General features: G+C 67.8%; 50 protein-coding genes (1 of these 50 cut by a window edge). 27 read left to right on the top strand and 23 right to left on the bottom strand.

Going from position 1 to position 55,600, the window contains the following annotated elements:
• The 13 genes from nuoF to K2Y03_RS04620 all read left to right on the top strand — a co-directional run.
• Positions 1-1,067, top strand: partial view of an NADH-quinone oxidoreductase subunit NuoF gene (gene nuoF, locus K2Y03_RS04680; protein ID WP_294088650.1) — the 3' portion only. Its footprint begins 235 nt before the window's first position; the window shows 1,067 of its 1,302 coding nt (coding positions 236-1,302); its start codon lies beyond the left edge, outside the window; its stop codon occupies positions 1,065-1,067.
• 218 nt (positions 1,068-1,285) lie between these two features.
• Positions 1,286-3,289 (top strand): NADH-quinone oxidoreductase subunit NuoG, encoded by a 2,004-nt coding sequence (nuoG, locus tag K2Y03_RS04675; protein WP_294088649.1) that lies wholly within the window; start codon positions 1,286-1,288, stop codon positions 3,287-3,289.
• Positions 3,290-3,312: 23 nt separating this feature from the next.
• Positions 3,313-4,338 carry an NADH-quinone oxidoreductase subunit NuoH gene (nuoH, locus tag K2Y03_RS04670; RefSeq protein ID WP_294088777.1) on the top strand — a complete coding sequence of 342 codons (1,026 nt, stop codon included), beginning with the start codon at positions 3,313-3,315 and terminating at the stop codon, positions 4,336-4,338.
• Positions 4,335-4,820, top strand: a complete 486-nt coding sequence (nuoI, locus tag K2Y03_RS04665; RefSeq protein WP_294088648.1) for an NADH-quinone oxidoreductase subunit NuoI — start codon at positions 4,335-4,337, stop codon at positions 4,818-4,820. The genes nuoH and nuoI overlap by 4 nt, the downstream gene beginning before the upstream one ends.
• A 34-nt stretch (positions 4,821-4,854) precedes the next feature.
• Complete coding sequence (locus K2Y03_RS04660) at positions 4,855-5,466, top strand: NADH-quinone oxidoreductase subunit J (RefSeq protein ID WP_294088647.1); 612 nt, start codon at positions 4,855-4,857, stop codon at positions 5,464-5,466.
• Positions 5,463-5,768, top strand: coding sequence for an NADH-quinone oxidoreductase subunit NuoK (gene nuoK / locus K2Y03_RS04655; protein WP_294088646.1), 306 nt, complete (start codon positions 5,463-5,465; stop codon positions 5,766-5,768). Before K2Y03_RS04660 ends, nuoK begins: the two co-directional genes overlap by 4 nt.
• A gap of 5 nt (positions 5,769-5,773) precedes the next feature.
• Positions 5,774-7,831, top strand: coding sequence for an NADH-quinone oxidoreductase subunit L (nuoL, locus tag K2Y03_RS04650; RefSeq protein ID WP_294088645.1), 2,058 nt, complete (start codon positions 5,774-5,776; stop codon positions 7,829-7,831).
• 5 nt (positions 7,832-7,836) lie between these two features.
• Positions 7,837-9,366 carry an NADH-quinone oxidoreductase subunit M gene (locus K2Y03_RS04645; protein WP_294088644.1) on the top strand — a complete coding sequence of 510 codons (1,530 nt, stop codon included), beginning with the start codon at positions 7,837-7,839 and terminating at the stop codon, positions 9,364-9,366.
• Positions 9,366-10,805 carry an NADH-quinone oxidoreductase subunit NuoN gene (nuoN, locus tag K2Y03_RS04640; protein WP_294088643.1) on the top strand — a complete coding sequence of 480 codons (1,440 nt, stop codon included), beginning with the start codon at positions 9,366-9,368 and terminating at the stop codon, positions 10,803-10,805. Before K2Y03_RS04645 ends, nuoN begins: the two co-directional genes overlap by 1 nt.
• A complete protein-coding gene (locus K2Y03_RS04635; protein ID WP_294088642.1) occupies positions 10,772-11,509 on the top strand; it encodes a biotin--[acetyl-CoA-carboxylase] ligase in 738 nt (245 codons plus the stop codon). The genes nuoN and K2Y03_RS04635 overlap by 34 nt, the downstream gene beginning before the upstream one ends.
• Before the next feature lie 55 nt (positions 11,510-11,564).
• Positions 11,565-12,347: a type III pantothenate kinase gene (locus K2Y03_RS04630; RefSeq protein WP_294088641.1), complete on the top strand. Its 783-nt coding sequence runs from the start codon at positions 11,565-11,567 to the stop codon at positions 12,345-12,347.
• A gap of 80 nt (positions 12,348-12,427) precedes the next feature.
• Positions 12,428-14,062, top strand: coding sequence for a ribonuclease J (locus K2Y03_RS04625; protein WP_294088640.1), 1,635 nt, complete (start codon positions 12,428-12,430; stop codon positions 14,060-14,062).
• A 4-nt stretch (positions 14,063-14,066) separates the two neighbouring features.
• Complete coding sequence (locus tag K2Y03_RS04620; RefSeq protein WP_294088639.1) at positions 14,067-14,345, top strand: DUF1467 family protein; 279 nt, start codon at positions 14,067-14,069, stop codon at positions 14,343-14,345.
• A gap of 4 nt (positions 14,346-14,349) precedes the next feature.
• Here the strand turns inward: K2Y03_RS04620 and K2Y03_RS04615 are convergent, their stop codons facing one another.
• The gene (locus K2Y03_RS04615; RefSeq protein ID WP_294088638.1) at positions 14,350-16,701 is read right to left on the bottom strand and encodes a hypothetical protein; all 2,352 of its coding nucleotides are present in this window, start codon (positions 16,699-16,701) and stop codon (positions 14,350-14,352) included.
• A 70-nt stretch (positions 16,702-16,771) separates the two neighbouring features.
• Here K2Y03_RS04615 and K2Y03_RS04610 point away from each other — a divergent pair, with 70 nt between their 5' ends.
• From K2Y03_RS04610 to K2Y03_RS04595, 4 genes are read left to right on the top strand one after another with little or no spacing between them, the layout of a single operon-like run.
• Positions 16,772-17,062 (top strand): Hpt domain-containing protein, encoded by a 291-nt coding sequence (locus K2Y03_RS04610; RefSeq protein WP_294088637.1) that lies wholly within the window; start codon positions 16,772-16,774, stop codon positions 17,060-17,062.
• A 60-nt stretch (positions 17,063-17,122) separates the two neighbouring features.
• Complete coding sequence (locus K2Y03_RS04605; RefSeq protein WP_294088636.1) at positions 17,123-18,298, top strand: hypothetical protein; 1,176 nt, start codon at positions 17,123-17,125, stop codon at positions 18,296-18,298.
• A gap of 35 nt (positions 18,299-18,333) precedes the next feature.
• Positions 18,334-19,440 (top strand): DUF2336 domain-containing protein, encoded by a 1,107-nt coding sequence (locus K2Y03_RS04600; protein WP_294088635.1) that lies wholly within the window; start codon positions 18,334-18,336, stop codon positions 19,438-19,440.
• Positions 19,437-20,789 carry a PAS domain-containing sensor histidine kinase gene (locus K2Y03_RS04595; RefSeq protein ID WP_294088634.1) on the top strand — a complete coding sequence of 451 codons (1,353 nt, stop codon included), beginning with the start codon at positions 19,437-19,439 and terminating at the stop codon, positions 20,787-20,789. The genes K2Y03_RS04600 and K2Y03_RS04595 overlap by 4 nt, the downstream gene beginning before the upstream one ends.
• A gap of 156 nt (positions 20,790-20,945) precedes the next feature.
• Here the strand turns inward: K2Y03_RS04595 and K2Y03_RS04590 are convergent, their stop codons facing one another.
• From K2Y03_RS04590 to gltX, 3 genes are read right to left on the bottom strand one after another with little or no spacing between them, the layout of a single operon-like run.
• Positions 20,946-21,155: a hypothetical protein gene (locus K2Y03_RS04590; RefSeq protein ID WP_294088632.1), complete on the bottom strand. Its 210-nt coding sequence runs from the start codon at positions 21,153-21,155 to the stop codon at positions 20,946-20,948.
• Entirely contained in the window at positions 21,152-22,438 is a 1,287-nt protein-coding gene (locus tag K2Y03_RS04585; RefSeq protein WP_294088630.1) for a citrate synthase, read from the bottom strand. Before K2Y03_RS04585 ends, K2Y03_RS04590 begins: the two co-directional genes overlap by 4 nt.
• Positions 22,439-22,457: 19 nt before the next feature.
• A complete protein-coding gene (gene gltX / locus K2Y03_RS04580) occupies positions 22,458-23,882 on the bottom strand; it encodes a glutamate--tRNA ligase (protein ID WP_294088628.1) in 1,425 nt (474 codons plus the stop codon).
• A 29-nt stretch (positions 23,883-23,911) separates the two neighbouring features.
• On the opposite strand from gltX, the gene K2Y03_RS04575 reads away from it, so the two are divergent.
• On the top strand, positions 23,912-26,086 hold the full coding sequence (locus tag K2Y03_RS04575) for a ComEC/Rec2 family competence protein (RefSeq protein ID WP_294088626.1): 2,175 nt from the start codon (positions 23,912-23,914) through the stop codon (positions 26,084-26,086).
• Here the strand turns inward: K2Y03_RS04575 and lexA are convergent.
• Both lexA and glp read right to left on the bottom strand, forming a co-directional pair.
• Positions 26,080-26,733 (bottom strand): transcriptional repressor LexA, encoded by a 654-nt coding sequence (lexA, locus tag K2Y03_RS04570; RefSeq protein ID WP_294088622.1) that lies wholly within the window; start codon positions 26,731-26,733, stop codon positions 26,080-26,082. The two genes, K2Y03_RS04575 and lexA, sit on opposite strands and share 7 nt — an antisense overlap.
• Before the next feature lie 63 nt (positions 26,734-26,796).
• Positions 26,797-27,978: a gephyrin-like molybdotransferase Glp gene (gene glp / locus K2Y03_RS04565; protein ID WP_294088620.1), complete on the bottom strand. Its 1,182-nt coding sequence runs from the start codon at positions 27,976-27,978 to the stop codon at positions 26,797-26,799.
• Between the two features lie 104 nt (positions 27,979-28,082).
• On the opposite strand from glp, the gene K2Y03_RS04560 reads away from it, so the two are divergent.
• Complete coding sequence (locus tag K2Y03_RS04560) at positions 28,083-28,724, top strand: ATP-binding cassette domain-containing protein (RefSeq protein WP_294088618.1); 642 nt, start codon at positions 28,083-28,085, stop codon at positions 28,722-28,724.
• On the top strand, positions 28,721-30,112 hold the full coding sequence (locus K2Y03_RS04555; protein WP_294088616.1) for a hypothetical protein: 1,392 nt from the start codon (positions 28,721-28,723) through the stop codon (positions 30,110-30,112). Before K2Y03_RS04560 ends, K2Y03_RS04555 begins: the two co-directional genes overlap by 4 nt.
• A 3-nt stretch (positions 30,113-30,115) precedes the next feature.
• On the opposite strand, the gene moaC is transcribed toward K2Y03_RS04555, so the two are convergent.
• From moaC to K2Y03_RS04535, 4 genes are read right to left on the bottom strand one after another with little or no spacing between them, the layout of a single operon-like run.
• On the bottom strand, positions 30,116-30,583 hold the full coding sequence (gene moaC, locus K2Y03_RS04550) for a cyclic pyranopterin monophosphate synthase MoaC (RefSeq protein WP_294088614.1): 468 nt from the start codon (positions 30,581-30,583) through the stop codon (positions 30,116-30,118).
• Between the two features lie 9 nt (positions 30,584-30,592).
• Positions 30,593-31,402, bottom strand: coding sequence for an indole-3-glycerol phosphate synthase TrpC (trpC, locus tag K2Y03_RS04545; protein WP_294088612.1), 810 nt, complete (start codon positions 31,400-31,402; stop codon positions 30,593-30,595).
• Positions 31,399-32,394 carry an anthranilate phosphoribosyltransferase gene (gene trpD / locus K2Y03_RS04540; protein ID WP_294088610.1) on the bottom strand — a complete coding sequence of 332 codons (996 nt, stop codon included), beginning with the start codon at positions 32,392-32,394 and terminating at the stop codon, positions 31,399-31,401. The genes trpC and trpD overlap by 4 nt, the downstream gene beginning before the upstream one ends.
• On the bottom strand, positions 32,391-32,975 hold the full coding sequence (locus tag K2Y03_RS04535) for an aminodeoxychorismate/anthranilate synthase component II (protein ID WP_294088608.1): 585 nt from the start codon (positions 32,973-32,975) through the stop codon (positions 32,391-32,393). Before K2Y03_RS04535 ends, trpD begins: the two co-directional genes overlap by 4 nt.
• Before the next feature lie 128 nt (positions 32,976-33,103).
• Between K2Y03_RS04535 and K2Y03_RS04530 the strand changes: the two genes are divergently transcribed.
• Positions 33,104-33,517: a hypothetical protein gene (locus tag K2Y03_RS04530; protein WP_294088607.1), complete on the top strand. Its 414-nt coding sequence runs from the start codon at positions 33,104-33,106 to the stop codon at positions 33,515-33,517.
• Between the two features lie 16 nt (positions 33,518-33,533).
• Here K2Y03_RS04530 and K2Y03_RS04525 read toward each other — a convergent pair whose 3' ends face one another.
• Together K2Y03_RS04525 and K2Y03_RS04520 are read right to left on the bottom strand one after the other, a co-directional pair.
• Positions 33,534-35,036, bottom strand: coding sequence for an anthranilate synthase component I family protein (locus K2Y03_RS04525; RefSeq protein WP_294088606.1), 1,503 nt, complete (start codon positions 35,034-35,036; stop codon positions 33,534-33,536).
• Positions 35,036-36,985 (bottom strand): peptidylprolyl isomerase, encoded by a 1,950-nt coding sequence (locus K2Y03_RS04520; protein WP_294088605.1) that lies wholly within the window; start codon positions 36,983-36,985, stop codon positions 35,036-35,038. Before K2Y03_RS04520 ends, K2Y03_RS04525 begins: the two co-directional genes overlap by 1 nt.
• Before the next feature lie 127 nt (positions 36,986-37,112).
• On the opposite strand from K2Y03_RS04520, the gene tpiA reads away from it, so the two are divergent.
• Positions 37,113-37,856 carry a triose-phosphate isomerase gene (gene tpiA, locus K2Y03_RS04515; RefSeq protein ID WP_294088603.1) on the top strand — a complete coding sequence of 248 codons (744 nt, stop codon included), beginning with the start codon at positions 37,113-37,115 and terminating at the stop codon, positions 37,854-37,856.
• A 30-nt stretch (positions 37,857-37,886) separates the two neighbouring features.
• Here tpiA and K2Y03_RS04510 read toward each other — a convergent pair whose 3' ends face one another.
• From K2Y03_RS04510 to rimO, 3 genes are all read right to left on the bottom strand, one after another.
• On the bottom strand, positions 37,887-39,266 hold the full coding sequence (locus K2Y03_RS04510; protein ID WP_294088602.1) for a M17 family metallopeptidase: 1,380 nt from the start codon (positions 39,264-39,266) through the stop codon (positions 37,887-37,889).
• Positions 39,263-40,648, bottom strand: coding sequence for a serine hydrolase (locus tag K2Y03_RS04505; protein WP_294088601.1), 1,386 nt, complete (start codon positions 40,646-40,648; stop codon positions 39,263-39,265). The genes K2Y03_RS04510 and K2Y03_RS04505 overlap by 4 nt, the downstream gene beginning before the upstream one ends.
• Positions 40,649-40,745: 97 nt before the next feature.
• Positions 40,746-42,080 carry a 30S ribosomal protein S12 methylthiotransferase RimO gene (gene rimO, locus K2Y03_RS04500; protein ID WP_294088600.1) on the bottom strand — a complete coding sequence of 445 codons (1,335 nt, stop codon included), beginning with the start codon at positions 42,078-42,080 and terminating at the stop codon, positions 40,746-40,748.
• A gap of 49 nt (positions 42,081-42,129) precedes the next feature.
• Between rimO and K2Y03_RS04495 the strand changes: the two genes are divergently transcribed.
• Both K2Y03_RS04495 and K2Y03_RS04490 read left to right on the top strand, forming a co-directional pair.
• Entirely contained in the window at positions 42,130-42,657 is a 528-nt protein-coding gene (locus K2Y03_RS04495) for a DOMON-like domain-containing protein (RefSeq protein WP_294088599.1), read from the top strand.
• On the top strand, positions 42,654-43,850 hold the full coding sequence (locus K2Y03_RS04490; protein WP_294088598.1) for a DUF1343 domain-containing protein: 1,197 nt from the start codon (positions 42,654-42,656) through the stop codon (positions 43,848-43,850). The genes K2Y03_RS04495 and K2Y03_RS04490 overlap by 4 nt, the downstream gene beginning before the upstream one ends.
• Positions 43,851-43,860: 10 nt before the next feature.
• Here K2Y03_RS04490 and K2Y03_RS04485 read toward each other — a convergent pair whose 3' ends face one another.
• From K2Y03_RS04485 to K2Y03_RS04470, 4 genes are all read right to left on the bottom strand, one after another.
• On the bottom strand, positions 43,861-45,039 hold the full coding sequence (locus tag K2Y03_RS04485; protein ID WP_294088774.1) for a VWA domain-containing protein: 1,179 nt from the start codon (positions 45,037-45,039) through the stop codon (positions 43,861-43,863).
• A gap of 285 nt (positions 45,040-45,324) precedes the next feature.
• Positions 45,325-45,882: a CHAP domain-containing protein gene (locus K2Y03_RS04480; RefSeq protein WP_294088597.1), complete on the bottom strand. Its 558-nt coding sequence runs from the start codon at positions 45,880-45,882 to the stop codon at positions 45,325-45,327.
• An 82-nt stretch (positions 45,883-45,964) separates the two neighbouring features.
• Positions 45,965-46,819, bottom strand: coding sequence for a MoxR family ATPase (locus tag K2Y03_RS04475; protein WP_294088596.1), 855 nt, complete (start codon positions 46,817-46,819; stop codon positions 45,965-45,967).
• 67 nt (positions 46,820-46,886) lie between these two features.
• Positions 46,887-47,552: a hypothetical protein gene (locus tag K2Y03_RS04470; RefSeq protein ID WP_294088595.1), complete on the bottom strand. Its 666-nt coding sequence runs from the start codon at positions 47,550-47,552 to the stop codon at positions 46,887-46,889.
• 206 nt (positions 47,553-47,758) lie between these two features.
• On the opposite strand from K2Y03_RS04470, the gene K2Y03_RS04465 reads away from it, so the two are divergent.
• Complete coding sequence (locus K2Y03_RS04465; protein ID WP_294088594.1) at positions 47,759-48,703, top strand: hypothetical protein; 945 nt, start codon at positions 47,759-47,761, stop codon at positions 48,701-48,703.
• Positions 48,704-48,716: 13 nt separating this feature from the next.
• Here the strand turns inward: K2Y03_RS04465 and K2Y03_RS04460 are convergent, their stop codons facing one another.
• From K2Y03_RS04460 to K2Y03_RS04445, 4 genes are all read right to left on the bottom strand, one after another.
• Positions 48,717-49,361, bottom strand: a complete 645-nt coding sequence (locus K2Y03_RS04460; RefSeq protein ID WP_294088593.1) for a transposase — start codon at positions 49,359-49,361, stop codon at positions 48,717-48,719.
• Between the two features lie 81 nt (positions 49,362-49,442).
• Positions 49,443-51,467 (bottom strand): RNA polymerase sigma factor RpoD, encoded by a 2,025-nt coding sequence (rpoD, locus tag K2Y03_RS04455; RefSeq protein ID WP_294088592.1) that lies wholly within the window; start codon positions 51,465-51,467, stop codon positions 49,443-49,445.
• A gap of 8 nt (positions 51,468-51,475) precedes the next feature.
• On the bottom strand, positions 51,476-53,281 hold the full coding sequence (dnaG, locus tag K2Y03_RS04450) for a DNA primase (RefSeq protein ID WP_294088591.1): 1,806 nt from the start codon (positions 53,279-53,281) through the stop codon (positions 51,476-51,478).
• A 112-nt stretch (positions 53,282-53,393) separates the two neighbouring features.
• Positions 53,394-53,849, bottom strand: a complete 456-nt coding sequence (locus tag K2Y03_RS04445) for a GatB/YqeY domain-containing protein (RefSeq protein WP_294088590.1) — start codon at positions 53,847-53,849, stop codon at positions 53,394-53,396.
• Between the two features lie 154 nt (positions 53,850-54,003).
• Here K2Y03_RS04445 and carA point away from each other — a divergent pair, with 154 nt between their 5' ends.
• Both carA and K2Y03_RS04435 read left to right on the top strand, forming a co-directional pair.
• Positions 54,004-55,299 (top strand): glutamine-hydrolyzing carbamoyl-phosphate synthase small subunit, encoded by a 1,296-nt coding sequence (gene carA, locus K2Y03_RS04440; RefSeq protein ID WP_294088588.1) that lies wholly within the window; start codon positions 54,004-54,006, stop codon positions 55,297-55,299.
• Positions 55,299-55,526 (top strand): hypothetical protein, encoded by a 228-nt coding sequence (locus K2Y03_RS04435; RefSeq protein WP_294088586.1) that lies wholly within the window; start codon positions 55,299-55,301, stop codon positions 55,524-55,526. Before carA ends, K2Y03_RS04435 begins: the two co-directional genes overlap by 1 nt.
• The last annotated feature ends 74 nt before the right edge of the window (positions 55,527-55,600 follow it).

Raw genomic sequence — 55,600 nt, 5'->3', positions numbered from 1 at the left:
CCAATTTCCTGGTCATCAACGCCGACGAATCCGAACCGGGCAGCTGCAAGGACCGCGAGATCATCCGCCACGATCCGCACAAGCTGATCGAAGGCGCGCTGGTCGCCGGCTTCGCGATGCGCGCGCGCGCGGCCTATATCTACATTCGCGGCGAATATATCCGCGAGGCCGAAACGCTCTATGCCGCCGTGGCAGAGGCCTATGCCAAGGGCTTCATCGGCAAGAATGCCAGCGGTTCGGGCTATGATTTCGACGTCTTCGTCCACCGCGGCGCCGGCGCCTATATCTGCGGCGAAGAGACCGCGATGCTCGAAAGCCTGGAGGGCAAGAAGGGCCAGCCCCGGCTGAAGCCGCCCTTCCCGGCGGGCGCGGGGCTTTATGGCTGCCCGACCACCGTGAACAATGTCGAATCGATCGCGGTGGTGCCCACCATCCTGCGACGCTCGCCCGAGTGGTTTGCGAGCTTTGGCGCCGAGAACAACAAGGGCACCAAGCTGTTCCAGATCAGCGGCCATGTGAACCGCCCCTGCGTGGTCGAGGAGGCGATGAGCATTCCGTTCCGCGAGCTGATCGAAAAGCATTGCGGCGGCATTCGCGGCGGGTGGGACAATCTGCTCGCGGTCATCCCCGGCGGTTCCTCTGTGCCCTTGGTGCCGGCCGAGCAGATCATGGACTGCCCGATGGATTTTGACGGGCTGAAAAAGCTCGGCTCGGGCCTTGGCACCGCCGCCGTCATCGTGATGGACAAGTCCACCGACATCGTCCGCGCGATTTCGCGGCTCAGCTATTTCTACAAGCATGAAAGCTGCGGCCAGTGCACCCCGTGCCGCGAGGGCACCGGCTGGATGTGGCGGGTGATGGAGCGGCTGCGCACCGGCGATGCCGAAGTGAGCGAGATCGACACGCTCTATCAGGTGACCAAGCAGGTGGAAGGCCACACCATCTGCGCGCTGGGCGATGCTGCGGCCTGGCCGATCCAGGGCCTGCTGCGCCACTTCCGCCCCGAGGTCGAGCGGCGGATCGCGGAACGCAAGGGCGTGGCGCCGATGGCGGAGGCGGCGGAGTGATGGAGGGCTAGTAACATGGGTGGATTCTCAGTTGTCCATTGGGTCATCTTAATTCTTTGGGTTGTTGGCATAGGCATTCCTGTTGCCAAAATTCTCGGCCGATTGGGCTATTCGAAGATTTTTGTAGTCCTAGCATTCATTCCTTTGGCCAACATTGTAGGGCTTTGGATTCTGGCGAATGCAAATTGGCCGAACTTAGATGAAAATGAAGGCCACTAATGCCTAAACTCAAAGTCGATGGGATCGAAGTCGAAGTCCCCGCTGGCGCCACTGTGCTGCAGGCGTGCGAAGCGGCGGGCAAGGAAATCCCGCGCTTCTGCTATCACGAGCGGCTCAGCATCGCCGGCAATTGCCGCATGTGCCTGGTGGAGGTGAAGCCGGGGCCGCCCAAGCCGCAGGCGTCGTGCGCGCTGCCCGCCGCTGACAATCAGGAAGTCTTCACCAGCTCGGCCATGGTGAAGAATGCGCGCGAAGGGGTGATGGAGTTCCTCCTCATCAACCACCCGCTCGATTGCCCGATCTGCGACCAGGGCGGCGAATGCGACCTGCAGGACCAGTCGATCGCCTATGGCCGGGGCACCAGCCGCTATGACGAGAACAAGCGCGCGGTCACCGAGAAGTACATGGGCCCCATCGTCAAGACGGTGATGACGCGCTGCATCCAGTGCACGCGCTGCGTGCGCTTTGCCGAGGAAGTGGCGGGCGTGGAGGAAATCGGCGCCATTTATCGCGGCGAGAATATGCAGATCACCAGCTATCTGGAAAAAGCGGTGACGAGCGAACTTTCGGGCAATGTCGTCGATCTGTGCCCGGTCGGCGCGCTTACAGCCAAGCCCTATGCGTTCGAGGCGCGGCCTTGGGAGCTGAAGAAGACGCTGACCATCGACGTGATGGACGCGGTCGGCACCAACATCCGGCTCGACAGCCGCGGGCGCCAGGTGCTGCGCTGCCTGCCGGTGATCAACGAAGACGTGAACGAGGAATGGGCGAGCGACAAGACGCGCCACGCGGTCGATGGCCTGGTGCGCAAGCGGCTGGACCGGCCGTTCGTGCGGCGTGACGGCAAGCTGGTCGAGGCGAGCTGGGAAGAGGCGTTCGCGGCGATTGCGGCGGTCGATGCCGGCACCTCGGTCGCGGCGATTGCGGGCGATCTGGTCGATTGCGAAACCATGTTCGCGGCCAAGGCGCTGCTCGGCGCCATGGGCTCGACGCTGCTCGAGGGGCGGCAGACGGGGATGGATTACGACATCTCTTCGCTGGCTGCGCTCAACTTCAACACCGGCATTGCCGGCGCCGAGCGGGCCGACGCGATCCTGCTCGTCGGCACCAATCTGCGCTGGGAAGCGCCGCTGGTGAACACACGCCTGCGCAAGGCGATCAAGAAGGGCGCGAAGGTCTTTGCCATCGGGCCGGAGACCGACCTGACCTATAAGGTCGACTGGCTGGGCGACGACCTGGCGCTGCTGAACGATGTGCCGGCGGCGCTGGCCGATGCCTTTGCCAATGCCGAGCGGCCGATGGTGATTGTCGGCGGCGCGGCGCTGAAGCGCGGGCTGGGCGCAGCGCTGGCCTTTGCCGCGCGGTTCAATCTCGTGAGGGATGGCTGGAACGGCTTCAACACCGTCCACATGGCGGCGGCGCGCATGGGCGCCCTGATGTTGGGCTATGCGCAGGCCGGCGGCATTGCCGATATCGTGGCCGCCGCGCCCAAGCTCGCCTTTTTCCTGGGCGCGGATGAAGTGGATTTCAGCCGCTTCGCCGGCAGCTTCAAGGTCTATGTCGGCCATCATGGCGACAAGGGCGCGGCGGCGGCCGATGTGGTGCTGCCGGGGGCAAGCTATGCCGAGAAATCGGGCACCTGGGTCAATCTGGAGGGGCGGGTGCAGCGCGGCGAGCGCGCCGTCTTCCCGCCGGGCGACGCGCGCGAGGACTGGACGATCTTCCGTGCGCTCTCCGACCGGCTGGGCCACACGCTGCCGTTCGACACGCTCGATGCGTTGCGCGCGGCGATGGCGGCGGAGGTGCCGGCGCTCGGCACGCTGGGGCTGGCCACGTTCGACTGGACCCCGCCCGCGCTCGATGCGAGGGCGGAAGGGGCGATCGGCGCCTATCCGATCAAGGATTTCTACCTGACCAACGCCATCTGCCGCGCCAGCCCGACGATGCAGCGCTGTTCGGCCGAACTGATCCATGGCGAGGATTTTGCGGAGGCGGCGGAGTGACCGGCTGGTTCACCTATCTGGGCATGCCCTATGAGGCGGCGTGGTTCACCGCCACGCTCCTCGACATCCTCGTCATCGCCTTCCCGGTGATGCTGGCGGTGGCGATGATCATCTATGCCGACCGCAAGATCTGGGCGGCGATCGCGCTGCGCAAGGGGCCGAACGTGGTCGGCCCGTTCGGCCTGTTCCAGTCCTTCGCGGACGGGATCAAGGTGTTCCTGCAGGAAACGATCATCCCGGCCAGCGCCAACAAGGGCCTGTTCCTGATGGCGCCGATCATCACCTTCACGGTCGCGCTGATCGTGTGGGCGGTCATCCCGTTCCAGGCCGGGCTGGTGCTGGCGGACATCAATGTCGGGCTGCTTTATGTGCTCGCCGCTTCGTCGCTGGGCGTCTACGGCGTCATTATCGCCGGCTGGTCGTCCAACTCGAAATACCCGTTTTTCAGTGCGTTGCGGGCTGCAGCTCAGATGGTGTCCTATGAAGTCGCCATCGGCTTCGTGCTGATTTCGGTGGTGCTGTGGGCGGGCAGCTTCAACCTCTCCACCATCGTGATGAAGCAGCAGGGAACGCCGCTGTGGCTGCTCAACGGCTATGGCTTCAACCCGCTGCTCTTCCCGATGGCGGTGGTGTTCTTCATCAGCTCGATGGCGGAAACCGCGCGCGCGCCGTTCGACCTGACCGAGGCGGAAAGCGAGCTGGTCGCCGGTTTCCAGACCGAATATTCGTCGATGAGCTTCGCGCTGTTCTGGCTGGGCGAATATGCCAATGTCATCCTGATGTGCGCGCTCAACGCGCTGCTGTTCTGGGGTGGCTGGCTGCCGCCGCTCAACTGGGCGCCGCTCTATCTGGTGCCGGGCATTTTGTGGCTGTTCCTGAAGATCTGGGTCTTCTTCTTCCTGTTCAGCTGGGTGAAGGCAACGGTGCCGCGCTATCGCTATGACCAGCTGATGCGGCTGGGTTGGAAGGTATTCCTGCCGCTGAGCCTGATCTTCGTGTTCCTGGTGTCGGGCTATCTGATGCTGACCCGTGTGGGAGTTTCCGCGTGACCCTGGTTCAGACGCTAAAGGCCTATACGCTCTACGAGTTTATCGGCGCGCACCTGAAGACGCTTCGCTATTTCTTCAAGGCCAAGGCAACGATCAACTATCCGTATGAGAAGAACCCGATTAGCCCGCGGTTCCGGGGCGAGCATGCCTTGCGCCGTTACCCGAATGGCGAGGAGCGCTGCATCGCGTGCAAGCTGTGCGAGGCGATCTGCCCGGCGCAGGCGATCACCATCGAGGCCGAGCCGCGCGCCGATGGCAGCCGGCGCACCACCCGCTACGACATCGACATGACCAAGTGCATCTATTGCGGCTTCTGCGCAGAGGCGTGCCCGGTCGATGCCATTGTGGAGGGGCCGAATTTCGAGTTCGCCACCGAAACGCGCGAGGAGCTGATCTACGACAAGGCCAAGCTGCTCGACAATGGCGACCGCTGGGAAAGCGCGATTGCGGCAAACCTTGCCGCCGACGCGCCCTATCGTTAAGCGCCAAGCCGATTCCAAGGGGTTCCCCGACACCGTGATCCAGGTCCTTGCCTTTTATCTGTTCGCAACGCTCGTGCTCGCCGCAGCGGCGATGACGATTGCCTCGCGCAATCCGGTGCATTCGGTGCTGTGGCTGATCTTCGCCTTTTTCAACGCCGCCGGGCTGATGGTGCTGGTGGGGGCGGAGTTCATCGCGATGCTGCTGGTCATCGTGTATGTCGGCGCGGTCTCCGTGCTGTTCCTGTTCGTGGTGATGATGCTCGACATTGATTTTGCCGAGCTGCGCCAGGGCTTTGTGCGCTATCTGTGGCCGGGGCTGGCGCTTGCCGTCGCGCTGGCGGTGGAGCTGTTCATTGCCGCCGGCGCGTGGACGGCGGGGCCGATTGCGCTGGGCCGCCGCGCCGCGCCCACGCCGAACGGCACGCCCAATATCGAGGCGGTCGGCGCGCTGCTTTATTCGCGCTACCTCTATATCTTCGAGGCGGCCGGCCTGGTGCTGCTGGTCGCGATGATCGGCGCGATCGTGCTCACCCACCGCCAGCGGCGCGGAGTGAAGCCCCAGAATATCGGTCGCCAGATCGCCCGCCGTCCCGAAGAGGCCGTGCGCATGATCGATCAGCCCGTGGGGCAGGGAGTGGAGCTGTGATCGGGCTGGTTCATTATCTGGTGGTCGCCGCCATCCTGTTCACCATGGGCGTGCTGGGCATCTTCCTCAACCGCAAGAATATCATCGTCATCCTGATGGCGATCGAGCTGATCCTGCTGGCGGTGAACATCAATTTCGTCGCGTTCAGCGCCTTTCTGGGTGACCTGGTCGGCCAGGTGTTCGCGATGTTCGTGCTGACCGTGGCGGCGGGCGAGGCCGCGATCGGGCTTGCCATTCTCGTCATCTATTTCCGTGGCCGCGGCACCATCGCGGTCGACGATGTCAACCGGATGAAGGGGTAACGCCGGTGGGGGCCTCCATCCAGATCATCGTTTTCCTGCCGCTTCTGGCCGCGCTGGTCGCCGGGCTTGGCAACCGCGCGCTCGGTTCGGTTGCGGCCAAGAGCGTGACGACGGGCGCGTTGTTCGTCTCCTGCTCGCTGTCATGGCCGATCTTCCTGCAGTTTCTGGGCGGCGCGGCGCCGGCCAGCGTGACGCCGGTGCTCAGCTGGATTCATTCCGGCGGCATGGTGATCGACTGGGCGCTGCGCGTCGATGCGCTGACGGCGGTGATGCTGGTCGTCATCACCAGCGTGTCGGCGCTCGTCCACCTGTATAGCTGGGGCTATATGTCGGAGGACCCGGACCAGCCGCGCTTCTTTGCCTATCTCTCGCTGTTCACCTTTGCGATGCTGATGCTGGTGACGGCGGACAATCTGGTGCAGATGTTCTTCGGCTGGGAAGGCGTGGGGCTTGCCTCCTATCTGCTGATCGGCTTCTGGTTCCGCAAGCCGAGCGCCAATGCCGCCGCGATCAAGGCGTTCGTCGTCAACCGGGTGGGCGATCTGGGCTTCATGCTCGGCATTTTCGGCACCTATCTGGTGTTCAACACGGTTTCGATCCCCGAAATTCTGGCCGCCGTGCCGGGCCATGCCGGCTCCACCATCGGCTTTTTGTGGTTCCGGGCGGATACCATCACGGTGCTGTGCCTGCTGCTGTTCCTGGGCGCGATGGGCAAATCGGCGCAGCTGGGCCTGCACACCTGGTTGCCCGACGCGATGGAAGGGCCGACGCCGGTTTCCGCGCTGATCCATGCCGCCACCATGGTGACGGCGGGCGTGTTCATGGTGTGCCGCCTGTCGCCGATGTTCCAGGCGAGCCCTGCGGCAATGACGGTGGTGATGACGGTGGGTGCCGCCACCTGCTTCTTCGCCGCCACCGTCGGTCTGGTGCAGACCGATATCAAGCGTGTGATCGCTTATTCCACCTGTTCGCAGCTGGGCTATATGTTCTTTGCCGCCGGCGTTGGCGCCTATGGCGCGGCGATGTTCCACCTGTTCACCCACGCCTTTTTCAAGGCGCTGCTGTTCCTGGGCGCGGGCTCGGTGATCCATGCGATGCACCATGAGCAGGACATGCGCTTCTATGGCGGCCTGCGCCGGCACATTCCGATCACCTTCTGGGCGATGATGATGGGCACGCTTGCCATCACCGGCGTCGGCATTCCGGCGGTGTTCGGCAACGAGCTGGCGATCGGCTTTGCCGGTTTCCATTCGAAGGACGCGATCATCGAGGGCGCCTGGGCCGCCGGGCAGATGGGTGCCTCGGTCACCGGCATCATCGTTGCGCTGCTGACCAGCTTCTATTCGTGGCGGCTGATGTTCCTCACCTTCTGGGGCACGCCGCGCTGGGCAGGTTCCAAGCATATCCAGCATGCCGCCCATCATGGCGATGACCATGGCCATGACACGGCGCACGATGCGCATGACGACCACCACGCCCATGATCATGGCGATGGTACTGCCGGCTATCACCCGCATGAGAGCCCCTGGTCGATGCTGACGCCACTGGTGCTGCTCTCGGTGGGCGCGGTGGTGGCGGGTTTCGTCTTCCACGGCGCGTTCATCGAGCCGGAGGCGGGCAAGCATTTCTGGCGGGGCGCGCTGGCGTTCGACGCGCATCTGGCGCACGCAACGCACGAAGTGCCGACGTTGCTGAAGCTGTCGACGGGCATCGTCATGCTGCTGGGGCTGATCGGCGCCTGGGCGGTCTATGTCCGCCAGCCGGGCCTGGCGGACCGGATCGCCGGCGGCCTGTGGCTCATCCACCGCTGGCTGATGCACAAATGGTATTTCGACGAGCTGTATGACGTGCTGTTCGTGAAGCCGGCCTTCGCCTTTGGCCGCCTGTTCTGGAAGCGCGGCGACGAGGGGACGATCGACCGCTTCGGCCCCAATGGCGCCGCCGCTTTCGTGGCGCAGGGCAGCCGCGCGGCGGCCGCGCTCCAGTCCGGCTATATCTACACTTATGCCTTTGTCATGCTGATCGGGCTTACCGCCGTGGTCACCTGGGCGATTGCGAGCTGAGGGCGATGAACGGCTTTCCCATCTTGTCGGTAATGTTGCTGGTGCCCGCGCTGGCGGCGGTTGGCTGCCTGATGCTGGACGCCAAGGGCGCGCGCTGGCTGGCGCTGGCGGCGACCCTGGTCGATTTCGCGCTGGGCGTGGCGCTATGGGCGAATTTCGACATTGGCGGCGCGCAGTGGCAGTTTGTCGAGCGTTCCGCGCCGCTGTTCGGCCCGTTCGGCTGGTCGCTGGGGATCGACGGGTTCGCGCTGATGCTGATCATGCTCAGCGTCTTCCTGATGCCGATCTGTATCGGTGCCAGCTGGGAATCGGTCACCAGCCGCGTGCCCGAATATATGGCCGCCTTCCTGTTCACCGAAGTGCTGATGATCGGCACCTTCGCGGCGCAGGACCTGTTCCTGTTCTACGTCTTCTTCGAAGGCGGCCTCATTCCGATGTTCCTCATCATCGGCATCTGGGGCGGCGCGAACCGGGTTTATGCGAGCTATAAATTCTTCCTCTACACGCTGCTTGGCTCGCTGCTGATGCTGATTGCCATGCTGTACATGGTGCAGCAGGCGGGCACGTCGGAAATCCCCAAGCTGCTGACGCATGATTTCCCGCGCGCGGCACAGCCCTGGCTGTGGTTTGCCTTCTTTGCCTCGTTCGCAGTGAAGATGCCGATGTGGCCAGTGCATACCTGGCTGCCCGATGCGCACGTGCAGGCGCCGACGGCGGGATCGGTGATCCTGGCGGGCGTGCTGCTGAAGCTGGGCGGCTATGGTTTCTTGCGCTTTTCGGTGCCGATGTTCCCGCAAGCATCGGCCGATTACACCTGGCTGATCCTGGCGCTGTCGGCAGTGGCGGTGATCTATACCTCGCTTGTCGCGCTGGTGCAGTCCGACATGAAGAAGCTGATCGCCTATTCATCGGTCGCGCACATGGCGATCGTCACCATCGGCCTGTTCGCCTTCAACCGGCAGGGGATCGAGGGCGCGATGATCGTCATGCTGAGCCACGGGCTGGTGTCGGGCGCGTTGTTCCTGTGCGTCGGCATCATCTATGACCGGCTGCACACCCGCGAAATTGCCCGTTATGGCGGCCTCAGCATCAACATGCCGCGCTATGCGCTGTTCTTCATGCTGTTCACCATGGCGTCGGTCGGTCTGCCGGGCACCAGCGGCTTTGTCGGCGAGTTTCTGAGCCTGGCCGGCACCTATCAGGTGTCGACCACGGCGACGTTGCTGTGCACGACCGGCATCATTCTGGGCGCGGCCTATATGCTTTATCTCTATCGCCGCGTCGCCTTTGGCGATCTGGTGCATGACGATGTGCGGCTGATGCCCGATCTGTCGGCGCGCGAGTTCGCGCTGCTGGCGCCGATTGCCGTTGCCGTGCTGTGGATGGGCGTTTACCCCGAAAGTTTCCTCGCGCCGATGCGCGGCGACGTGAAGACGTTGGTCGCGCGCGTGGAGCGCAGCGCACCGGCAGGCGATTCAGCGCCGACCCCGGGCAAACCCGCGCTGGCCGCCGCGGCCCATGCGGAGGCACATTGATGACATATGCAACCCAGTTGATGATGACGCTGCCCGAGCTCGTGCTGACCGGCGGGGCGCTCGCGCTGATGATGGCCGCCGCCTGGGGCGCCGGCGCGCGCGCGGTGGGCTGGACGGCGGTTGCCGTGCTGCTGGGCGCGGGCATCGCGCTCGCCGGCCCCGCCTCCGCCGGGGGAGAGGCGTTTTACGGGCTCTACAAGGCCGATGCGTTCGCCACCTTCGGCAAGGTGCTGATCTATGGCGCGGCGGCGGCGGCAATCATCATGGCGCCCGGCTTTTTCGAGCGCACGCGTGGCGAGGCACTGCGCGCTGAATATCCGGTGCTCATTTTGCTCGCCGCCGTCGGCATGGGGATGATGGTGTCGGCGGGTGACATGCTGACGCTCTATGTCGGCCTCGAGCTGCAGAGTCTCGCCGCCTATGTGCTGGCCAGCTTCATGCGCCGCGATCAGCGCTCGGCTGAAGCGGGCCTCAAATACTTCGTCCTCGGCGCGTTGGCGAGCGGCATCCTGCTCTACGGCATTTCGCTGGTTTATGGCTTTTCGGGGACCACGCTGTTCGACGCGGTGGCGACGGCCTATGCGGGCGAGCATGGCAAGGGGCTGCTGTTCGGCCTGGTGTTCGTGTTCACCGGCCTGGCCTTCAAGATGAGCGCGGTGCCGTTCCACATGTGGACGCCCGATGTCTATGAAGGCGCGCCGACGCCGGTCACGGCCTTTTTCGGCTCTGCGCCCAAGGTGGCGGCGATCCTGCTGGCGGTGCGCGTGGCGGTGGAGGCGATGGGGCCGGCAATTGCCGACTGGCGCCAGATCGTGATCTTTGCCTCGCTCGCCTCGATCGTGCTGGGCGCGGCCGGTGCCATCGGCCAGAGCAATATCAAGCGGCTGCTCGCCTATAGCTCGATCAACAATGTCGGTTTCGCGCTGGTCGGGCTGGCGGCGGGAACGGCGCAGGGCGTGTCGGCCGTGCTCAGCTATATGGCGATCTATGTGGTGATGACGATCGGCAGCTTCCTGATCGTGCTGCAGATGCGCGACGAGGATGGGCAGCCGGTGGAGACCGTTGCCAGCCTGTCCGGCCTGTCGCGCACGCGGCCGGGCCTGGCCTTTGCCCTGGCGGTGATGATGTTCTCGCTTGCCGGCATTCCGCCGCTGTTCGGCTTCTACGCCAAGTTCGCGGTGTTCACGGCAGCGGTGCAGGCCGGGCTGTTCGCCTATGCCGCGATCGGCATCGCGCTGTCGGTGATCGGCGCCTATTATTATCTGCGCATCGTCAAGATCATGTATTTCGACGATCCCGCGCCCGCATTCGGCCGCAGCGACGACCGGATCGAGGGCGGGCTGATCGCGGCGTCGGCGGCGTTCCTGTCGCCGCTGGGTTATCTGCTGATCCCGGCGCTCGCGGCATGGAGCCAGACGGCGGCAAAGGCGCTGTTCTGAGCACGATCCGCACCGTCGCGGAGACGGGTTCGACCAATGCCGACATGATCGCGCTGGCGGCGACCGGTTTGGGTGAGGGCGTATGGCTGCGCGCCGACCGGCAGACCGGCGGGCGCGGGCGGCAGGGGCGGCACTGGGTGTCGCCGCCGGGCAACTTCTACGGCTCCACGCTGGTGCGGCTGCACCCCGGCGCCCCACCGCCGGCGACGCTGGCGCTGGTTGCGGCTGTCGCCCTGGCCGAAGCGGTTGCCGTTCATGCACCCGCTGCCCCGTTGCAGATCAAATGGCCCAATGACCTGCTGCTGGCGGGTGCAAAGCTTGCCGGCATCCTGCTGGAACGGACGGGCGATGCGGTGGTGGTGGGGATCGGCGTCAACCTGGCCCACCACCCGCAAGACCTTGACCGGCCGGTGACGAGCCTGGCCGCGCTTGCCGCCGCGCCCGATCCGCAGGCGTTTGCCGAGACGCTGGCCGAGTGCTTTGCGCGCTGGCTGGGGCGCTGGCGGGGGGAGGGGCTGGGGCCGGTGCGCGCCCGCTGGCTTGACCGGGCGCACCCGGCGGGGACCGCGCTGTCGGTCCATCTGCCCGACGGGACCGTGGCAGAGGGGCTGTTCCACGGGCTGGACGGGGACGGCGCGCTCATCCTGCGCTTGGCCGATGGCGCACATCGTGCCATTCATGCCGGCGACGTTTTCCTGATCTGAACGCGGCCGGGCCAGGCGCCTGCGCCGCGATGCACTTTGTTTGGAGCCTTTGACCATGCTGCTCGCCATCGATGCCGGTAACACCAACATCGTCTTCGCGCTGGTCCGCGACCAGACGATCGTCGCGCGCTGGCGGATCGCGACCGAGGCGCGCCGCACCGCTGACGAATATGCCGTCTGGCTCAGCCAGCTGCTGTCGCTGGAGGGGTTCACCCGGCAGGACGTGACCGGGGTGATCATTGCGACCGTCGTGCCGCGCGCGCTGCACAATCTGCAGACGCTGGCGCGCAAATATTTCAACGCCGAGCCGCTGATCGCGGGCCAGCCGCCGGTCGACTGGGGCATCGACATCGATGTGAAGGAACCGGGCTCGCTGGGGGCCGATCGCGCGGTGAACGCGATTGCCGCACATGCCCGGCACAAGGGCGACCTGATCGTGATCGATTTCGGCACCGCCACCACCTTTGAAGTGATCGATTACAACGGCGCCTATAAGGGCGGGATCATCGCGCCCGGCATCAACCTGTCGCTCGATGCGCTGGTGACGGCGGCGGCCAAGCTGCCGCGCATCGCCATCGAGGCACCGGCTGATGCGAGCGTCATCGGCCGCGACACGGTGAGCCAGATGCATATCGGCATCTATTGGGGCTATATCGGCATGATCGAAGGGCTCGTCGCGCGGCTGAAGGCCGAGATCGGGCGCCCTTCGAAAGTGGTGGCAACCGGCGGGCTGGCGGTGCTGTTCGAGCCCCATACCAGCGTGTTCGACGCGATCGAGCCGGACCTGACCATTCAGGGGCTGGTGATTCTGTGGGAACGCGCCCATATCGCAGCGTGACCGGGGCGTCAGACACTGCGCTCCCACCCATCTTCACTGGCGCCCAGGCCGGCGCCCCTTCATTTTGAGAAAAGATAATAGTGAAACCAGCTAATGAACTGATTTTCCTTGCCCTTGGTGGTTCCGGAGAGATTGGCATGAACGTCAATCTCTATGGCTGCCAGGGCAAATGGCTGATGGTCGATTGCGGCGTCAGCTTTGCCGATGCCGCCTATCCGGGCGTCGACGTGATCCTGCCGGACCTGAGCTTCATCGAAGAGCGGATCGACGATCTGCTCGGCATTGTGCTCACCCATGGGCATGAAGACCATATCGGCGCGCTGCCCTATCTGGCGGAGGATCTGGGCGTGCCGCTTTATGCCGCGCCCTTCACCGCCGGGCTGATCCGCGGCAAGCTGGAGGAGGAGGGGATTGCCGGCCGCGTTGCGCTGAATGTCGTTCCGCCGCAGCAGGATTTTCAGCTGGGGCCGTTTTCGCTCCGCTTCGTGCCGGTCGCGCACTCGATTCCCGAAGGCAATGCGCTGCTGATCGAAACGCCGCTGGGCCGCGTGTTCCACACCGGCGACTGGAAGCTGGACGACACGCCTGTGCTTGGCGCGCCCGTGGCCGCCGAGACGATGGCCGCCATCGGCGACGCCGGCGTGCTCGCGCTGGTGTGCGATTCGACCAATGTGTTCAATCCCGAAGCCTCTGGCTCCGAAGCCGGGGTGCGCGACGGGCTGATGGAAACCGTGGCGGCCGCGCGCGGACGGGTGGTGGTGACGACCTTTGCCTCCAACGCTGCCCGGCTGAAGACCCTGGCCGATGTCGCGCAGGATAGCGGCCGGCAGCTGTGCATCGCCGGCCGCTCGCTGGAGCGCATCCTGAAGGTTGCACGCGCGACCGGGTATCTCACCGATTTCCCCGCGCTCGTCGATTTCGACCAGGCGATGCGCCTGCCGCGCGATCAGGTGCTGATCATTGCGACGGGCGGTCAGGGCGAGGAACGGGCCGCGCTCGCCCGCATCGCGGGGGACAGCCACCCCATCCGGCTGGAGGCGGGCGACACCGTCATCTTCTCGTCAAAGCAGATCCCCGGCAACGAGGTTGCCATCGGCCGCATCCAGAACGCGCTGGCGGCCAAGGGCGTGGTGATGATCACCGATCGTCAGGCGCATGTGCATGTGTCGGGCCATCCCGGCCGGCCGGAACTGGCGCAGATGTATCGCTGGATCAGGCCGCAACTGCTGGTGCCGGTGCATGGCGAGATGCGCCACATGATGGAGCAGGCGCGCTTTGGTCTGGCTCAAGGGGTTCCGGCCGCGCTGGTGCAGAGCGATGGTGATATCGTGCGGCTGGCGCCGGGAGCGCCCGCCAAGATCGGCCATGCGCCGGTCGGCCGGCTGGTGCTGGACGGCGACGTCATCCTGCCCGCCGATGGCGGGACGATCAACGAACGGCGCAAGGTGTCGATCAACGGCCAGATTTCGGTCGCGGTCGCGCTGTCAAAGGGGCGGTTGTTCGGCACGCCGCAGCTGCGCCTGAACGGCGTGCCGGTGGAGGATGAGCGTGGCCCGTTCATCGACGAGGCCGCCGAAGCCGCCGCCGAAGCGGCGCGCGGCAAGCCCCGCGATACCGAAAAGCTGCGCGAGGATGTGCGGCTGGCGGTGCGCCGCGTCGCCACCCGCTGGACGGGAAAGAAGCCGGTGGTCGACGTGCTGCTGATCGAGGCCTGAGCCAATGCCGGTCGGCTCCGCCATTGCCATCTACTTCCTGTTCTGGTGCTTCTCGGTGCTGCTGGTGCTGCCCTTTGGCGTGCGCACGGCGGACGAGGCGGGCGTGCCCAAAGTGCCCGGTCAGGCCGACAGCGCACCGCACGAGTTCCGCCCGTGGCGCGTGGTGCGCCGCGTCACCATCGTCGCGACGCTGTTGTTCGCGCTGTTCATGCTCAACCTGCGCTATGGCTGGGTGACGGCGTCGATGCTCGATTTCTTCAAGGGGTTCGGACCCCAGGTCTGACGGTTCAGGTGCGCAGCCGCTCGATCGCCTGGGCGAGCGCGACATAGAGCTTGCCCATGTCGGAGGAGAGCAAGGTCACCCCCATCGGCGCGCCGTCGCGCTGGGCGAGGACGACGCGCAGCATCGCCTCGAAATCGTGGATGTAGCGGTTCACCTGCTCGCGGAAGACGCCGTCGCTGTCGTGCAGCCGGGCGATTTCGCGCGCTTCGCTGGTGTCGAGCAGCCGCACCGCCCGCCGGGTGAAGACGCCGCGATCCCCCTTCAGATAGGCGGCCCAGGCACTGTCGGCGACATCGGCGGAGAAATGCTTGGCGATGTCGATCGACGCGGAATTGAGCGCCTCGATGAGCAGCGAGGCGCGGCGGCCAAAGCTTTCGGTCTCGGCCTGATCGCGCTCGATGCGCGCCTGTTCGACGCGCTGGTCGACCAGATGGCTGGTTTCGGCAATGGTCAGCAGCTGCTCGGCCAGCCGTTCGCTCGCGCGCTGGGCGGCGGCGACGGCGCCATCGGCGGCGCCGGCGATTTCGGCCAGATGATGCTGGAGCGAGGATTGCACCGCGCGCTGCATCGCCTGGGCGCTGGCGTTTTCGATGAGGGTCGCAGCCTCGGGAATGACGCTGGTCAGCGTCTCGCGCGCACGGTCGGCAGCGGTTGCGGCCGAATCGCGGACCCGGATGAGCGCCTCGATCAGCCGGGGTGCGGCCTGTTCGGCAAAGCTGTGGGTGCGGCCGATCGTCTCGTCGAGCATGTCGCCGATGGCGGCGGCGCGCTCGCGCCCGGTCGCCAGCGTCTCCACGAGCAGGCGCGACAGCTGGTCGAGCGTGTTGCGCTGGTTCTGGATGACCTGCGCGATTGCCTCGATCGCGTCGTGCGTGCTTTCCGCCGCCGTCACCAGCGAGAGCAGCTCGGGCTTGGCCGCCGTCACCACCGCGCGGCTGGCGTTGATGCGCGCGTCGAGCCGTGCCAGCGCCTCCGGCAATGTTTCGTCGATTTCGCGCGCAGCCGAATCGAGCGAGGTGAGCAGGTCCTCGGTGGTGTTGATCACCCCGCGCGCCAGCCCGTCGCCGATCTTCAGCGTCTCGGTCATCGCCTGAGCCGAACCGTCCAGCGCGCTGATCGACGCGGCGAGCATCTTGTTGCGCTCGATGCCGCCCGAATGGAATGCCTCCACCCGTGCCTCGACCACCTGGAACTGATGGTCGAGGTCGCGGACCAGCGCATCGCCCGCCGCGCGCTGGCTTTCCAGCCGGGCGGAGATGCGGGTGATGACTTCCTCCACCGCCGCGATCCGCTCGCCCAGCGCCTCGATGGTGTCGCGGCCGGCACTGTCGAGCGCGGCCTGATTGGCGTTGAGCATCGCCAGCATCGCCTCGCCCTGCGCGGTGATGCCCTTGCGCGCCTCATCAACCGCGCCGGCGGTGCGACCGAGCAGCGCGTCGACGGCGTCGGACATTTCACCGGTCACCGCTTCCAGCCGGGCGCCGGCGGCGTCGCTGGTTGCTTCCATCCGGGCGATGTGCGCGGCGAGTTTCTGAGCGGCGGCGCCGACGATCTGGTCAGCCTCGCGCCCGCGTTCGGTCAGCCCGGCGATGCTCGCGTCGAGTGCTGCGGCCCGCTCGCCGGCGGAAAGACCCAGCTGTTCCAGCGTCGTCGCCATCGCGCCGGTCTCGGCATGCGCGCGCGGCAGCGAGGTCAGCAGCACGTTGAGCGCGTTTTCCGCATTGCCCACTGCTTCGGAAAGGGTGCGCGCCTGCGCATCGGCGCGCGCGACCTGCGCGCTCATCAGGCTGGTAGTGGCGGCCAGCTGATCGGCGGCGCGCTCGCCCATCTGGGCCATGGCCTGCGCCTGCGCGGAGAGCGCCTGGCGGTTGTCCTCCACCCGGGCCGAAACCCGGGCCAGCATTGCTTCCAGCGCGGCGGCCTCTGCCCGCATCGCCTGTGCCGTGGTCGCGAAACGCCGCGCTTCCGCCGTCGACCGGCGCATCGTGAGCAGCCAGACGACGCCGATCAGCGCCAGCGGCACGCACAGCGCCGCCACCAGCTGCACCAGCTCAACCGGCGTCATGCCGCCCCGCACGCTGGGCGCGATCAGCCAGCCCATGCCGCCCAGCCAGCCAGCGGCGGCGGCCAGCGCCAGCACCGGCACGACCCAGGCGAAGCGGGCAGGCGGAGCGGGTTCCTCCACCAGTTCCTCAGCGACCACCGGTTCCGCCGCCGCGATGATGGGCGCACCCGCATCATCGGCCAGTTCGGCAAGCACGTTGTCCAGCAGCAGGCCGTCATCGCCCGGCCCTGCCTGTTCCGTGCCGATCGCATGGATATCGGCCATTGGTGAACCCCCGTTCATCGCGCTCATTTACCATGAATGCGCCGTGAGCGGAATATTGGCAACCTTCGCTTAACCCCTGTGGTTCTACGATACCCTTATGGCCTATGATCCCGGAGCGATTGAAGCCGCACTGGCGGCGGCGGTAGGCGAGGATTCCGCGCTGATCGCCGAGCTGCGGGGTGCGTTTCTGGACAGTGCCGCGCGTTGCCGTGACGCGCTGGATGGCGCGGCGGACGCAGCCGCCTGGCGCCAGGCGGCGCTGCGCCTGAAAGGGTTGGCGGCCAGCTTTGGCGCCGAACGGCTGATGGTGCTGGCCGGCGACGCGGCCGGCAAGCCGCATGACACGCGCGCGCTGCGCCGCATCGATGCCGCGCTTGCCCGGTTTTGAAACGGGCGACGCTTAAACCCCTTTGCCATCCGCGCCTTGCTGGCCTAAGCCGCTCGGCCCATGCTGGCCGGCCTTCTTTTCGCCAATGAAGATGCAGACGACGCGCCCGATGCGCTGGTCGCCACGCTGCCCTTTGGCGGCACGACGCTAATCGAATATCAGGCGCGGCTGCTAATCGCGGCGGGTGCGGCGCATCTGCTGATCGTGGTGGCGCGGCTTACCCCGGAACTGATCGGCGCGATCAACCGGATCGGCCGCCGCGGCGTGGCGGTGGATGCCGTGCGCAGCGCTGCCGAAGCGACCGAGAAGCTCCACCCGCTGGCCGAGGTGATGGTGCTGGCCGGCGGGCTGGTGACGACCGAAAGCCTGCTGGAGGCAATGGCGGCGGTAAGCGGCGATACGCTGATGGTGACCGCCGAGCAGGACGCGCTGCTGGGGCTGGAACGGGTGGGGCACGCTGCGATCTGGGCCGGCATTGCCCGGCTGGGCGCGGGGCGGGTGGCCGATGTTGCGCGGCTGCCGCGCGATTATGACGTGCAGTCTTCGCTGCTGCGCGTGGCGGCGCAGGCCGGGGCGGCGCATCTGCTGCTGCCCGCCGGCCCTGCGCGTGCCGGGCACGGTGTGGAACACAGCCAGGCGCGGCTGCAGGCGCTGAGCGAGGCGACGCTGGCCACATTGGTGTCGCGCCGCCGGCCATGGGCGGATCGCTATCTCGTCGCGCCGCTCGCCCGGGCAGTGCTGCCCGCGCTGCTGCGGCGCCAGATCGGGACCGCGGCGCCAGTGCTGGTGGCGATGGCGCTGATTGCGCTGGCGCTGTTGCTCACGGGTTTCGGCATGGCGGTGGCGGGCCTGCCGCTGCTGTTTCTGGCGCAGGTCGCACTGGCGGCGGGGGGAGCGCTCGCGTCGATGCGCGATGAGGAGCGGCTGGCCCAGCTTCAGCGCGGGCTGGGCGAGGCGGGGGTGCTGGCGGCCGTGCTGCTGATCGGGGCGCGCGCCTGGGTGGACGAGGGAGCGCTGAGCGGCCCGATCGCGGCGGCGGCGCTGGCCCTGTTCGCCAGTTTCGCCAGTCGCGCCGCGCCCGATCCGCCACGCTGGTTCCCCAGTGCGCCCGCCTATGCCCTGCTGCTGCTGCCCTTTGTTGCGGCAGGGCAGGCGCTGGCCGGGCTGCTGGCGGCGGCGGGCTATGCGGCGCTGGCGCTGGGTGCCGGCATTGAGCGGCTGCGCAAAAAGGCTTAGCCTGAATTTAAGGTTGTTTCTCTAGGTCCTGATCCATGTCGATCGTCGGAGACGACATGAACGATGGCGCCATGCCCGGCGCCAGCCACTTGCTCGCGCGCGGGGCAGGGGATGACGTGCGCGCCGATCGCCGCCTGCGGGCCGCGATCGATGACCTTGGCTTGCCTGACGAATTCCGCCTGAACGAGCGCACCCGGCTGACCGTGCAGCGCATGGCAGAGCGGCTGTGCGCGCTGGTCGAGGGCGATGTGCGCCAGGCCGCCGGGCGCCGGCTGGTGGCGGCGGGCCTGCCTGAGCTTGCGTTGGTGCTGGCGGGAGAGGAGCGCATTGCCTATCCCGCGCTGGCGGCCGCCGGGCTGTTTGCCGAGGCCTTTGTCGCGCGCGAATTGCTGGGCCGGGCGGGGCAGGCGCTGCTGGCCGACGCGCTGCCGCTGGCCGCCCCCGATGAGGAGGACCGGCCAAGCCTGCTCGTCCGGCTGGCGGAGGACAAGGACGGCATGGTCGCCGCAGCCGCCGCATCGATGCTGGTCGCCGATGCCCGCCGGCGCGATGCGCTGGACGGGGCGGCCTCGCGCGGCGATGTGAGCGCCGAGCTGCATCACCGGCTGGTCTGGGGCGCGGCTGCCGTGCTCCACCGTGCTCTCATGCCGGCGACGACCGAAGAACAGGCCGCGTTCGACACCGCGCTTACCGAGGGCGCGGCACAGGCACTCGCCGCGCATGACGAGGGCGACCGGGCAGAAGCCGTGGCGCAGCGGCTTGCCGCCACGTTGCGCCCCGGTGATGCCGAACTGCCGCCGCTGCTGATCGGTGCGCTGGGTGACCGGCGGGTGCCGATGTTCGTTGCGCTGCTTGCCCAGCGGCTGGGGCTGGCGGAGGAGGATGTGCGCGACGCGCTGCTCGATCCGGCGCCCGAGCGATTCTGGCTGATGCTGCGCGCCGCCGGGCTGGACCGGCCGACCATTGCCGCGATCGGGCTGGCGTTGTGCGATGCCGATCCGCGCCGCGATGTAGAGTATTTCGCAGATACTTTGGATTGCATCATGGCAGTCTCTCCAACAGCGGCACGTGGAGCCCTTGCGCCGCTTTATCTCCACCCCGATCTGCGCGCGGCCCGCGCCCGGCTGGAGGCGGGGGCATGAACCTGATCGACCCCGCGCTCCCGGTGGTGCACGCCAGCATCGATGCCGCCGGCCGGCTGACCAGCGCCGACGAGCGGCTGGCGATGCTGAACGCAGGCGCCGGTGGCGAGATCGGCCGGCCGATCGCCGTGCCGCAACTGGCGACCTTGGCCCGGCTGGCCCAGCGGCTGCGCACATTGGTGTCGCGCGCGGTGGTGGTCGCCGACGGGGGCGAGGATCTGGAATTGTGGGTGCGCGCGACGCCCGAGAGCGACGGCGGCGTGCGGCTGGCGATCACCGGCTGGCGCCATCGCGGTGCGTGGGTGACGCCGGTCGATGCGCCGCGCGCGCGCGATTTCGTGGCGGGCGAGGGTGGCTGGGCCTGGTCCGCCGACGGGGCGCTGCGGCTCACCCATGTCGCGCTGGAGGCGGGGCGCCGCCATGGCTTTGATCCCGCCGCGCTGCTCGGCAAGCCGGTGACGGCGCTGTTCCGCGTGCGCGAAGGCGAGGATGGCAAGCTGCCCATGCTGGGCGCGCTGGCGCTGCGCGAGCGGTTCAGCGGCCAGCGCGCGGTGCTGCGCGCGAATGGCGCGCAGGTGCTGCTGTCGGCGGTGCCGCTGGCCGATGCGACGGGCGGCTTTGCCGGGCTGGACGGGGTGGCGATCGACATGCCCGCGCCCGCCGCGATGCCGGCCGAGGCGAGCGACGCCTTCACCACCCGGCTCGACGCGGCGCTGCGTGCGCCGCTGGGGCGGATCATCGCCCATGCCGACAGCATCAACGCGCAGGCCGAGGGGCCGCTGCGCCAGGATTATGCCGATTACGCGGCCGATATTGCCGCCGCCGGCCGCCATTTGCTGGGGCTGGTTGACGATCTGGTCGACCTGCAGGCGATCGAACGGCCCGATTACAAGCCGGCCGCCGAGCCCATCGACCTTGCCGATATCGGCCGCCGCGCCGCCGGGCTGCTGCAGGTGCGCGCCGCCGCCGCGCGCGTGCGCATCGACAAGCCCGGTCATGACGAAAGCCTGCCCGCCACCGGCGAGTTTCGCCGCGTGTTGCAGATCATGGTCAACCTCATCGGCAATGCGGTGCGCTATTCGCCCGCCGACGCGACCGTGTGGGTGCGCTGCGACCGCGACGGCGACCGCGCCATCGCCATCGTCGCCGATCAGGGCAAGGGCATCGCGCTGGAGGATCAGGACCGCATCTTCGGCAAGTTCGAGCGTGTCGACGCCAGCGAGCCCGGCGGATCGGGCCTGGGGCTCTACATCGCCCGGCGCCTAGCCCGCGCGATGGGCGGCGACATCATGGTGGACAGCGCACCGGGGCAGGGCGCGCGCTTCATCGTCTCGCTGCCGGCGCGGTAGGGGGCGGTTCTTTGACGTCCTGAACCCGGTTGGAGGACGCGATGCCAACAGCTTCACGTCACCCCGGCCCCCGAGCCGGCGCTTGGCTTCTTTCTCAGCGGTTGCACCGGGTAGCCCGGCCCCGGCTCAAGGCCGGGGCAACGGATTGGCTGGCCGCTAACGCCGCGCCCAGATGATCGCGCCGATCCCCGCCAGCGCGAGCGCCGCGCCGCGCACCGCCCAGGGGCGCTGGTCGAGCATGAAGCTTTCGGGCGGCCAATGGACCCAGCCCAACCCCTGAGCGACCCACAGCAACCCCATGGCCGTGCCCAGCGCGCCGATGACAGTCAGGCCGATGCGGACGCGCTGCCCCTGTCCGTCATTCATCCGCGCTGGCCGAGCGGCACATAATCGCGCTGGGTCGGGCCGGTGTAGAGCTGGCGCGGGCGGCCGATTTTCTGTTCGGGGTCGGCGATCATTTCATTCCACTGCGCAACCCAGCCGACCGTGCGCGCGAGCGCGAACAGCGCGGTGAACATCGTCGTCGGGAAGCCGATTGCCGACAGGATGACGCCCGAATAGAAGTCCACATTGGGGAACAGCTTCTTTTCGATGAAGTAATCGTCCTTCAGCGCCATTTCTTCCAGCTGCAGTGCCACTTCGAAGATCGGGTCGGTGACGTTCATCGCCTTGAACACTTCGCGCACCGTTTGCTGCATCACGGTCGCGCGCGGATCGTAATTCTTGTACACGCGGTGGCCAAAGCCCATCAGGCGGAACGGATCGTTCTTGTCCTTGGCGCGGGCGATATAGTGCGGAATCTTGTCGGGCGTGCCGATCTCGCGCAGCATGTTGAGCGCGGCCTCGTTGGCGCCGCCATGCGCCGGGCCCCACAGACAGGCAATGCCCGCCGCGATGCACGCAAAGGGATTGGCGCCCGACGACCCCGCCAGCCGCACCGTGGAGGTCGACGCGTTCTGCTCGTGATCGGCATGGAGAATGAAGATGCGGTCCAGCGCGCGCTCGGCGACCGGGTTCACCTCATAATCCTCGGCCGGCACGCCAAAGGTCATGCGCAGGAAATTGCCGGTGTAGCTGAGCGAATTCTTGGGATAGAGGAAGGGCTGCCCCACCGAATATTTATACGCCATCGCTGCGATCGTCGGCATCTTGGCGATCAGCCGGTGGCTGGCGATCATCCGCTGGCGCGGATCGGTGATGTCGGTCGAATCATGGTAGAAGGCGCTCAGCGCACCCACCACGCCGCACATCACCGCCATCGGGTGCGCATCGCGCCGGAAGCCGCGATAGAAGGTCGCCAGCTGCTCATGCAGCATGGTGTGGCGGGTGATGGTGTACGAAAACTCGTCCATTTCCGCCTGGTTGGGCAGCTCGCCGTTCAGCAGCAGGTAGCAGACCTCGATGAAGCTGGAATGTTCGGCGAGCTGGCCGATGGGATAGCCACGGTGGAGCAGCACGCCTTCGTCGCCATCGATATAGGTGATGGCGGATTCGCACGCGGCGGTGCTGGTGAAGCCGGGGTCGAAGGTGAACATGCCCGTCTGGGCATAAAGCTTGCGGATGTCGATCACTTCCGGCCCGACGGAACCCGGCAGCACCTTGAAATCATGATCGGCGCCGTTGGCGGTCAGCTTGGCGGTATCGGTCATGCGATCAGTTCCTTCTTGTTCATGCGGCCGGAACGGCCATCTGGTCGGCGATGCGGGCGAGGCTTTCGTCGCGCCCGAGCAGATCGAGCACTTCGAAAATCCCGGGCGATGTCTTGCGACCCGTCAGGGCCGCCCGCAGCGGTTGCGCCACCATCCCTAGCTTCAAACCTTGGGATTCGGCAACATTGCGCACCGCTGGTTCCAGATTTTCCGTATCCCACTGCGGCACTGCGTCAAGCGCGGCATGCACATGCGTGAGTAAGCCGCGTGCATCGGCCGTCAGCAGGTCGCTGGCGGCGGCATCGAGCGACAGCGGGCGCGCGGCGAACAGGAAGCCGGCACCCTCGGCCAGCTCCAGCAGATTGGCCGCGCGCGGCTTCAGCGCCGGCATCGCGCGGACGAGCAGGGCATGCGCCGCGCTGCCCGGGGCAATGCCGCGCCGCGCCGCGACCAGATCGGCCAGCCGCGCATCATCGGCCGCGCGGATATAATGCCCGTTCAGATTTTCGAGCTTTTTCAGGTCAAACCGCGAGGGGCCGCGGCCGACATCGGCAATGTCGAACCACTCAGTCGCCTGATCGCGGCTGATGATCTCGTCATCGCCATGGCCCCAGCCCAGCCGCAGCAGGTAATTGGCCAGCGCCTCGGGCAGGATGCCCATGTCGTCGCGGTACGCCTCAACCCCCAGCGCGCCGTGGCGCTTGGAGAGCTTGGCGCCGTCCGACCCATGGATGAGGGGGACATGAGCATAGACCGGCTCGGACCAGCCCAGCGCCTTGATCATCGCCAGCTGGCGGAAGGCGTTGTTCAGGTGATCATCACCGCGGATGACATGCGTCACCCCCATGTCGTGATCGTCCACCACCACCGCGAGCATATAGGTGGGGGTGCCGTCCGACCGCAGCAGGACCATGTCGTCCAGCTCGTCATTGGCGACGGTCACCGCGCCCTGCACCCGGTCTTCGATGGTCAGCTGCCCGCCGTGCGGCGCCTTGAAGCGGATGACATAGGGCGTGTCGTTGGGCCAGTCGGTGCGCTCGCGCCAGCGCCCGTCATAGCGCAGCGGCAGCTTGGCGGCGCGCTGCTGCTCGCGCAGCTGCTCCAGCTCCTCGGCCTTTGCGTAGCAGCGATAGGCATGGCCGCTGGCCAGCAGGCTGCGCGCGACCTCGGCATGGCGGGCGGCGCGGCTGAACTGATAGACCTCGTCGCCATCCCAATCGAGGCCGAGCCAGCGCATACCGTCGAGAATCGCGGCAATCGCGGCATCGGTGGAGCGGGCGCGGTCGGTATCTTCGATCCGCAGCAGGAACTTGCCGCCATGCCGGCGCGCGAACAGCCAGTTGAACAGTGCGGTGCGGGCGCCGCCAATGTGCAGGAAGCCGGTCGGCGACGGCGCAAAGCGCGTGACGATGCTGCCCGCGCCGAAATCAGAAGTTGCGCCCAAGCGCTGCTGCTCCCAGTAATTTGAAGGTCATGGCCAGGATCGGCGGCACGGCCTCTAGCACGCAGATCGCGCCGCTTCAAATCGCGGCGGGGGGGTGGAGTCGCGCCGCCGCCGCCGGGCTTGAACACTGGCTGGAGGGGGAGGCCGACCAGCTGTTCCTGTGGGTGCCGGTGGCGCTGGGCGGGGGCATTGCGCTGTGGTTCGTGCTGCCCGGGCCGCGCGACTGGGCGCTGGCGCTGCTGGGCCTGCTGGCGCTCGCCTCGGCCGCGATTGCCGGGTTTCGCGGGGGGCGCGGCGCGCGCGCGGTCGCGCTGGGCGCTGGGCTGGCGGCGCTGGGGCTGGCGCTGATCTGGCTGCGCGCGGGGGCGGTGGCGGCACCCGTGCTGGCGCGGCCGGTGGTGGTGACGATGACGGCGCAGGTCGAGCGGGTGGAGCCCCTGCCGCCGCGCGGGCTGGTGCGGCTGACCCTGTTGCCACAGGCGGCGGAAGTGCCGGGCGGTGCCGCCATCGCGCTGCCGGCGCGGGTGCGGGTGAATCTGGACATTGCCGATGCGCCGGCGGACCTGCGCGCGGGGGCGGTGCTGCGGCTGGGCGCGCGGTTGCTGCCGCCGCCGGGGCCGGCGCTGCCTGGTGCTTATGACTATGCGCGCATTGCCTGGTTCGCCGGCATTGGCGCGACGGGGCGGGGCTTTGGCCCGATCGAGCTGCTGCGGGCGGGGCCGGCGGGCGGCGAGCTGCGCCGGGCGCTGTCGGCGCATATCCAGGCGCGGCTGGAGGGCAGCGCCGGGGGGATAGCAGCGGCGCTGGCGACCGGCGATCAGGGCGCGATCACCGCCGATGATGCCGAGGCGATGCGCCGTTCCGGCCTGGCGCATCTGCTGTCGGTCAGCGGACTGCACATCACCGCCGTGGTCGGCGCGGTGATGCTGGCGGTGCTGCGGCTGCTGGCGCTGTCGCCCTGGCTGGCGACGCGGGTGCGGTTGCCGCTGGTTGCGGCGGGCGCGGCGGCGCTGGCGGCGATCGGCTATACGGTGCTGACCGGGGCAGAGGTGCCGACGGTCAGAAGCTGTGTCGCCGCGCTGCTGGTGCTGGTCGCGCTGGCGGCGGGCCGCGCGGCGATGACGCTGCGGCTGGTGGCGGCGGGCGCGATTGCCGTGCTGCTGCTTTGGCCGGAGGCGCTGGCCGGCCCCAGCTTCCAGCTGTCCTTCGCTGCCGTTGCCACCATCGTCGCGCTGGGGGAGGCAGCACCGTTTCGCGCGCTGCTCGCCCCGCGCGAGGAGGGGTGGGGCCGCTGGGCGGCGCGGCGGCTGGCGGCGCTGCTGATCACCGGGCTGGTGGTGGAGGCAGCGCTTGCGCCGATCGCGCTCTATCATTTCCACAAGGCCGGGATTTACGGCGCGCTGGCCAATATCGTCGCCATTCCGCTCACCACCTTCGTCATCATGCCGGTTGAGGCGCTGGCGCTGCTGGCTGATCTGCCGGGGCTGGGCGCGCCGTTCTGGGCGCTGGCCTGGGTGGCGCTGGAGGCATTGCTGTGGATCGCGCGGACGACCGCCGCCGTGCCGGGGGCCGTCGCGCTGCTGCCGGCGATGCCGACCGGGGCGTTTGCGCTGATCGTGCTGGGTGGGCTGTGGCTGGTGCTGTGGCGCACGCGCTGGCGGTTGCTGGGCGCGGCGCCGATCATGGCGGGCGCGCTCTGGGCGGTGCTGACGCCGGCGCCCGACCTGCTGGTGACCGGCGACGGGCGCCATGTCGCGGTGCGGCTGGCCGATGGCCGGCTGGCGATGCTGCGCGAGCGCGCGGGCGATTATGTCCAGTCGGTGCTCGCTGAAAATGGCGGGGTCGATGGCGCGCCCTGGCTGATCGACGGCGCGGACGATGCCCGGTGCAGCCGCGACCTGTGCCTGATCGAGCGGGTGGCGGGCGGGCGGCGCTGGCGGATTCTTGCCACCCGCAGCCTGGACCGGGTGCCGATAACCCCGTTGCTGGCGGCGTGCGCGGCCGCCGACATCGCGATCAGCGAGCGCCGCCTGCCGCGCCGCTGCACCCCGCGCTGGCTGAAGCTCGACCGGGCCGCTTTAAGCGCTACCGGCGGCGTGGCGATCACGCTCGCGTCCGGCCGGGTGACGGCGGTCAACCGGCCGGGCGACGCGCATCCCTGGCGCCGCCCGCCTTTGCTGCCGGGGCGCCCGCGCGATCAGTGATAGCGGCGGAGCAGCCCGGCCAGCTTGCCCTGTATGCGCACCTGGCTGGGGTGGTAACGCTGTGGATCATGAGCGCGGTTGGCCGGGTCCAGCCGCACCATTGCGCCCTCGCGCCGGAAATATTTGAGCGTCGCCTCGCTATCGTCGATCAGCGCCACGACAATCTCGCCATCACGCGCCACATCGGTGCGGCGGATCAGCGCATAGTCGCCGTCCAGAATGCCGGCATCGACCATCGAGTCGCCGGCGACCTCCAGCGCATAATGGTCGCCGCCGCCGAGCAGCGCAGCCGGCACCGCCAGCATCGCCGAATCCTCGAACGCCTCGATCGGCACGCCGGCGGCGATCCGCCCGTGCAGCGGGATTTCGACTACGTCATTGGCCGGTTGCGGTGCCGGGCGCACATTGGCGGGCGTCTTTTTGGGCGCGCCGCGTTCGGGCATGCGCAGCACCTCCAGCGCGCGCGCGCGGTTGGGTAGGCGGCGGATGAACTGCCGCTCCTCCAGCGCGCTGATCAACCGGTGCACGCCGGACTTTGACTTCAGGTCCAGCGCTTCCTTCATTTCCTCGAACGAGGGCGAGACCCCGGTTTCCCGCAGCCGGTCTTCAATGAAGCAGATCAGTTCGTGCTGCTTGCGCGTCAGCATCGGCGTTCCTCCCATTCCCGTCTGGAACAGACATTGAACGATTAGGCAACGAAATGCGCGAAGTCAAGCGATGGAAAGGATTTGCACGGCCTCGCCCGCTGCCGCGGCCGGGGCGTGGCGCGCGCGCACGATCAGGCACTGCGCGGCGGCCAGCGTGGCCAGCATCGCGCTGTCCTGCACCGGGGCGGGGGTGGCGATGCCACCTGTCAGCGTCGCGCGCAGATAATCCTCGCGCCCGTCATTGGCGGGGAGTGCCGCGCCCAGCCTTGCCGACAGGCACACGGGTAGCGGATCGGCCGCGCCCGCCATCGCCGCGATCAGCGGGCGCAGGAACAGCGTGGCGGTGACGAAGGCCGACACCGGATTGCCCGGCAGCCCCAGCACCATCGTCTCGCCACGCCGGCCGGCCATCAGCGGCTTGCCCGGGCGCAGCGCGATCCGCCAGAAATCGATCGTCGCGCCAGCCGCAGTGAGCGCGGGGCGGACCAGATCATGCTCCCCCACTGACGCGCCGCCGCTGGTGACGAGAATGTCGGCGCTGACGCCGGCAAAGGCGGCGGTCTGCTCCGCCAGCCGGTCGGGCAGGATGCCCAGATCCTCGACCACCACTGGCAGGTCGCGCAGAAGCGCGGCCAGCATCACCCCGTTCGCCTCGGGCAGGCGGTCGGTGCCCGTCTCGGCGCCGGGCGGCACCAGCTCGTCGCCAGTCGCTGCAATGGCGATGCGCAGGCGCCGGTTGACCGGCAGCGCGCCATGCCCGGCCGCGGCGGCAAGCGCGATGGCGGCGGGGGAGAGCCGCGCGCCGGCGGGCAGCAGCATGGCGCCCGCCGCAAAATCCATGCCGCGCGGGCGCACATGCCGGCCGATGCGGCCCGGCCCGTCACCGCTCTGGCGGACAAGATCGCCCTCGCGCGCGGCCTCTTCCTGCACCATCACGGTGTCGGCGCCGGCGGGAAGCGCGGCGCCGGTGAAGATGCGCACTGCTTCGCCCGCAGCCACGGCGCCATCAAAGGCCCGCCCCGCCGCGCTTTCGCCAATCACGCGCAGCGGCCCGGGCAGATCGGCGAAGCGCAGCGCATAACCGTCCATCGCCGACAGGTCCGCCGCCGGCTGGTTGCGCCGGGCGATCAGGGGGGCGGCCAGCCAATGCCCGGCGGCCTGGCCGAGCGGCAGCGTGATCGCCGGCACGCGCGGCGCCAGCGCAAACAGCCGCGCCTGCGCGTCGATGACGGAAAGCAACGACATGCATCTGCCAATGGCACATCCCGGGATCGTTGCGAAGCGCTGGAAAGCCGTGCCGACCGCGCAACGGCTTTGCCTCAACTGCATTACACACGTAAGGTACCTTCATGACGCTTCTCCAACTTGACGACATCGCCAAATCCTATGGCCGCAAGCACGTGCTGAGTGGCGTGACGATCGGCTTGTCCGCTGGCCTCACGCTGCTGATGGGGCCAAGCGGCGCGGGCAAGTCGACCCTGTTGCGGCTGATCGCGACCGCCGAAAAGCCGAGCAGCGGGCGCATGAGCTGGCAGGGGGAAGACTTGCCGCGGGCGCGGGGCGCGCTGCGACGCGTGCTCGGCTATGCGCCGCAAGCCGTCGACTTGCCCGATGACCTGACGGCGCGCGAATTCGCGATGCACATCGCGGCCCTGAAAGGACTGGACCTTGCCGCTGCCGACCGGCAATTCGCGACGATCACCGACGCGATCGGGCTCTATCCTGACATCAACCGCCGGATCTCTACCTATTCCGGGGGCATGCGCCGCCGCCTGATCTTTGCGCAGGCCCTGCTGGGAACGCCGAAGCTGCTTGCGCTCGACGAGCCGACAGCCGAGCTCGACGGTGATACCGCGCATCGGCTTGGCCAATTGATGCTGGAGTACGCCCGTACCGCAGCGGTGGTGATGACCACCCACATTGCCGACAAGCTCGCGCCCCACGCGCAGGCGATGCTGTACGTCGCCGACGGGCGCGTCAGCGACGCATGAACAGGCTGGCTATCGCGCGATCATCGCTGATCACCAGCCTGCGCCGTTATTCGCGGAGCTGGGGGCTGTGGCTGGTGCTGCTGGCGGGGCCGGTTGGCGCGCGCTTCATGGTTGCGCGCGACGATGGAACGGGCGTGCAGGTCGCGATTCGCGATCATTTACCGATCATGACATCGGGCATGTTGGGCGTCTCGCTCGGCATCGTTGTGTCGACGCTGCTGCTGCCGGTCGCCTATCTCTATCTTCGGTCTAATGTGATGCGACGCCAGCCTTGGCAGATCGAGGAAGTCAGCGCCGCATCGCGCATGGCAATCGCGCTCGGGCGCTGGGCGGCAGACGCGAGCGTGATGCTCGGCATGCTCGCCACACTCACGCTCGCGGGGTGTTTTCTCGGGTGGCTGATCGTGTCGGGGCCGTTCGACGTGGTGGTGATCAGCTGGACATTGTGGCTGATCGCAGCACCGTCGCTGATCGGCGTGGCGGCGATCCGCATCCTGTTTGATGCCGTGCGATTGACGCGCGGCGCCTGGGGCGATGTGGCGTTCTTCATCCTGTGGCTGGTCAGCATTGCGATGCCCGCTGCCGTGAGCGATCTGCCGACCAGCTTTTCTGTCAACATGTATGACTTTCCCGGTTTTGTGCGGCCGATGGTGGGGACGGCGCCCTCGAGCGGCCCCGATTTCTCGATCGGTTCGACCAATGCCCTGAAACCGGGGCGGGTACGGCTCGACGTGTTCGAAGGGCTGTATGCCGAGGGCTATATTGCGTCGCGCTTTGCCTGGGCGGGAATCGCAGTGCTGATCGCGGCGTTGGCCGGGTTGCTGTACCAGCCGCATGTTGCGCGTCGCAGAGGCCGGGTGGCCACGGCAGTCGACCGGTGGCTGGCGGCAGGTCCGCCGCCTGCGGTCGTAGCGGAGGCGCCGCCAGCGCATGGCATCGCACTGCCGCTTGCCGGGCTGGTGCTTGGTGAATTTCGGCTGATCGGTTCCGGGCGACTATTCCTGCTGGCAGCCGCTGCTGCCGCAGTTGCCGGGTTGTTTGGCGATTATCGGCACATTGGCAGCCCGGCCGCGCTGTTGCTGCTGATCTTCGGGCTGGTCGCGCATGCGGGGCGGAGCGAGGCGCGCGGGCTGTTGGCGCTCACACAGACCACGTTCCTGTCGCCGATGCTCCGGCGGCTGGCGTTCGTCATGGCAGGATCTGGTTGGGCGCTGCTGCTCGCGCTGCCCGCCGCGGCGATCCGGCTGTCGGTCGAGCCGATGCTGTTGGCGCTTGCGGTCGGCGCGGGGGCATCGCTGGTGGCGATGGCGCTCGCCACAATCAGCCGATCGGCGTTCGCACCGCGACTGGTGCTGCTGGTGCTCTGGTATGGTTACCTGTCGACCTAACCTTCAGGCGGAATAGTCGCCGGAGCGGCCGCCGGCCTTGGCGATCAGGCGGACGGGGCCGATCACCATCGCCCGGTCGATCGCCTTGGCCATGTCGTAAAGCGTCAGCAGCGCGATCGAGACGGCGGTCAGCGCTTCCATCTCCACGCCCGTCGGCCCGGTGCAGGCGCAGTGCGCGGTGGCGGTGACGCCCTCCTCATCCATCGCCAGATCGACCGAGACATGGGTGAGCGGCAGCGGATGGCAGAGCGGGATCAGGTCGCTCGTCCGCTTGGCGGCCATGATGCCGGCCAGCCGCGCCACCGCCAAGGCGTCGCCTTTTTTGAGCGTGCCGGCGCGGATCGCGGCGATGGCGTCGGCCGACATGGCAATGCGGCCTTGCGCGGTTGCGGTGCGCGCGGTGGCGGGCTTCGCGCCGACATCCACCATCTGCGCGGCGCCGCTGTCGTCCAGATGGGTCAGCCGGGGCATGGCGCCAGTCTAGCCCGCGTCGCCGGCCGCCGTCGAGCCGCCAAGCAGCGCGCGGGTCGCGCTTTCCACATCATCGGCGCGCATCAACGCCTCGCCGACCAGGAAGCAGTGGACGCCGCGCGCGCGCATCGCGTCGAGATCGTCGCGGCTGGAAAGCCCGCTTTCGGCGACGAAGGTGCAGTCCGGCGGTGCCTTGGCCACCAGTTCATAGGTCCGCTCGAAGCTGACCGAGAAATCGCGCAGGTCGCGGTTGTTGACGCCGATCAGGCGCGATTTCAGCTTCAGCGCGCGCTCCATTTCGCGCGCGTCGTGCACCTCGACCAGCACGTCCATGCCCAGGTCGATGGCGGCGGCTTCGATCTCGGCAAGCGTTGCATCGTCGAGTGCGGCCATGATCAGCAGAATGGCATCCGCCCCCAGCGCGCGCGATTCGGCCGCCTGCCAGGGGTCGACCATGAAATCCTTGCGCAGCACGGGCAGCGCACACACCGCCCGCGCGGCAGCCAGATAGGCGTCGCTGCCCTGAAACCACGGCTCGTCGGTCAGCACCGACAGGCAGGTGGCACCGCCCGCTTCATAGGCGCGGGCATGGGCGGGGGGATCGAAATGCTCGCGGATCACGCCCTTTGAGGGACTCGCCTTCTTGATCTCGGCGATCAGCGCCGGGCCGGTCGCGGCGCGCCGGTCCAGGCTGGCGCGAAAGCCGCGCGGCGCGGTCTGCCCGGCGGCAAGCGCATCGAGCGTGCTCCACGGCGTGCAGGCCTTGCGCGCGGCGACATCGGCGCGCTTGGTTTCCAATATGCGGTCAAGAATGGTCACGAATAGGCTATCCAGCAATTGAGCAGGGCATGGGCAAGGCCGTTGTCGAGCACTTCGCGTGCCTCCTCGGCCCCGCTTCTCAGATCGGCGGCATGGCCCGCCAGCACCAGCGCGGCGGCGGCGTTCAGCAGCACCGCATCGCGATAGGCACCCGCCTCGCCCAGCAGCAGGCGGCGCAGTGCTGCCGCATTATAGGCCGGGTCGCCGCCCCGGATCGCGGCGATCGGGTGGCGGGGTAGGCCGGCATCCTCCGGCATCACGCGGGCGGCAAGCGACGCGCTGCCGACGGTGACGACCACGCTCGGCCCGGCGCCCGACAGTTCGTCCAGCCCCTCCTCGCCCGAGACAACGAGCGCGGCCCCGGTGCCCAGCATCGCCAGCGCTTGCGCATAGACGGGCGCATAATCGGGCCGGGCAATGCCGATCAGCTGGCGGTCGACCTGCGCGGGGTTGGCGAGCGGCCCCATCAGGTTGAAGATGGTGCGCTTGCCGATCCGCTGGCGGATGGGGGTGATGCGCCGCATCGCCGGGTGATGGTTCGCCGCGAACAGAAAGCAGATGCCCAGGTCGCGCAGGCTCGCCTCGGCCAGCCGCCCGGCGCGCGCCATGTCCAGCCCCAGCGCCTCCAGCGTGTCGGCCGCCCCCGCCTTGGACGAGGCGGCACGGTTGCCATGCTTGGCGACCGGCACGCCGCATGCCGCGACGATCAGCGACACCGCGGTCGAGACGTTGAGCGTATGGTGCCCGTCACCGCCGGTGCCGCACACGTCGATGGCGCCGGCGGGCGCGGCAATGGGGATCAGCCGCGCACGCAGTGCCCGGGCCGCCTCGGCAATTTCGGTTGCCGTCTCGCCACGCCGGGTGAGCGCGATCAGGAAATCGGCAATCGCCTCCTCGCTCACCCGCGCGTCGAGAATGTCGGCAAAGGCCGCTGCCGCCGCCTCGGCGCTCAGCGGATGGGCGGGATCGGGCAGGGTGGTGGCCACGCTCATCCGCGCGGCCGGGGCGACATGCCGGCCAGCGCCATGAAATTGGCCAGCATTGCATGGCCATGCTCGGTGGCGATGCTTTCGGGGTGGAACTGCACGCCGTGGATGGGCAGCGTGCGGTGGCGGAAACCCATTACCGAGCCATCATCGGCGGTGGCGTTCACCACCAGCTCGTCGGGCGCGCCCTCCACGATCAGCGAGTGATAGCGCGTCGCGGTGAAGGGCGAGGGGAGACCGGTGAACAGCCCGGTGCCGTCATGCCGCACGGGGCTGGTCTTGCCGTGCATCAGCCCGCCACGCACCACGCGCCCGCCAAAATGCTGGCCGATCGCCTGATGGCCCAGGCACACGCCCAGCAGCGGCTTGCCCGCCTCGGCACAGGCGGCGACCAGATCGAGCGAGATGCCCGCTTCGTTGGGCGTTTTCGGCCCCGGCGAGATGAGAAAGGCATGGGCGTTGGTCGCCACCGCTTCGGCCGCGGTCAGCGCGTCGTTGCGCACCACCTGCACCTGTGCCCCCAGCTCCATCAGATAATGGACCAGGTTCCAGGTGAAGCTGTCGTAATTGTCGATCACCAAAATCATCGTGTCGCCGACATAGCTATGCGGCGCGCCAGCGCAACCTGCGCCTTGCATGTGCTGCAATTGCCCATACATGCTGGGTTCAGCCGGGCCGGATGAACCTGGCGCCCCGGCGATGGAGGGTGAAGCGAATGTCCCGATGGTTGATTGCCCTGCTCGCCATGGCCGCGCCCGCGCCGCTGCTGGCCCAGTCGGGACAGGTCATCACGCTCGACGATGGCACGATGCAGGGCGAGCCGCCGCAGCGCATCCGCAGCATCCTCCTCACCCCCGGCCAGACCTGCCCCAAGCCCGAGGGCAATGAAGTGGTGGTGTGCGCGCCGTCCGAAAGCCCCTATCGCATTCCGGTGCGGCTGCGCGACGGGCCGGTGGGGCCAGCCAGCCAGAGCTGGGCCACGCGCGCGCTGGCGCTGGATGCAGAGGCGCGCCGGGCAAGCGGGCTGCCCTTCACCTGTTCGCCCAATGGCACGGCGGGCTTTACCGGCTGCACCAACATCCTGCTGCAGAACTGGGCCGCCGGCCGCACGCAGCCGGGCGTGCCATAACCGTCGCCAGACCGGCCTATTGCCCGAAATCTGATCCTGCCGCCCGCGTCACCGCTTCGCGCGCGGCGGCGAGCAGGGCGCCGGCCTTTGCCTCGCATTCGCGCTGTTCATAGGCGGGGTCGCTGTCGGCGACGATGCCGGCGCCGGCCTGAACGTGCATGACCCCGTCCTTCACCACGGCGGTGCGCAGCACGATGCACGAGTCCATCGATCCATCGGGCGAGAAATAGCCGACGCCGCCGGCATAGGCGCCGCGCGCTTCATGCTCCAGCTCGGCGATGATCTCGCACGCGCGCACCTTTGGCGCGCCGGAGACGGTGCCGGCGGGAAAGCCCGCGAACAGCGCGTCGATCGCGTCATGCCCGGCGGCCAGCCGCGCGGTGACGTTGGAGACGATGTGCATGACATGGCTGTAGAATTCGATGCCATAGCTGTCGGTCACGCGGACCGACCCGGCCTCCGCCACGCGGCCTGCATCGTTGCGACCAAGATCGAGCAGCATCAGATGCTCGGCGCGTTCCTTGGCGTCGGCGAGCAGGCTCTGGCGGTTCGCCTCATCCTCCTCAGCATCGCGGCCGCGCGGGCGGGTGCCGGCAATCGGGCGGATCGTCACCTCGCCATCGCGCACCCGCACCAGGATTTCGGGGCTGGAGCCGGCCAGTGCAAAGCCCGGCAGATCGAGGAAATAGAGGAAGGGCGAGGGGTTGATCCGCCGCAGCGCGCGGTAAAGCTCGAACGGGGGCAGCGTGAAGGGCACGGTGAAGCGCTGCGCCAGCACCACCTGAAAAATGTCGCCCGCCTCGATATTGTCCTTGGCGCGGGCGACCATGCGGGCATAGGCGCCGTCGCCCAGCACCGGGGCCAGCGCCACCGGGTGCGGCTCGGCGCGGGCGGGCGCGGGCAGCGGCGCGGTGGCCAGCCGTGCCGCCGTCGCCTCGATCCGTTCGGCAGCCGCGCTCAGCGTCGCCTCCGCCGCGCCGCCCGGCCAGACCGGCGCGACGATGAACAATTGGTCGCTCAGCCGGTCGAACACCAGGATCACCGTTGGCCGCACGAACATCATGTCGGGCAGGCCAAGGCCCGGGTCGGCGGCACGCGGCAGCCGCTCGACCAGCCCCACCGTTTCATAGCCGAAATAGCCGACCAGACAGGCGAGTGCCCGGGGCAGCGCGGCGGGCACGTCCATCCGGCAACTGTCGACCAGTGCGCGCAGCGCCGCAAGCGTGGGCGCCGCGCACTCGGTGAAGGCGTTCGGGTCGTGCAGCCAGTGCGCGTTGATCGACGCGGTATCGCCGGCGGCGCGGAACACCAGATCGGGGGCAAGGCCGATCATCGAGTAACGGCCGCGCACCGCGCCGCCTTCCACCGATTCGAGCAGATAGTCGCCGCGCCCCGGCTCGATCAGCTTCAGTGCGGCGGCAACCGGCGTGTCGGTGTCGGCCAGCCGCACCTGCCACAGCAGCGCGGGACGCCCCGCCGCCAGCGCCGCGCGCGCCGCTGCCAGTCCCTGCACCTGCATCAGGGGGCAGTGGTGCCGCCGACCAGCTCGGCGCGCAGCCGGGCGACCTCGGCCTCGTTCACTTTCACGTTCAGCTGGCGGCGGACGGCTTTGACGAACTGTTCGGCCAGTTCGGGCCCGATCACACCGCCCAGCTCCGCCCGGCGCGCCGCCACGATGGCCGGCGTCGCGCTGGCATCGCCACGGTCGATGCGGGTCAGGTGGAGCACGAACCAGCCGCCATTTTGCGGTGCCTCGATCAGCTTGGCGGTGTTGTTGGCCATGCTGAACAGCAGCACCAGCGCCGGGGCCGGGCGGCCCTGCGACGCTTCCAGCTGGGCGCGGCTGGCGTTCACCGCTTCGGTGGGGGGCAGTTTCAGCCCGGTTGCCTTCAGCGCCTCGCTGAGCGGGGTGCCGCTGTTCACCGCGCTCACCACTTTGGCGGCAACCTGGCGCGCGGCCTGGCGGGCACGGTCGACGATGAAGTCGCGCACCAGCACCTCGCGCAGTTCGGCAAGCGGCGGCGTGGCCGGCGGCACGATGCGCGCGACGCTGACAATGGCGAAGGTGCCGTCGCGCTCGCCCATCGGGGCGATCTGAACGCCTTCGTCGGGATCGGTGGCGAACGCCGCCTTCAGGATCGGCTGGATCAGCGGGTTGGGGTTGAGCGCAGGATTGGCGGGATCGCGCCCCTCGGCCGTTACCGGGGGCGTGGTGGCGGCCTGCAGCTTCTGGCCCTGCACCAGCTCGTCGAAGGTGGCCTTCGAGTCGATCGCGTCGCCGATCCTGTCCTGCGCGGCGGTCATCGCCTCGGCGGTCTTGCGGGTGGTGAGTTCGGTGGTCAGCTCGGCGCGCGCCTGATCGAGCGTCTTGGCCGCGACCTTCTCGATCTTGTCGACGCGCGCGACCGTCCAGCCCAGCGGCGATTTGACCGGCCCGGCCACGCCGCCACGCGGTGCGGCGAACACGGCGGCGGCCAGATCCGCGCTGGTGCGCCCCGCATAGCTGCCCCGGTCGATGCCGGGGATGCTCGCCGCTTCCAGCCCGATGGCCTTGGCCGCGACAGCAAGCGCGGCGCCTGCCCTCACCTGCGCGGCAAGCGCGTCGGCCTTCGCCCGGTCCGGCACCACCACCTGCTGCACGTCGCGCTTTTCGCTGGCGGCAAAGCGGGCCGCCTGTGCACGATAGGCAGCGGCGATCTCCGCCTCGGTCGGCGTGGTGGCGGCGGCGCCCAGCGTCTGCGGCGCGACAATCGCATAACGGATCACCCGCCGTTCAGGCAGGCGATAGCGGCCCTGGTTGCGCTTGTAGAAAGTGGTGATTTCCGCTTCCGTCGGCGCGGCGGTGCTGGCCACGGCCTGCGCCGGGATCAGCGCGATCGTCCCGCTGCGCTTTTCCAGCAGCAGCGAGGCATAGGGCTGCGCCAGCTGCTGCGGGAATTGCCGGGCGGCCAGAATCGGCGTGGTCAGCTGCTCGTTCAGCACGCTGCGGGCGATGTCGGCGCGCAGGCCGCGATCAGTCTGTCCGATCTGGCGCAGCAGCGTTTCATAGGTCTTCTGGTCGAACTTGCCGTCCAACCCCTGGAAATTGGGAATGGCGGCAATCTGCTGGTCGACCATCGACTTGGGCACCGCCATGCCGTTCTGCTTCGCGAACTCTTCCATGGCCAGCCCGGCGATCATGCGGCTCAGCGTGCCGTCGAACCCGCCAGCCTCTGCGTAAAGCTGCGCGGTCAGGCCGGGCTGCTGGCGGCGGAAACCGTCGAGATCGTTCTTGAAGCGCTGGCGGAACTCGGCCGCGCTGATGCTCTTGCCGCCCACGGTGGCGACGGTGGTGTCCGCCGTGCCCGCCGCGCTCTGCACCCCGGTCACGTCGCCCAGCACAAAGGCGACCGCGATCACCATCAGCGCCGCCAGCGCCACGATAACGCCAAGGCGCGAATAGATGATGCGGCGGAACAGGCTGAGCATAAGCGATTGGATACCGTTGATGGTGACTGGAACCGTGCGCTTTAGGGGGGCTTGGCAAAAGCATCAAGGTTGCGCCGCACGGCATCTGCGCTAGAGCGCGGCAAACGCACATTGGGGGGAGGGCGCCATGCAGCGCAAGCTGATCGCGGGAAACTGGAAGATGAACGGGTCGCTGGCGGCGCTGGCCGAGCTTGACGCGATTGCCGTGGCAGCGGGCGAGGGTGGCGCGCCCGAGGTGGGCATCGCGGTGCCGGCGACGCTGATCGCGCCCGCCGCCGCGCGCGTGCCGGCCCTGGCGATCGGCGCGCAGGATGTGCACGGCGCGGATGCGGGCGCCCATACCGGCTGCGTTTCGGCAGCGATGGCGCGCGAGGCGGGCGCACGCTTCACCATTGTCGGCCATAGCGAGCGTCGCGCCGCGCAGGGCGAGAGCGATGCCGAGGTGAAGGCCAAGGCAGAGGCCGCGCGCCGCCACGGGCTGACGGTGATTCTGTGCGTGGGCGAGACGCTGGCCGAGCGCGACGCCGGGCGCGCGGTGGCGGTCGTCACCGGCCAGCTTGCAGGTTCGCTGCCGGCGGGGGCGGGGGGTGAGTGGCTGTCGATCGCCTATGAGCCCGTCTGGGCGATCGGCACCGGTCGCGTCGCCGAAGTGGGTGACGTCGCCGAGATGCACGCGGCGTTGCGCGCGGCGCTGGTCGAACGGCTGGGCGCGGCGGGCGCGGGGGTGCGGCTGCTCTATGGCGGGTCGGTGACGGCCGACAATGCGCCGGCGCTGCTGGCGACTGCCAATGTCGACGGCGCGCTGGTGGGCGGCGCGAGCCTGACGGCAGCCAAGTTCGTGCCGATCATCGCGGCCGGCGCCGGGGGCTGAGCGGTGCGCGGTATGCGCCGCTAGGAAAACTCAGCCGAACCGGCCCTTCAGCAATGCCCAGGCGGCTCGCAGGCCCAGCGCTTCGCCGCCCTTGGGGCGCGCCGGTTTGGCGGTGTTGCGCCAGGCAAAGGTGTCCAGATGCGCCCAGGCCGTCCCCTCCGGCACGAAGCGTTTCAGGAACAGCGCGGCGGTAATCGCGCCCGCCATGCCGCCATCGGGGGCGTTGACGATGTCGGCAATGTCCGACTTCAGCATCTCGTCATAGCCCGGCCAGAGCGGCAGCCGCCACAGTGGGTCGTGCATCGCGGTGCCGGCGGCCAGCAGATCGGCGGCCAGTCCCTCGTCATTGCTGAAGGTCGCGGGCAGGTCCGGCCCCAGCGCCACCCGCGCGGCGCCGGTCAGCGTGGCGAAATCCAGCATCAGCGCGGGCGCGCCTTCGCCCGCCCGGGTCAGCGCGTCGCCCAGGATCAGCCGCCCTTCGGCATCGGTATTGGTGTTTTCAACCGTCAGCCCCTGGCGCGTTTTCAGCACGTCGCCGGGGCGGAAGGCAGCGCCCGACACCGCATTTTCCACCGCCGGGATCAGCAGGTGCAGCCGCACCTTCAGCCCCGTGCTCATCACCAGCCCGGCGAGCGCCAGCGCATGCGCCGCGCCACCCATGTCCTTCTTCATCAGCCGCATGCCGGCCGAGGGTTTCAGGTCCAGCCCGCCCGAATCGAAGCACACGCCCTTGCCGATCAGCGCCAGCCGGGGGTGCGCGGGATCGCCCCATTCCAGCTCGATCAGCCGGGGTGCGCGCTCGCGCGTTGCCGCCTGGCCGACGGCGTGGATCATCGGATAGCCCTGCGCCAGCGCGTCGCCGCGCGTCACCGTGATGGTGGCGCCGTGCCGCCCGGCCAGTGCCTCGGCGGCGGCTTCCAGCTCGGCCGGGCCAAGGTCGCTCGCGCCTGTGTTCACCAGATCGCGCACCAGCGCCACCGCTTCGGCCAGCCGCACCGTTTCGTCGATGCGCGCCGGCTCGCTGGTCAGCAGCACGCGCGGCCCCTGCGGCTCACCCGCGCGATAGCGCTCGAACCGGTGCTGCGCGAGCAGCCAGCCCAGCCCCGCCGCGCCCAGCGCGCCGCTGGCCAGCCGGTAAATCCCCTCGGGCAGCACTTCGCCCTGGCTGGCGATGCGCCAGGGCGAACTTTCCTCCTCGTCGCAGACGAGCAGCGCCGACCAATCCTCCCCCTCGCCGGGCAGGATGGCGCGGTTGCCCGCCTTGCCGGTGATGCGCTGGGCGGCGATCAGCGCGCGGATCGCCGGCCGCTGCGCCGCCAGCCAGGTGGCGAAACTGTCCGGGTGGACGACATGGATCGCGCGTGCCGGCTGGCCGCGATCGGGCTGGAGCAGGGGGGCAAAGTCGGTCATTCGGCGGGCATCACCAGAAACTGCTCGAACCGGCGGGCACCGCCCGGCTCGCGATAGGTGATCACGTTCAGCACCCGGTCGGCATAGGTCACGCGGTAGTTGCGGTTGATGAACCCGCCGCGCGCGCGCGGGTTGCGCACCGGCTCGAACGATTTCGGCTCGCCCAGCGCCGACAGCGACTGGCGATAATCGCCCAGCGCCACATCGGTGAAATAGTAATTGGCATTCTCGGTCAGTAGCGCGCGGTCGAGCGTGCCGGCGCGCAGCTGGTCGAAAATCGCCCGTGCCTCCGCCGTGGCCGTGCCATCCGCCGGGGCTTTCACCGGCAGCACCAGCTTGGTGATCTGCCCGGCAATGCTGGTGAAGGCGTTGGAGAAATCGCCGTTCACCGCGACGATGATGGCCGCTTTCTGGTCCGGAAACACGATATTCTCGGTCAGGAAGCCCGGCGCTTCGCCCGAATGTTCGACGATGCGGCGCCCGTCGACCGTCTGGATGGTGACGCCCAGCCCGTAATTGGTGTTGCTGCCATCGGCCAGCCGGGTGGGCGTTTCCTGCGCCGCCCAGTCATCGGCGGGCATCAGGCTGCGGTTCATTCGCGCGATGTCCCATTTGGCGAGATCGCTGGGCGACATCGCCAGTTCGCCGGCGGCATAGAGCCAGCCACGGGCTGCCGGCTTTTCCACCCGCACCGGCCCCAGCGCAAAACGTTGATAGCCCTGCGGAAAACCGGGGCCGACGGCATCGTCCAGGCTGACCACCTTCATCCCCAGCGGCGCAAAGACGCGCGCCTGCAGAAACGCCAGCAGCGGCATGCCGGCCACTTTTTCCACCACCTGCCCCGCCACGACATAGGCCGTGTTCGAATATTGCCACTGGGTGCCGGGGGCGAAATCGAGCGGTTTCTTCGCCCAGCGGTCGATAATGCCCTGCGGTGTGGTGGGTTTGTCCATCGCGGCAAAGCTGTAATCCTGCGGCCAGTAATCCTGCAGGCCGGATGTGTGATCGAGCAGCTGGCGCAGCGTGATCGTGTCCGCCCCTGAAATATCAGGCAGATATTTGCCAACCTTGTCATTCAGGCTGAGCTTGCCTTCATCCTCCAGCAGCAAGAGCGCCGCGCCGGTGAACTGCTTGGATACCGACGCGATCTGATAGGGCGCATCGGTGCGCGCCGGGCCGCCGCTTTCGGACTGTTTGCCATAAGCGCGCGCGAACACCAGCCGCCCGTCGCGCACGATCGCGACCGAGGCGCTGGGCACGCCGGTGCGCTTCAGGCTGGTGGTCACGATGCTGTCGATCTGCCGGGCTTCGTCGGGGCTGATCTCCTGCGCGGCGGCGGGCGCGGCGATCATCAGCATCAGGGCGGCAAGCGAACGGATCATCGGCCTCTCCAACAAGGACTGTTCCAACAGCGTGTCTTGCAAAGCTGCGCTGGCGGGCGGGATGCTGTCCAGCGATTTTCGGTGTCCACGGGACGCTCTACTTGGCGGGCACCCCGAACAGGTCATGCTCGTCGGCGTCCTCGATCAGGGCGCCGACGATATCGCCTTGCTTCAGATGGCCGGCGTCGCGCAGATGGACCTCGCCGTCGATCTCCGGCGCGTCGGCCTGCGACCGGCCGGCGGCGCCGCCGCTCTCGGCATCGACGGCATCGATGATGACGGGCAGTGTCCGCCCGATCTTCGCCGCCAGCTTCTCGGCCGAAATCCGCGCGGTCAGCGCCATCAGCCGGGCATAGCGTTCTTCCTTCACCGCCTCCGGCACCGGGTCGGGAAGGGCATTGGCGGCCGCCCCTTCCACCGGCTCGAAGCGGAAGGCGCCCACCCGGTCGAGCTGCGCCTCGGCCAGCCAGTCGAGCAGATAGGCAAAATCATCCTCGGTCTCGCCCGGAAAGCCGACCACGAAGGTGGAGCGGATGGCAATGTCCGGGCAGATTGCGCGCCAGCCGCGGATGCGCTCCAGCACTTTCGCCTCATTGGCCGGCCGCCGCATCGCGCGCAGCACGGCCGGGCTCGCATGCTGGAAGGGAATGTCGAGATAGGGCGTCACCAGCCCCTGCGCCATCAGCGGGATGACCTGGTCGACATGCGGATAAGGATAGACATAGTGCAGCCGCACCCACACGCCCAGCTCGCCAAGCGCGGCGGCGAGGTCGGTCATGTGCGGGCGCAGCTCGCGGCCCCGCCACAGGCGTGGCTGGTCGCGGATGTCGACGCCGTAAGCCGATGTGTCCTGGCTGATCACCAGCAGCTCGCGGGTGCCCGCCTCGACCAGTTTCTCCGCCTCGCGCAAAATCGCATCGGGCCGCCGGCTGACCAGATCGCCGCGCAGCGAGGGGATGATGCAGAAGGCGCAGCGGTGGTTGCAGCCTTCGGAAATCTTCAGATAGCTGTAATGGCGCGGGGTCAGCTTCAGCCCGCTTTCGGGCACCAGATTGATGAAGGCGTTGGGCGGCATCGGCGCCGCCTCATGCACCGCGCCCACCACTTCCTCATACTGATGCGCGCCGGTCACCGCTAGCACATTGGGGAATTTCGCGCGGATCACCTCCGCTTCCTTGCCCATGCACCCGGTCACGATGACGCGGCCATTCTCGGCCATCGCCTCGCCGATGGCTTCGAGCGATTCCTCCTTGGCGGAATCGAGAAAACCGCAGGTGTTGACCAGCACGACATCGGCGCCGGCGTAATCGGCCGACATTTCATAGCCGTCGCTGCGCAGCTTGGTCAGGATGCGCTCGCTGTCGACCAGATTCTTGGGACAGCCGAGCGAGACCATGCCGATCTTGGGCGAAGGAGGGAGCGTGGTTGCCATGGATGGCGCGCACATAGCGTTTCGCGCCACGATTTCCTAGGGTGGCGCGATGGCCATGTTTCACCTGGTGCCACATCCGTCCTCGAACCCGCCCGCTGGCCGTGCCGTAGCGGTGCGCGTGGCGCGGCAAGGCGATGGGCTTACGCTGGACTATCTGGTCGGCGGCCCGGCAACGCTGATCGTTCCGCCGGTTGACGTGCCGGCACGGACCGATGGCCTTTGGCGGACCACCTGTCTCGAATTGTTCGCGGGCTTGGCGGGCGGCGCCTATCTGGAGTTCAATTTTTCGCCGTCCACGCGCTGGGCCGCCTATCGCTTTACCGGCTATCGTGACGGCATGACACCGCTCCCGCTCGCCGCGCCGCCGCGAGTGCTGCGGGGTGAAAGCGGGGCGCTGTCGCTTGCGGTCTCGCTGCCGCTCGCTTTGGAGAACGGCGCCGCTATCGGGCTGACCGCCGTGATCGAGGAAGCCGACGGGACCAAATCCTATTGGGCGCTGGCGCACGCACCAGGCCCGCCTGATTTCCACAACCGGGATTGCTTTATCGCCACCCTCCCGGCACCTGAGCGCTCATGAACTTCGGTATCGATCGCCTGCTCGCCGACCCTGAACTGCGCCGCCCGCTCGAAGGCAGGCGCGTGGCGTTGCTTGCGCACCCCGCCTCGCTCACGGATCGGCTGGAGCATAGCCTGGACGCGCTGGTGGCGGCGGGCGTGAACATCACTGCCATGTTCGGCCCGCAGCACGGTGTGCGCGGCGACCTGCAGGATAACATGATGGAGTCGCCCGACTTCACCGATCCGCGCTACGGCATTCCGGTGTTCAGCCTTTATGGCGAAGTGCGCCGCCCGACCGGGCAATCGATGCAGACCTTCGACGTGATGCTGGTCGATCTGCAGGACCTGGGCTGTCGCATCTACACCTATGTGACGACCCTGCTCTATGTGCTGGAGGCGGCCGCCCGGCACGGCAAGAGCGTGTGGGTGCTCGATCGGCCCAACCCGGCGGGCCGGCCCATCGAGGGGCTGGCGCTGCGCCCGGGCTGGGAAAGCTTTGTCGGCGCCGGCCCCCTGCCGATGCGGCACGGGCTGACCATGGGCGAGCTGGGGCGCTGGTTCATCGCGCATTACGGGCTGAACGTTGATTATCACGTCGTCGCCATGGAAGGGTGGGCGCCGGCGGAGGCGCCGGGCTTTGGCTGGCCGGCCGACCGGCTGTGGATCAACCCCAGCCCCAATGCCGCCAATCTCAACATGGCGCGCGCCTATGCCGGCACGGTTATGCTGGAGGGGACGACGCTGTCCGAAGGGCGCGGCACCACCCGGCCGCTCGAACTGTTCGGCGCGCCCGACCTACCCGCGCGGGAGGTGATGGCGGCGATGCGCCGGCTGGCGCCCGGCTGGCTGGCCGGCTGCGCCCTGCGTGAAATCTGGTTCGAGCCGACCTTCCATAAGCATATGAAGCAGCTGAACAACGGCGTGCACATCCATGCCGAGGGCAGCTTTTACGATCATGCCGCGTTCCGCCCCTGGCGATTGCAGGCACTGGCGTTCAAGGTGATCCGGCAGCTGCGCCCTGACTATCCGCTGTGGCGCGACTTCGCTTATGAATATGTGTTCGACCGGCTGGCCATCGACGTGATCAATGGCGGCCCGGCGCTGCGCGAGTGGGTCGACGATGCCGGTGCCGAGCCGGGCGATCTGGACGTGCTGACGGCCGCCGACGAGGCGGCCTGGGCGGAAGAACGCGCGCCGTTCCTGCTTTACTGACGCGCGCGCGTCAGCGCTTGCGGGTCAGCTCGCGCATCGCCTCGTCAAGCCCGTTGAGGGTGAGCGGATACATGCGGTCGTTCATCAGCTCGCGCACGATGCGGATCGACTGCGAATAGCCCCATTGCTCCTCGGGAATGGGGTTCAGCCACACCGCGGCGGGATAGGTGTTGGTCATCCGGTGCAGCCACACCGCACCCGATTCCTCGTTGAAATGCTCGACCGAACCGCCCGGATGGGTGATTTCATAGGGGCTCATCGACGCGTCGCCCACGAACACCAGCTTATAGTCATGGCCGAATTTGTGCAGCACGTCCCAGGTCGGCGTGCGTTCCGAAAAGCGGCGGCGATTGTCCTTCCACACGCCCTCATAGGGGCAGTTGTGGAAATAGAAGAATTCCATGTTCTTGAATTCGGCGGTCGCGGCGGAGAACAGCTCCTCGCACAGCTTCACCCACGGGTCCATCGATCCGCCAACGTCGAGGAACAGCAGCAGCTTCACCGCATTGTGCCGTTCGGGCCGCATATGAATGTCGAGCCAGCCCTGGCGCGCGGTGCCTTCGATCGTTGCGTCCAGATCAAGCTCGTCGGCCGCCCCTTCGCGGGCGAAGCGGCGCAGGCGGCGCAGCGCGATCTTGATGTTGCGTGTGCCCAGTTCGCGGGTGTTGTCCAGATTGCGGAATTCGCGCTGGTCCCACACTTTCAGCGCGCGCTTCTGCTTGCCCTCGCCGCCGATGCGCACGCCTTCGGGGTTGTAGCCCGAATTGCCATAGGGGCTGGTGCCGCCGGTGCCGATCCACTTGTTGCCGCCCTGGTGCCGGCCCTGCTGCTCGGCGAGGCGCTTCTGCAGCGTCGCCATGATCTCGTCCCACGACCCCAGCGATTCGATCTGCGCCATTTCCTCGGCGCTCAGATATTTCTGGGCCACCGCGCGCAGCCATTCGGCCGGAATTTCCGCATTGGTGGCGGCAAAGCTGGTTTCGATGCCCTTGAACACCTTGGCAAAGACCTGGTCGAACCGGTCGAGCAGCCCTTCGTCCTTCACATAGACCGAGCGCGACAGATAATAGAATTGGTCGGGCGTGCGGTCGATCACGTCCTTCGACAGGGCCTCCAGCAGGATGAGATGCTCTTTCAGGCTGGCGGGAATGCCGGCGCTGCGCAGCGCGTCGAGAAAGTTCAGGAACATCGCACGATCATGCCCGCGCGCCTGCGCCGACGCAATGCCGGGCATGCGGTGAAACGGCTTGCCCTCGCGCCGCTCGCGGGGGCGGGCCGCTGCATAGGTGACAGGGGCCAGCACCGGCGTGGAGTCGCGCAGCACGCCGGCGGCGACCGCCTGCTGGGCAGCAACCGTACCGGTCGCGGCGGCGGCCATGGTGGCGTTGGGTGGGGGCAGGGGCGCAGTGGCGGCAGGCGGGCGTGCCTGTACCGCCGTGACGGCGCCCAGCGGCAGTGGCGCGGTCATCGCCGTTCAGCGATAGGCGTCGATCAGCGCGCCGACATAATCGGGCTGCCGACCGGTAAGCTCGGGCGAGGGCTGGGCAGCCGGCGCGCGGTGCGCGACCGGGGTGCCATAGATGAAGCCATAGACCGGATAGACGCTGGACCCCAGCCCGGCGGTATCGCGGTACCAAACTTTCACCTGGCTCCAGTCATTGCCGGGGGAGACGTCGGTCAGCGTCACATCCTGTTCGGCATGGCCGCGCGACCCGTTCACGCGCGACCAGTTGGCATGGGTGACCATCACCACCCGCGCCTCGACAATGCGGCTGACCACCGCGACATGGCCCAGCGGCAGGCGCGACGACCGGGCAAAAACGATCACCGCGCCCGGGCGGGGGCTGTCGCCGCGCGCATATTGGCCGGCGGCCTTGTCCCACCAGGTCCACGCATCGCCATAGATCTGGATGCCAGAGGCGGCCCGGGCAAAGGGCACGCATTCGCCGACATAGTCCAGGAGCGTTGCCTGCGCGCCCGCGGGCAGCAGCACCGCCGCAATCAGTCCAGCCAGGGCACAGATCGTCCGCATTGCCCGGTCCATGCCATGGGCCGGGTAGCGCCGCGGTTGCCGAGCAGCGTTAACAGGCCGGCAAGCAATGCTTTTTTGGCGGTCAGCCCTTGTTCTGCTGGCGCTTGGCCATGAAGGCGAGGCGCTCGAACAGCATCACATCCTGCTCGTTTTTCAGCAGGGCGCCATGCAGCGGCGGTATCGCCTTGGTGGGATCGCGGTTCTGCAGCACCTCGAGCGGCATGTCTTCGTGCAGCAGCAGCTTCAGCCAGTCGAGCAGCTCGCTGGTCGACGGCTTCTTCTTCAGACCCGGCACCTCACGCACGTCATAGAAAATGTCCATCGCGCGGCTGACGAGCAGCTTCTGGATGCCGGGAAAGTGGACATCGACGATCGCCTGCATTGTGTCGCGGTCGGGGAATTTGATATAGTGGAAGAAGCAGCGGCGCAGGAACGCGTCGGGCAGTTCCTTTTCGTTGTTGCTGGTGATGACGACGATCGGGCGCTCATTGGCGCGCACCGTCTGCTTGGTTTCGTAGACATGGAATTCCATGCGATCGAGCTCGTGGAGCAGGTCGTTGGGGAATTCGATGTCGGCCTTGTCGATCTCGTCGATCAGCAGCACGGGCAGGGTCGGGCTTTCGAACGCCTCCCACAATTTGCCGCGGCGGATATAGTTGGCGATGTCGTGCACGCGCGGATCGCCAAGCTGGCCGTCGCGCAGGCGGGCGACCGCGTCATAGTCATACAGGCCCTGCTGCGCCTTGGTCGTCGATTTGATGTTCCATTCGATCAGCGGGGCGCCCGTCGCCTTGGCGATTTCATAGGCGAGCACGGTCTTGCCGGTGCCGGGCTCGCCCTTCACCAGCAGCGGGCGCCGCAGGGTGACGGCCGCGTTGACCGCAACCTTCAGATCGTCGGTCGCAACATAGCTCTCGGTACCGTCAAAACGCTTCATCGCCATCCCCGAATTCGAAAACCGGGTTTGGCATAGCGGCCTATCGGGCGGCCGCCAAGCGCTTCGCTCAGGCGTTGTTGCGGGCCGAGGCGCGCGCCTCCATCAGCGACCACAGGCCATTATGCTGGGCGAGCAGCTGTTGCGCGCCAAAGGCCATGGCGCGTTCGGCCGCCGGGCTTGCCGCGAGCGTCGCGACCAGCATGGCGGTGTCGGCATCGTCCGGCAGTTGGCAGGTGACCGGCGGCACGCCGAAGCGATCTGCAGCACGGTCCAGCACCGCGCGCACCGCGCGCCAGTCCGCCACCAGCGCCACCGCCGCGCCGACCGCGCAACCGCGCCGGTCCGACCGGGCGAGCGTGTCGAGCGCGTGGCGCTGCGACATGATGGTGCTGTCCGATTCGGCCTGGCCGGGCGTGGAGGGCAGGGGGCCTGCCGCCGCCGTCAGCCGGGCGAGCAGCGCGCGTTCGGCGGCAAAGGCTTCGACCGCCGCTTCCAGCCACGGCGCCCAGGCCGGCTGGGCGTTGCAGGCCAGCGCATGGTCGAGCAGCCCGGGCTGCCGGCCGTGGAGCATGCACAGCGCGTGCACCGCATCGGCCACGTCGCGGGCGAGCGCGTTGCTGCGCGCCAGGGTGCCGACAAAGCGGTGCTGGCCGCTGCCGTCCGCGGACATGAGCCCGCGCACCATTCCCCAGCTGCCATCGAACTGGCCATTGATTGACGGGTCGAGCGCCATGTGTTGCCTCCATCCAAGACGCTGACGCGGCCCCACCCAGCACGCCATGCCGGGAATTGACTTACCGCAACGCTCGTAAAGACCGGGTTTATTGGCGATTAAATGATTGCTAGCCGTGTTTGCCAAGGCGCGAGGTAGACAGTGTCGTGGACACTGAAAACAGGTTGTCAGGCAAAATGTATTGCCGTTATAACATGGTGCATCACATGCGTTACGCCCTTGTCCCGATCGTCCTTTTAGCGCTCGCCGGGGCCAGCGCGCCGCCCGACCGGCAAAGTGCGGCGGCGACCGAGCTGACCACCACGCCCGGCGCGCTGGTGGAGGCCGAGGTGGAGGGCAAGCCGGTCAGGCTTCAACTGCGCGCCGGCGGCCCCGACCGGCTGATCCTGAACGGGGAGACGGTGGCGCGGCTGGGCATCAAGCGCGCGGACTTTTTCGGCAGCGCGAGCTTCAGCGTCGCCGGACGGCGCGAGTTCAAAGGGGAGAGCCGGCCGCTCGATTTCGTGATCGGCGGCATGAAGCAGAAGGGCCGCGCCTTCTGGTTCACTGACGCGCCGCCCCAGACCGGGGACGGCTCCATCGGCCCGCTCGCACTGCCCCAGGCGCGGTTGCGGTTCGACCTTGGCCCGGCGGCCGCCGACCAGAAGCTTTACGCCTTTCCCTATTATGGCGCGATCAACGGCCAGAGCCTGACCGCGCATGAGCTGAGCCCCGGGCTGCGCATGGGGGTGTCGTTCGATCTGGAGGAGACCGGGCCGTATCCGATCGCCTCCGCTGCCGCCGGTGCGGTGATTGCGAACGATCATGGCGGCACGGTGAGCGGCGCCAGCTGGGACGTCGAGATCATCTTCGGCGTGAAGCGCCCGGTGCGGCTGATGACGCTGGAGCGCCCGTTCGTGTTCGGCCCGTTCGCGTTCCGCCAGATTGCCGTGCGCGTACGCAACCGGGTGGATGCCGCCGGCCATGGCGCCGACATTCCCGAGGCCGGCGCGGTGGAAGACCCGTCCGAAGTCGTCGTCACCGCCAATGCAAAGGGGGTGAAGCCGGTGCACAGCTTCGCCATTCCCCGTGCGGCCTTTGCGCCCTGTTCGACACTGCTGTTCGACAAGGCCGCAAAGACGATCAGCGTGATGTGCCGCCCGGCGGTTTAAATGGGGACAGTCCCTATTTATTGAGGCGGGGGCGGCCGCGCGGTCTTGGTTCGGGAAGCGGGCCGCCCGCCACCACGACCCGCCCGAGCGGCCGGCCGGATCGCATCGCTGCCTCGACCGCGTCGTCGCGCGCGCTGGCGTCGGCACCATCGGCCAGATAGGCGCGCCAGTTGGTAACGGGGAAGGCGTGGTCCAGGTCGGTCAGGCCATCGCCCGCGCCGTCGATATGCGCGCGGGCGCTCGACCAGGGCCAGTGCTCGGCGGCAGCGACGAGCCCGGCCTTGACCGGGTTGTTCTCGACATAACGCACCGCGATCATCAAATGCGCCATGTCCATGGGATAGCTGGCGTAACGCCCCTGAAAGAGATGGCCCGAAAGCCCCTCGCGCAGGTTGATGCGCTGGGCATAGCTGGTGTGCGTGCGCGAGAGGACCGCGCGCAGGGCATCGGCCGAGGGCGGCACGAGGACGAGGTGGACATGGTTGCTCATCAGGCACCAGGCCAGGCAGCGCACATCATGCTCCGCGCAGTGGCCGGCGAGCAGCTCGAGATAGCGGCGCCGATCGCTGACGGCGTAGAAGATCGGCTGCTGGCGATTGCCGCGCTGGATGACGTGGTGGGGGCAGTCCGGAACGACGATGCGAGCGGTACGCGGCATGCCGCCACCTCATAAATGGGGACAGTCCCCTATTTATGTGAAACGACCAACGCCCGCAACATAAATGGGGACTGTCCCCATTTATTGGTCCAGGAACGACCGCATCTTGCGGCTGCGGCTGGGGTGCTTCAGCTTCCTCAGTGCCTTGGCCTCGATCTGGCGAATGCGTTCGCGCGTCACGCTGAACTGCTGGCCGACTTCCTCCAGCGTGTGGTCGGTGTTCATGCCGATGCCGAAGCGCATGCGCAGCACGCGCTCCTCGCGCGGGGTGAGGCTGGCGAGCACCCGCGTCACCGTTTCCTTCAAATTCGCCTGGATCGCCGCGTCGACCGGGATCACCGCATTCTTGTCCTCGATGAAATCGCCGAGATGGCTGTCCTCCTCGTCGCCGATCGGCGTTTCGAGGGAGATCGGCTCCTTGGCGATCTTCATCACCTTGCGGACCTTTTCGAGCGGCATCGAGAGGCGCTCGGCCATTTCCTCCGGCGTCGGCTCGCGGCCCTGCTCGTGCAGGAACTGGCGGCTGGTGCGCACCAGCTTGTTGATCGTCTCGATCATGTGGACCGGGATGCGGATCGTGCGCGCCTGGTCCGCAATCGAGCGCGTGATCGCCTGGCGGATCCACCAGGTCGCATAGGTGCTGAACTTGTAGCCGCGGCGATACTCGAACTTGTCGACCGCTTTCATCAGGCCGATATTGCCTTCCTGGATGAGGTCCAGGAACTGCAGGCCGCGGTTGGTGTATTTCTTGGCGATCGAGATGACGAGGCGCAGATTGGCCTCGACCATTTCCTTCTTGGCGATGCGGGCTTCGCGCTCGCCCTTCTGCACCATGTTCACAATGCGGCGGAATTCGGCGAGCGACATGCCCGTTGCCTGCGCGATTTCACCGATTTCCACGCGGATACGGTCCACCGCCTCGGCCTCGTTCTCGGCAAAGGCGCGCCACTTCTTGTCCAGCTTTTCAACCGTTGCCAGCCAGGTCTCGTCCAGCTCATTGCCGACATAGCGGTCGAGGAAATCCTTGCGGCTCACCTTGTGCCGCTCGGCCAGGCGCAGCATCTGCCCGCCCAGTGCGGTGAGCCGGCGGTTGAAGGCATAAAGCTGGTCGACCAGATATTCGATCTTGGCCTGGTGGAACTGCACGCTTTCCACTTCCGCGGTCAGTTCCTCGCGCAGCTTCTGGTACTTGCGTTCATCGGCCGTCGAGAGTTCGCCGCCCGCCGCCATCGCGTCCAGACGCTTGGCCTGCATCTTCGAGAAGGTCTTGAAGATGGCGGTGATGTTCGCGAATTTTTCCAGCGCCTGGGGCTTGAGCTGCTCCTCCATCTGGGCAAGGCTCAGCGTGTTGTCCTCGTCGTCATCGTCGCTGGGGCGCGGGGTGCGCCGCTCGGTCATCGATTCCTCGTCATCCTCCTCGGCGGCGACTTCCTCGACTTCCTCTTCTTCCTTGTAGCTGGGGCCGGCGTTGCGCTCCGAAATCTCGCCGTCGCCGCCTTCCTCCTCCAGATTCTCGGGCGCCGGCCCCTTGGAGAGCATGGCGTCGAGATCGAGGATTTCGCGCAGCTGCATGCTGCCTTCGTTGAGCTGGGTCGACCAGTCGATGATGGCGTTGAAGGTGATCGGGCTTTCGCACAGGCCCAGGATCATGGTGTCGCGGCCCGCCTCGATCCGCTTGGCGATGGCGATCTCGCCCTCGCGGCTCAGCAGTTCCACCGCGCCCATTTCGCGCAGATACATGCGCACCGGGTCGTCGGTGCGATCGACGGTTTCCTTCTTCTTGGTCTCAAGCGCGGGGGCGGCATCGTCGCCGCTGTCGGCGGTGTCGATCTCGTCGTCGCCCGCGTCCTCGCTATCGCCGTCTTCGCCGGCGTCCTCATTCTCGACGATGTTGACGCCCATTTCGTTGAGCGCCGACATGATGTCTTCAAGCTGGTCGGAGCTCATCTGCTCCTGCGGCAGCGCCTCGTTCAGCTGGTCATAGGTGATGTAGCCGCGCTTCTTGGCGCGGGCGATCAGCTTCTTTACCGACGCATCGTTCAGGTCGATGAGCGGCGCGTCGCCGGCTTCCATCGTTTCGTCCCCTGCCGCATTAGCTTTCGCCATACTCAACTCTACTCCGTTTCGCCGTCGGCGAGCCCCGCCAGATATGCCGTTTCGTAAAGTGCCGATTGCCGGGCGCGCAAGGCGGCGCGCGCCTGTTCAAGCGCCTCATAATGTTCCAGCGCGGTGTCGGCCGTGATCCGCGCCGTCAGTTCTTCCAGTTCGGCGAGGATTTCCTGCTCCTCCACCAGATATTCAACCAGTCCCCCCAAAGCCCGAACCGCCGATGCCGGTTCCGCGTCCCAGCGAAAGCGAAGATCGGCGCATAGATCGGCCCGGCTCTGTGGTTTCAGACGATTGGCCGTCAATATGGACTGTATCGCGTCTTCATCAAGCCCCGGCCGCTTGATCACGGCTTCTACCAGCGTTTCGCGCCACGGCAGCAGCAATTCGTGGCGAATCGGCAACAGGCTGATCGGCTCCAGCACCACGTTCAGCACCTGCGGATAGCGCGACAGCCCGAACAGCGCAGAGCGGGTGAAGCTGTGATACAGGTCGCGCGGGCCATGCGGGCCGCTGGCGACGGCGGCCTGGCCGATCACCCGGCGCTCGGCGCGCTTCCAGCCGAATTCCTCGAAAAACAGGTCGTTGAAGGCGCGGCGATATTCATATTTGACGAGGCCGTTGCCGATTTCCTCGGCCAGCGCGTTGATCCGCTGGCGCAGTGCCGCGCGGCCTTCCGGCGTTTCGGTGCGGGTCTGTGCGCGTTCCGCCTCGTACAGGATCTGGATCAAGGGGCGGCGCGCCTCGGTCGCGGCCTCGAACGCGGCCGGCCCCGCCTCGCGCAGCAGGTCGTCGGGGTCCTTGCCCTGGGGCAGGCCGACAAAGCTCAGCGACTTGCCCGGCTCCAGCCGGGGCACCGCGCGCTGCGCCGCGCGGATCGCCGCCTTCTGCCCCGCGCTGTCGCCATCGAAGCAGAGCAGCGGCACTTCCACCTGGCGCCACAGCAGGTCGAGCTGTTCCGCCGTCAGCGCGGTGCCCAGCGGGGCGACGGCCTCCGCGATCCCCGCCTGGGCAAGCGCGATCACGTCCATATAGCCCTCGACCACGATCAGCCGTCCGGCCTTGCGCGCCGCGGGCGCTGCGCGATCGAGATTGTAGAGCGTGCGCCCCTTGTCGAACAGCGGCGTGTCCGGCGAATTCAGATATTTGGGCTCGCCCGTGCCGATCACCCGCCCGCCAAAGGCAATCACCCGCCCGCGCGCATCGCGGATGGGAATCATCAGCCGGCCGCGAAACCGGTCATAGGGCTCCTTGTCCTCGACCTGGATCAGCAGCCCCGCCTCGACCAGCACCGCGTCGCCATAGCGGGCCAGCGCCGCGCGCAGCCGCCCGCGCGCATCGGGCGCATAGCCCAGGCCAAAGCTGCGCGCCGTCTCCGCATTCACCCCGCGCCGCTCGAGCAGCGCACGCGCCTCGCCACCCTCGATCCCGTTCAGCTGCTCAGTGAACCAGGCGGCAGCATCGGCCATCGCCTCGTGCAGCCCGCGCGCGCGCTCGGCGCCGGCGGCCGCGCGCGGATCGGGGGCGGGCACCTCCATGCCGGCCGCCTGGGCCAGCTCCTTTACCGCGTCCATGAACGGCAGGCCGCGCTGGTCGGTCATCCAGCGGATCGCGTCGCCATGCGCCGTACAGCCGAAGCAGTGGTAAAAGCCCTTGTCGTCGTTGACGTAGAAGCTGGGTGTCTTCTCCTGGTGGAAGGGGCAGCACCCTTTGAACTCGCGGCCCGCCTTGGTCAGCTTCACGCTCTTGGCGATCAGCGTGGACAGCGTGGTGCGCGCGCGCAATTCGTCGAGGAACTGGGGGGAGAGAGTCATCGGGCGTCGCTCCCCCTCCCGCCGGCGGGAGGGGGTTGGGGGTTAGGGTCACAATCGCCGTTCGTCCGGAGCGCAGTCGAGGGACGTGCCGCCGCACACGGGAAAAGCCCCATCACCCCGCCAGCGCCGCTTTCACCAGGCCGCTGGCGCGCGCCATGTCGAGCCGGGTGGCGTGGCGTTCCTTCAGCACCGCCATCACGCGGCCCATGTCCTTCACGCTGGCGGCGCCCAGTTCGGCCTTGATCGCCTCGATCGCGGCGCGGGTGTCGTCGTCGCTCATCTGCTGCGGCAGGAAGCGCTCGATCACGGCCACTTCGGCGGCTTCCACATCGGCCAGTTCCTGGCGCCCGCCCTTTTCATACATTTCGATCGATTCGCGGCGCCGCTTCACCATTTTCTGCAGCACTTCCACGACGAGCGCGTCGTCATCGGCCGGGGCGCCGCCGGTGCGCGCCTCGATGTCGCGATTCTTGATCTCGCTCTGGATCAGGCGGATCGCCGCCGTGCCGGCCTTGTCGCCCCCCTTCATGGCGGCGACCAGCGCGGCCTTGATGTCATCACGAATCATGTGTGGTCCCTTTGGATTGTGATTCGCCAGACTAGGCGCGCTGCACGGGCTTTAACAGATTGACGGTCGCCGCCATCGCGCCTAGCGGGAATGGCTTAGCGACATCGCCACCCTGTCTGACGGAGCGTTCCCCCGAATGGCCCAAGCTGCGCCCATGCCTGCCTCCTCGCCTGCCTCCAAGTCTTCCGCGCCGCCGGTCTCCGCGCCCGCAAAGCCGGAGGGCGCCACCGGCGTGCTGGTGCTGGCCGATGGCACGCTGGTGTGGGGCCATGGCTTTGGCGCCGAAGGGGCAGCGGTGGGCGAGGTGTGCTTCCACACCGCGATGACGGGCTATCAGGAAATCATGACCGACCCCAGCTTTGCCGGGCAGGTCATCACCTTCACCTTCCCGCATATCGGCAATGTCGGCACCAATGCCGAGGATGTGGAGGCAAACACGCCGCACGCGCTGGGCATGATCGTGCGGGAGAGTGTGACCGAACCGAGCAACTTTCGCAGCACCCAGCATCTGGACGGCTGGTTGAAGGCGCATGGCCGCATCGGCCTGGCCGGTATCGACACGCGCGCGCTCACCCGGCGCATCCGCGCGGGCGGGGCGCCCAACGGGGTGATCGCGCATGCGGCAGACGGCGTGTTCGACGTGCCGGCGCTCCTCGCCCGCGCGCGCGGCTGGCCGGGGCTGGAGGGGATGGACCTGGCCAAGGACGTGACCGTCGATGCCGATTATGGCTGGACGGGCGGCGCGTGGACCTTGGGTCATGGCTATGCGGGGGAGGGTGGCGAAGGCGCCTCGACTGCGCTCGGCACGAACGGGGGGAAAGAGACGCCCGCCGCTACGCCGCCGTTCGTCCCGAGCGAAGTCGAGGGACGCGCCACCGGGCGTCGCCCCCATGTCGTCGCCATCGATTATGGCGCCAAGCGCAACATCTTCCGAAACCTGGTCACCGCCGGCGCGCGGGTGACGGTGCTGCCGGCAACGGCAAGCTTCGATCAGGTGATGGCGCTGTCGCCCGACGGTTTCTTCCTGTCGAACGGCCCGGGCGATCCGGCGGCGACGGCGGACTATGCGGTGCCGGTGATCCGCCAGATGCTGGCAACGGGCAAGCCGCTGTTCGGCATTTGCCTTGGCCACCAGCTGCTGGGGCTGGCGGTGGGGGCGCGCACCGAAAAGATGCACCAGGGCCACCGCGGCGCCAACCACCCGGTCAAGCGGTTGAGCGACGGTGCGGTGGAAATCACCAGCATGAACCACGGCTTCGCGGTGGCGCGGGACTCGCTGCCCGAGGGCGTGCGCGAAACGCATGTCAGCCTGTTCGACGGATCGAACGCCGGGATCGAACTGACCGACAAGCCCGCCTTCAGCGTGCAATACCACCCCGAGGCCAGCCCGGGGCCGCAGGACAGCTTCTATTTGTTTGAGAAGTTTGTGGGGATGATGGGAGGACACTGATGGCAACAGTGCGAAAATTTGAGGTTGAGCGTCTCGACAACGCCCGACCGCATGATGAGGTCGAATTGGCTGTCGTGCGGCTGGTCGACTGCGGCCGAGAGAAATTCATTCAGATTGACACCTACGGCCGCGAAACACGGGAAGTGCCTCGCAAGCTATCGCAGACAACTCGTCTCGATAAAGCCGCATTCGAGAAGCTTGTCGAACTCGGGAAACAACACTTCTAATGCCCAAACGCACCGACATTTCCTCGATCCTCGTCATCGGCGCAGGTCCCATCGTCATCGGCCAGGCGTGCGAG

This window comes from Sphingomonas sp. (assembly GCF_019746015.1).
Lineage (GTDB): Bacteria > Pseudomonadota > Alphaproteobacteria > Sphingomonadales > Sphingomonadaceae > Sphingomonas.
Note: the sequence above shows the minus strand (reverse complement) of the source record. Positions and strands in the feature narration are given on the sequence as shown.

What these genes read in the sequence shown, in the direction of transcription:
- K2Y03_RS04490 (WP_294088598.1), top strand. Translation starts at nt 42,654, where the DNA reads ATGAACTTCGGTATCGATCGCCTGCTCGCCGACCCTGAACTGCGCCGC.
- glp (WP_294088620.1), bottom strand. Translation starts at nt 27,978, where the DNA reads ATGTCGTTGCTTTCCGTCATCGACGCGCAGGCGCGGCTGTTTGCGCTG.
- K2Y03_RS04620 (WP_294088639.1), top strand. Translation starts at nt 14,067, where the DNA reads ATGCCGGTCGGCTCCGCCATTGCCATCTACTTCCTGTTCTGGTGCTTC.
- K2Y03_RS04615 (WP_294088638.1), bottom strand. Translation starts at nt 16,701, where the DNA reads ATGAGCGCGATGAACGGGGGTTCACCAATGGCCGATATCCATGCGATC.
- K2Y03_RS04520 (WP_294088605.1), bottom strand. Translation starts at nt 36,985, where the DNA reads ATGCTCAGCCTGTTCCGCCGCATCATCTATTCGCGCCTTGGCGTTATC.
- K2Y03_RS04505 (WP_294088601.1), bottom strand. Translation starts at nt 40,648, where the DNA reads ATGATCCGTTCGCTTGCCGCCCTGATGCTGATGATCGCCGCGCCCGCC.
- nuoN (WP_294088643.1), top strand. Translation starts at nt 9,366, where the DNA reads ATGACATATGCAACCCAGTTGATGATGACGCTGCCCGAGCTCGTGCTG.
- K2Y03_RS04510 (WP_294088602.1), bottom strand. Translation starts at nt 39,266, where the DNA reads ATGACCGACTTTGCCCCCCTGCTCCAGCCCGATCGCGGCCAGCCGGCA.
- dnaG (WP_294088591.1), bottom strand. Translation starts at nt 53,281, where the DNA reads ATGACTCTCTCCCCCCAGTTCCTCGACGAATTGCGCGCGCGCACCACG.
- trpD (WP_294088610.1), bottom strand. Translation starts at nt 32,394, where the DNA reads ATGAGCGTGGCCACCACCCTGCCCGATCCCGCCCATCCGCTGAGCGCC.
- K2Y03_RS04470 (WP_294088595.1), bottom strand. Translation starts at nt 47,552, where the DNA reads ATGGCGCTCGACCCGTCAATCAATGGCCAGTTCGATGGCAGCTGGGGA.
- K2Y03_RS04595 (WP_294088634.1), top strand. Translation starts at nt 19,437, where the DNA reads ATGAACCTGATCGACCCCGCGCTCCCGGTGGTGCACGCCAGCATCGAT.
- K2Y03_RS04585 (WP_294088630.1), bottom strand. Translation starts at nt 22,438, where the DNA reads ATGACCGATACCGCCAAGCTGACCGCCAACGGCGCCGATCATGATTTC.
- K2Y03_RS04555 (WP_294088616.1), top strand. Translation starts at nt 28,721, where the DNA reads ATGAACAGGCTGGCTATCGCGCGATCATCGCTGATCACCAGCCTGCGC.
- K2Y03_RS04560 (WP_294088618.1), top strand. Translation starts at nt 28,083, where the DNA reads ATGACGCTTCTCCAACTTGACGACATCGCCAAATCCTATGGCCGCAAG.
- K2Y03_RS04645 (WP_294088644.1), top strand. Translation starts at nt 7,837, where the DNA reads ATGAACGGCTTTCCCATCTTGTCGGTAATGTTGCTGGTGCCCGCGCTG.
- tpiA (WP_294088603.1), top strand. Translation starts at nt 37,113, where the DNA reads ATGCAGCGCAAGCTGATCGCGGGAAACTGGAAGATGAACGGGTCGCTG.
- K2Y03_RS04445 (WP_294088590.1), bottom strand. Translation starts at nt 53,849, where the DNA reads ATGATTCGTGATGACATCAAGGCCGCGCTGGTCGCCGCCATGAAGGGG.
- K2Y03_RS04605 (WP_294088636.1), top strand. Translation starts at nt 17,123, where the DNA reads ATGCTGGCCGGCCTTCTTTTCGCCAATGAAGATGCAGACGACGCGCCC.
- K2Y03_RS04465 (WP_294088594.1), top strand. Translation starts at nt 47,759, where the DNA reads ATGCGTTACGCCCTTGTCCCGATCGTCCTTTTAGCGCTCGCCGGGGCC.
- lexA (WP_294088622.1), bottom strand. Translation starts at nt 26,733, where the DNA reads ATGCTGACGCGCAAGCAGCACGAACTGATCTGCTTCATTGAAGACCGG.
- K2Y03_RS04460 (WP_294088593.1), bottom strand. Translation starts at nt 49,361, where the DNA reads ATGCCGCGTACCGCTCGCATCGTCGTTCCGGACTGCCCCCACCACGTC.
- K2Y03_RS04590 (WP_294088632.1), bottom strand. Translation starts at nt 21,155, where the DNA reads ATGAATGACGGACAGGGGCAGCGCGTCCGCATCGGCCTGACTGTCATC.
- K2Y03_RS04530 (WP_294088607.1), top strand. Translation starts at nt 33,104, where the DNA reads ATGTCCCGATGGTTGATTGCCCTGCTCGCCATGGCCGCGCCCGCGCCG.
- K2Y03_RS04575 (WP_294088626.1), top strand. Translation starts at nt 23,912, where the DNA reads ATGGCCAGGATCGGCGGCACGGCCTCTAGCACGCAGATCGCGCCGCTT.
- nuoG (WP_294088649.1), top strand. Translation starts at nt 1,286, where the DNA reads ATGCCTAAACTCAAAGTCGATGGGATCGAAGTCGAAGTCCCCGCTGGC.
- K2Y03_RS04525 (WP_294088606.1), bottom strand. Translation starts at nt 35,036, where the DNA reads ATGCAGGTGCAGGGACTGGCAGCGGCGCGCGCGGCGCTGGCGGCGGGG.
- rimO (WP_294088600.1), bottom strand. Translation starts at nt 42,080, where the DNA reads ATGGCAACCACGCTCCCTCCTTCGCCCAAGATCGGCATGGTCTCGCTC.
- rpoD (WP_294088592.1), bottom strand. Translation starts at nt 51,467, where the DNA reads ATGGCGAAAGCTAATGCGGCAGGGGACGAAACGATGGAAGCCGGCGAC.
- K2Y03_RS04435 (WP_294088586.1), top strand. Translation starts at nt 55,299, where the DNA reads ATGGCAACAGTGCGAAAATTTGAGGTTGAGCGTCTCGACAACGCCCGA.
- moaC (WP_294088614.1), bottom strand. Translation starts at nt 30,583, where the DNA reads ATGCCCCGGCTGACCCATCTGGACGACAGCGGCGCCGCGCAGATGGTG.
- K2Y03_RS04610 (WP_294088637.1), top strand. Translation starts at nt 16,772, where the DNA reads ATGGCCTATGATCCCGGAGCGATTGAAGCCGCACTGGCGGCGGCGGTA.
- K2Y03_RS04600 (WP_294088635.1), top strand. Translation starts at nt 18,334, where the DNA reads ATGTCGATCGTCGGAGACGACATGAACGATGGCGCCATGCCCGGCGCC.
- nuoH (WP_294088777.1), top strand. Translation starts at nt 3,313, where the DNA reads ATGCCCTATGAGGCGGCGTGGTTCACCGCCACGCTCCTCGACATCCTC.
- K2Y03_RS04480 (WP_294088597.1), bottom strand. Translation starts at nt 45,882, where the DNA reads ATGCGGACGATCTGTGCCCTGGCTGGACTGATTGCGGCGGTGCTGCTG.
- K2Y03_RS04485 (WP_294088774.1), bottom strand. Translation starts at nt 45,039, where the DNA reads ATGTTCCTGAACTTTCTCGACGCGCTGCGCAGCGCCGGCATTCCCGCC.
- K2Y03_RS04475 (WP_294088596.1), bottom strand. Translation starts at nt 46,819, where the DNA reads ATGAAGCGTTTTGACGGTACCGAGAGCTATGTTGCGACCGACGATCTG.
- carA (WP_294088588.1), top strand. Translation starts at nt 54,004, where the DNA reads ATGCCTGCCTCCTCGCCTGCCTCCAAGTCTTCCGCGCCGCCGGTCTCC.
- K2Y03_RS04535 (WP_294088608.1), bottom strand. Translation starts at nt 32,975, where the DNA reads ATGATTTTGGTGATCGACAATTACGACAGCTTCACCTGGAACCTGGTC.
- K2Y03_RS04495 (WP_294088599.1), top strand. Translation starts at nt 42,130, where the DNA reads ATGGCCATGTTTCACCTGGTGCCACATCCGTCCTCGAACCCGCCCGCT.
- K2Y03_RS04630 (WP_294088641.1), top strand. Translation starts at nt 11,565, where the DNA reads ATGCTGCTCGCCATCGATGCCGGTAACACCAACATCGTCTTCGCGCTG.
- K2Y03_RS04635 (WP_294088642.1), top strand. Translation starts at nt 10,772, where the DNA reads ATGGAGCCAGACGGCGGCAAAGGCGCTGTTCTGAGCACGATCCGCACC.